Genomic DNA, 53102 nt, shown 5'->3' on the forward strand with positions numbered 1-53102 from the left:
ACCACCGGCGCCACTACCAGATTGATCAACCGATCAACGCTCGGCGCTGCTTCATCGGGGTGGCGGTCAATGATGGTCTGCAACTGCCCACCAAGAATCGTCACGCAGTACCCCGGCGTGGCGCTGGCCTGCACATCGCGCATCATGTTGCGCCCCGGCTCTGAGCTCATCTCGTCCAGATATTGTTCGGCCCAGGCGCGGATGTCACCGCGCAGGTCACCGGTCACCGCCGGTTCGCTGTCGGGGCGCATGCGGGCGAGGGCGACGTCGGCCAGCAGCGCCGCCAGATCACCCCAGCGCCGATAGATTGTCGACGGCGTCACTCCCGCGCGCGCCGCAATTTGCGGGACGGTCACGGTGCTGCGCTCCTGTTCTTGCAGAAGTGCGCGGACTGCCGAATGAATCGACTCTTGCACCCGGGCACTGCGGCCACCGGGGCGTAAACCTTCTTTAATAGCCATGCGCCAGACCTTAACACAAAGAATTTGCTTTAAGCCAAAGCCGGGAGCACACTCCGCAAAAGCAAAAAATTAGCTTTTGCGGAGTGTGCCCATGACCAGCCTCGCTTCCAACCGTGGCAGCCTGATTTTTCTGGCGATCACCTTACTCAGTTTTCTCGCCGCTTCCACGGCGCCGACGCCGTTGTATCACCTGTATCAGGATCAACTGCACTTCTCGGCAGCGGTGCTGACCCTGATTTTCGGCGTGTATGCCCTGAGTCTGCTGGCGGCGCTGCTGACGGTCGGATCGCTGTCCGATCATCTGGGGCGCAAACCGGTGATTTTCACTGCCGTGCTGCTCAATGCGCTGGCGATGTTGCTGTTTATCAGCGCCGACAGTGTTGCCTGGCTGATCAGCGCCCGCGTGCTGCAAGGTTTCGCCACCGGCATGGCCACCGCTGTTTTGAGTGCGACACTGCTCGACACCGATCGCCAGCAAGGTCCGTTGATCAACAGCGTCGCACCGTTGCTCGGCATGGCGCTGGGCAGCATGGGCTGCGGCTTGCTGGCCGAATTCGCCCCGGCGCCGTTGCAGTTGACCTACTGGCTGCTGCTGGCGCTGTTTGTGTTGCAGGCGATGTATGTCTGGCGTCTGCCGGAAAGTGTCACTCCACAAGCAGGGGCCTGGGCTTCGTTGCGGCCGACCCTGCATGTGCCGATTCAGGCGCGTTCGACCTTGTGGCGTGTGCTGCCGCTGAACACCGCGACCTGGGCCCTCGGCGGCTTTTTTGCCTCGCTGGCGCCGTCGCTGGTGCGCACCGCCACCGGCTCGACTTCGAACCTGATCGGCGGTGCGACTGTCTCGGCGCTGACCGTGACCGGGGCGCTGATGATCTTCACTTTGCGCAATCGTCCCGCCGGCAAAGCCCTGCAAATCGGCGCCAGTCTGCTGCCTATCGGCGTGTTGCTGATTTTGCTTGGCGTGCACAGTGCCAGTCTGGCGCTGTTTTTCCTCGGCACACTGGTCGCCGGTTGCGGCTTTGGCTCGGGTTTCCTCGGCGCGGTGCGCAGTCTGGTGCCGCTAGCCCTGCCGCATGAGCGGGCCGGTTTGATGTCGGCGTATTACGCGTTGAGTTATCTGGCGTTCTGCCTGCCGGCGTTGCTGGCTGGGCATTTGACCCGCACTTACGGTTTGCTGGTGACTACCGACGGCTACGGTGCCGGATTGATCTTCCTGGCCGTCGCCGCGCTGTTGCTCAGCCTGCGCCCGCAAGCAGTCAAGGCTTGCAGCGCTCCATAAACGTTTTGCTTTCAGTTACCTTTGGCCGGCCTTCTTTTCACGGATCGACAGATGAAGATTATCCGCAGCAAGTCGTTCACCGCCGAGCGTGCCTGGGGTGCGCTGGACATCGCCAGCATGAACGGCATCACCACGCGCCTGCACTGGACCGATCAGCCGTACAAATGGCACGTCAACGATGGTGAGGAAGTGTTTGTGGTGCTCGATGGTCAGGTGCAGATGCGCTATCGCGAACAGGGTGAAGAAAAGCAGGCGCTGCTTGAGGTCGGCGATATCTTCTACGCCTCGGTCGGCACCGAGCACGTGGCGCATCCGCAGGGCACGGCGCGGATTCTGGTGATCGAAAGCGAAGGTAGTATTTGACCGCTTATCTGTAAAGTAGATAACAGATAGAGAAATTACCCGTTATATAGATATTCGATTCGGTTCTACCATGGACTCAACCTCACCTGAGGACAGGAGTTCATGATGACTTGCCCCAACATAGCCAAACCCGGCATCAAGCCGTTCAGTCAGCTTCAGCATCCGCGTGAAGTGATCCGTCAATTCACCCCGAACTGGTTCGCCGCGACCATGGGCACCGGCGTGCTGGCCCTGGCGCTTGCGCAATTGCCGGTGGCGATCCCCGGATTGCACGCGGTGGCCGAAGGTTTGTGGCTGTTCAACATTCTCTTGTTCAGTCTGTTTACCTTCGCCTATGCCGCACGCTGGATTCTATTCTTCGATGAAGCGCGGCGGATCTTCGGCCATTCCACCGTATCGATGTTCTTCGGCACCATCCCCATGGGCCTGGCGACCATCATCAACGGCTTTCTGCTGTTCGGCCTGCCACGCTGGGGCGAAGGCGTGATTCATTTGGCCGAAGTGCTGTGGTGGCTCGACGTGGCGATGTCGCTGGCCTGCGGTGTGTTGATTCCGTACATGATGTTTACCCGTCAGGAACACAGCATCGACCAGATGACTGCCGTCTGGCTGTTGCCGGTGGTGGCGGCGGAAGTGGCGGCGGCCAGCGGTGGCTTGCTCGCTCCGCATCTGGCTGATGCCCACGCGCAACTGGTGGTGCTGACCACCAGCTACGTGCTCTGGGCATTTTCCCTGCCGGTGGCGTTCAGCATTCTGACCATCCTGTTGCTGCGCATGGCGCTGCATAAACTGCCTCACGAAAACATGGCCGCCTCAAGCTGGCTGGCCCTCGGCCCGATCGGCACTGGTGCGTTGGGCATGTTGCTGCTGGGCGCTGATGCACCAGCGATCTTCGCCGCCAACGGGCTGCCGGGTATCGGTGAAATCGCTGCAGGCGTAGGGCTGGTCGCCGGTATCACCCTGTGGGGCTTCGGCTTGTGGTGGATGTTGATGGCGCTGCTGATCACCGCGCGTTACCTGCGTGACGGCATCCCGTTCAACCTCGGCTGGTGGGGTTTTACCTTCCCGCTGGGCGTGTATTCGCTGGCGACCCTCAAGCTCGCCAGCACGCTGAACCTCGGTTTTTTCAACGTGGTCGGCTGCATGCTGGTGAGCCTGCTGGCGGTGATGTGGCTGATCGTCGGTAAACGCACCGTGCAAGGCGCGTGGCGCGGTGAGCTGTTTGTCTCACCTTGTATTGCAGGGTTGAAGAAATAACCTGAAAAGTTTAGGTAAGGTGTGGCCTGGATCGCTGATCGAGATTCCAATAAGCAGATCCAGGCCATTCTCTACCGACCTCAGGGAAACACGGAAGATGAGTCACCCCTCACAGTTCAACCTGCTTCGCACCCGGCGCTTCCTGCCGTTTTTCATCACGCAGTCGCTGGGCGCGTTCAACGACAACGTGTTCAAGCAGTCGCTGATCCTCGCCATTCTGTATCGGCTGACCATCGAAGGTGACCGTTCGATCTGGGTCAACCTGTGTGCGCTGCTGTTTATCCTGCCGTTCTTCCTGTTCTCGGCGCTGGCCGGGCAGTTCGGGGAAAAATTCGCCAAGGACGCGCTGATCCGTCTGATCAAACTCGCGGAAATCGCGATCATGGCTGTAGGATCGATCGGCTTCCTGTTCGATCACCTGTCGCTGATGCTGGTGGCGCTGTTTGCCATGGGCACGCATTCGGCGCTGTTCGGGCCGGTGAAGTATTCGATCCTGCCGCAGGCGTTGCGCGAGGATGAGCTGGTCGGCGGCAACGGTCTGGTGGAGATGGGCACGTTCCTGGCGATTCTCGCCGGGACCATCGGCGCCGGGATCATCATGTCCTCGACGCACTACGCGCCACTGGTTTCGACCGCGATTGTCGGGATTGCGGTGCTGGGATATCTCGCCAGTCGCAGCATTCCGCGCGCGGCGGCGGCCTCGCCGGAAATGCGCCTGAACTGGAACATCTTCAGCCAGTCCTGGGCCACGCTGAAACTCGGTCTGGGCCAGACGCCCGCTGTCTCGCGCTCGATTGTCGGCAACTCGTGGTTCTGGTTTGTCGGGGCGATTTACCTGACGCAGATTCCGGCCTACGCCAAGGAATGGATGCACGGCGATGAAACCGTGGTCACGCTGATTCTTACCGTGTTCTCGGTGGGGATTGCGCTGGGTTCGATGCTTTGCGAGAAGCTCTCCGGGCGTAAGGTCGAGATCGGTCTGGTGCCGTTCGGTTCGTTCGGTCTGACCGTGTTCGGCCTGTTGCTGTGGTGGCATTCCGGCGGAATCCCGGAGAGCGTCACCGGCCACAGCTGGACTGAAGTGCTGGGCATTGCGCATACCTGGGCGGTGCTGGTCGACATTCTCGGCCTCGGTATTTTTGGCGGTTTCTATATCGTGCCGCTGTACGCGTTGATCCAGTCGCGCACCGCCGAGAACGAGCGGGCGCGGGTGATTGCCGCCAACAACATTCTCAACGCACTGTTTATGGTGGTCTCGGCGATCGTTTCGATCGTGTTGCTGAGTGTGGTCAAACTGTCGATTCCGCAGCTGTTCCTGGTGGTGTCGCTGTTGAACATCGGCGTCAACGCCTACATCTTCAAGATCGTCCCCGAGTTCAGCATGCGTTTCATGATCTGGCTGCTCAGCCATTCCATGTACCGCGTCGAGCACCGCAACCTCGAGGCGATCCCGGACGAGGGCGCGGCATTGCTGGTGTGCAACCACGTGTCGTTCGTCGATGCGCTGCTGATTGGCGGTGCGGTGCGTCGGCCGATTCGCTTTGTCATGTACTACAAAATCTACAACTTGCCGGTGCTGAACTTTATCTTCCGCACGGCGGGGACGATTCCGATTGCCGGACGCAACGAAGACATCCAGATCTACGAAAAAGCCTTCACCCGGATTGCCCAGTATCTGAAGGACGGTGAGCTGGTGTGCATCTTCCCCGAAGGCAAGTTGACCACCGATGGCGAGATCAATGAGTTCAAGGGCGGACTGACGCGGATTCTCGAAGAAACTCCGGTGCCGGTGATTCCGCTGGCGTTGCAGGGGTTGTGGGGGAGTTTCTTCAGCCGCGATCCGAACAAGGGGCTGTTCAAGCGGTTGTGGTCGCGGGTGACGTTGGTGGCGGGTTCGGCGGTGGCGGTGGAATCTGCGGAACCGGCGAAATTGCAGGGGTTGGTGGGAGCGTTGCGCGGGACTGTCAAATAGTTGTTGCCTGAATTGGCCCTATCGCTGGCAAGCCAGCTCCCACAGGTTTTCTGGATTTACACAAGATTTGTGTTCACCGGAGATCCCTGTGGGAGCTGGCTTGCCAGCGAAGGGGCCAGTGGCCTAAGCGCTGACCTTGAGGCCAATCAACCCGGTAATGATCAACGCCACACTGGCCAGCCGAATCAACGCCATCGACTCGCCAAACAGAATGATCCCGGCAATCACCGTGCCCACGGCACCGACGCCGGTCCAGATCGCATAAGCCGTACCCAGCGGTAATTCCTTCATTGCAAGACCCAGCAGGCCAAGGCTGATGGCCATGGCCGCAACGGTCAGTACGGTGGGGAGCGGGCGGGTGAAGCCGTCGGTGTATTTCAGGCCGACGGCCCAGCCGACTTCGAACAGGCCGGCGAAAAACAGAATGATCCAGGACATGAGAGACCTCCATCGATTGACGGGGCCGTCCCCAGATTGATAACTCGATCGAGCCGCAGGGTCGTCCCCGCGTAGCGCAACAGTCTGCCGAGCATTAATCCGGGGATCAAGTTTCCCGGTCAGTCGACCGGCTGTTGCGCCAGCGACTCAAGGTCTTGCTTCTCGCTCATCCGGCGGAAATATGTCGAGAGCAGTGCCCCGGAAATGTTGTGCCAGACGCTGAACAACGCGCTCGGTACCGCGGCCAGCGGCGAGAAATGCGCACTGGCCAGAGCGGCACCCAACCCCGAGTTCTGCATGCCGACTTCCAGCGCCAGCGACTTGCGCTGCGCCAAGGGCAAGTTGAACAGGCGTCCGGTGAAGTAGCCCAGCAAGTAGCCGAAGCTGTTGTGCAGCATCACCACGGCCATGATCAGCAGCCCGGATTCGGCGATCTTCGCCTGACTGGCGGCCACCACGGCGGTGACGATGATCACGATGCTGACCACCGACACCAGTGGCAACACGTCCACCGCGTGGCGCACCCTGTCGCCGAGCAGCCGTTGCGCAACCACGCCGAGCACGATTGGCAGCAGCACCACTTGCAGGATCGACCAGAACAACTCCATGAACGAAACCGGCAACCACGCCGAAGCCAGCAGCCAGATCAGCGCCGGGGTCAGCAGCGGAGCGAGGAGGGTGGTGACGGCGGCAATCGCCACCGACAGCGCCAGATCGCCGCAGGCCAGCCAGGTCATGACGTTGGAAGAGGTGCCGCTTGGGCAGCAGCCGACCAGAATCACCCCGACCGCGATTTCCGGCGGCAGGTGGAAGATCTGGCAGAGCAACCACGCCACACCGGGCATGGTCACGAAATGCGCGACCACGCCCAAAGCCACCCGCCACGGATGGCGGGCGACGGCGGCGAAGTCATCGAGTTTGAGGGTCAGGCCCATGCCGAACATCACCAGCCCCAGCAGCGGCACGATCGCGCCCTTGAGCCCGAGGAACCACGCCGGCTGCAGGAACGCGATCACGGCGAAAATCAGAACCCAGTAAGCGAAGGTATTGCCGACAAAGCGGCTGAGTGCAGCCAGTGCGCGCATGGCTTGTTCCTTATTATGTGAAAGCGTTAGGAAGCTAAGCATACGGTGCCAGCAAAAAGATCGCAGCCTTCGGCAGCTCCTACAGGAAAACATATTCCAAATGTAGGAGCTGCCGAAGGCTGCGATCTTTGTTTTTCAGGCACCCTCTATAAGAAGAGGGTGCATGCCAGGGCCCTTAGATCCCCTGCGGAGTCTCTTCACCACCCAACGCTTCCACCAGTGCCGGCAGGAAGTCGCCGAAGGTCAGCATCATCAGGGTGAAGCTGGCGTCCAGTTGGCCCAGCGCTTCGTCGCCGCCATCCTGTTCCGCCTGATCCTGCAGCAGGTCTTCGAACTTCAGGCGTTTGACGGTCATCTTGTCGTCGAGCATGAACGACAGCTTGTCCTGCCAGGCCAGCGACAATTGGGTGACCACTTTGCCGGTGCTCAGGTGCAACTGGATTTCTTCGCTGGTCAGATCCTGACGCTTGCAACGCACGATGCCGCCGTCTTCGTGGGTGTCGCGCAGCTCGCACTCGTCCAGAACGAAGAAGTCCGGGGCGGCTTGCTGGGTGGTGACCCATTCGGTCATCACGGCGGTCGGCGCGGTTTTCACGGTCAGCGGACGCACGGGCAGGGTGCCGAGCACTTCACGCATTGTGGAAAGCAGGTCTTCGGCACGTTTCGGGCTGGCCGAGTTGACCAGAATCAGGCCCTGTTTCGGCGCGATGGCGGCGAAGGTCGACGAGCGACGGATAAAGGCGCGCGGCAGGAACGCCTGGATGATTTCATCCTTGATCTGATCGCGTTCCTTCTTATAGACCTTGCGCATCTGCTCGGCTTCGATCTCTTCGACCTTTTCCTTGACCGCGTCGCGCACGACGCTGCCCGGCAGAATGCGTTCTTCTTTACGCGCAGCGATCAGCAGGAAGTCACCGCTGACGTGCACCAGTGGCGCATCTTCGCCTTTGCCGAATGGCGCGACGAAACCGTAGGTGGTCAACTCCTGGCTTGCACATGGACGCGCCAGTTTGGTGGCCAGTGCAGTTTCCAGCGCCTCGGCATCGACAGGCAGGTCTTGGGTCAGGCGATAGATAAGCAGGTTTTTGAACCACATGGGGTGAGTCTCTCCTTTATACAAAAGGGGGGCATTATTGTCTTCGCCGGGTCATAGGCCAACCCTTCTCTAAGCCTTTGGAAGGCCTGAGAAAATTAATTAAAAAAGTGCTTGCCAGAGGTTGGGTCGCTCCGTAGAATGCGCGCCACACCGAAGCGAAGGGTGATTAGCTCAGCTGGGAGAGCGTCTGCCTTACAAGCAGAATGTCGGCGGTTCGATCCCGTCATCACCCACCATTCGTTTCAAGTGTTTAGCGCAGCGGTAGTTCAGTCGGTTAGAATACCGGCCTGTCACGCCGGGGGTCGCGGGTTCGAGTCCCGTCCGCTGCGCCATATTCGGTAACCTGGACCACTGAACGCCAGGTCACCACGGAAAAACCCGCTAAAGCGGGTTTTTTTCTGTCTCAAGTTTGTACCTTGTTCCACCGGGTTTGTGTCGTTTCATCGGTTTTCGGATTTTTTTGAAAAAAACTTCAATTAAATCAACACATTACGAAAACTTGTGGCATAATGCGCCCCGTAACGAAGCGAAGGGTGATTAGCTCAGCTGGGAGAGCGTCTGCCTTACAAGCAGAATGTCGGCGGTTCGATCCCGTCATCACCCACCATTCGTTTCAAGCGTTTCGCGCAGCGGTAGTTCAGTCGGTTAGAATACCGGCCTGTCACGCCGGGGGTCGCGGGTTCGAGTCCCGTCCGCTGCGCCATATTCGGTCACCTGGACCCACTGAACGCCAGGTCACCACAGAAAGCCCGCCAAGTGCGGGCTTTTTGCTGTCTGCGATTTGTGAAATCACTCGATCTCCTCTGTAGGAGCTGCGGCACGCTGCGATCTTTTGATCTTGCTTTTAGAGATCAAAAGATCGCAGCCTCGTTTCACTCGACAGCTCCTACAGAGGAATTCTCACTGTTCGGCATTGCGGCTATGCCGATAATCGCTCACCGCCTCATACACCGCTTTGCGCAAGCGGTTGATCCCGCCAATCGGTCGGTGCGCTTCGATACCAAACCACGGATTGAACGACAGGTTGTCGCACGCCAGATTCAATGCCGGCGTGTCAAAGTCCTGCGCAGGCAGGGTGATTCGCGCCACACTTTCGAACGGTGAATCCTGTTCGCGCCATTCGATGCTGGTGTCCTCGATCGGCATGTACTTGTTCGCATCCTGACGCTGAATCTGCAGCACAAAACACGCCGGCACCCGATCCGTCGACAGTTGCTGGTTCAAGGCGCTGCGCAGGAAATTCGGCTGGTCGCGGTTTTGCGGGGGCAGGGCATACGCCGGGCAATTATCCGGATCCGGCGCAACGCGAAACTTGGCATTGGCCTCGCCAAATTTGTAAGGCGATACCGAAAAGTACGTTGTCGCCGTCGGGCTGTCCGGTGGCGGCGCCAGAGTGGCCAGCGCGATGAACAGGTGGCGGATCTGCCAGCTGCGCGGGTCCCAACCGGGGAAAAACGCCATGATTTTTTTGCCGTCAGCCTGAGCCGCCACATTCTGACGATACTCGGCGACATCGCTGACAAAGAAATTCGGGTGGCTGAACATCACGAAGTCTTGCTCGTGGCGTTGCTGACGGTCGCCAAGCAGCGGTTCGCCGGGAACATCGAGCAGTTTGATTGCCATACCCCTGGCGTCGCGGATGCTGTCGAACTGCGGGTAGGCGTTGCCATTGGACAGGCGAATCATCGCCTGCCAGGTTTTGCCCGGTTCGCTGAAAACCCCCTGGCGCAGCGCTGCTGTCAGTCCCGGCAACACCGTTACTTCGGCTTTCACGCAACCATGGGCCTTGGCATGCGCGTCGCGCAGATAACGCGTGCTTTCGCGGTGTTGATCGACGATCCGTACGGCGGTCTGGATCACGTCCTGGGTCATCGCCGCTTCACCGGCGGGAATCTGTTCCTGCGCCGACACCGGGCCGCGCTGCTGCCAGGCGTACCACGCGCTCGCGGTGGCCCAGCCCAGCAGGCCGATAATCAGCAATGTCAGCAGGGTTTTGCCTAGCAGGCGCCCCAGCCATAACCAGACGCGGGCGAACATCGACGGTCTTTTGTACGGGTTGATCATCATGGCAATTGCGCCTCCAACGGTCCGCCCAGTACTTTCAGGTACTCCAGCAATGCCCAGCGTTCTTCGGGTTGCAGCAGTCGGCCGATAACCCCATTGCCGCGCTCGCCGGCGCGAAATTCGTGACCGCTGTTGTGGTTGCCGGAGATTCGCGTGTCGAACAGGAAACCATTGGTAAAGGCTTCGGTGCGATAGCCCAGATGGAGCGGGTCGTATTCGAACGTACCTTTATAAAACGTCGTGGCGCGCTCATCCTGCGGCGACAGCAATTGATAAAGGCTCGGTACTGAACCGTTGTGCAGAAACGGCGCGGTGGCCCAGATACCGGCCAACGGCCTGGCCTTGTACGCGACCTTTTCGCGCACGCCGATCGGCAGTCCGAATCCGTCGAGTCGGGGTTTTTCCTGCGGGGTGACGCCGGCCTCGCGATAGGCGCGATCCTCGACGAACGCGGTGACGTAGGCCAGGCCCTTGGCCACGGATAGCTGGCTCAGATTCAGTGGTTCGGTAGGTGTCGGATGCAACTTCACATCCATCTGCTCCAGCTCCTTCAGGTCCCATTGCAGCGGCGTCAGGTCGAAACGGTGGTTGGCTATGTTGGCCGCGGCATTCGGGTCGGTGCCGATCACCTCCACTGGCAACATGTGCAAGTGCTGCACCCAGCGCTCGCCCTCCTGAGTCTTGCGCGGCACGTGGCAACCGGCGCAGTTCTCGGCAAACAGCGCGCGGCCCTTGGCGGCCAGCGGTTTGTCGATGGCGCCCAGAACATCCTCCGGCCAGGCCGGCGGTTGCAGGCGTTGCAGGGTTTCTTCGATTTTATGCAGATCGCGCACGCGCACACTTGAGGCATAACGCGCATCGCCCTGTAGTGGCTGACCGTCGCTGTCGAAGAAGTTCAGCGTGGCGCCGACCCCCAGTGCCTCACCGATGTTGCGTGCCATCGGTTGCTGCGCCGAGCCGTTCCACTGCACCCAGTCGAACGTCCACATGTCCCACAGTTGCGGGTAGTCCACCGGCGCATTGGCCACGCGATAGTTGGTGGGGGAGATCGCATCGCCGAAGGTGGCGTTGGCGATACGGCCGAACGCATCGGCGCGTCCCGGACCTTCTTCGGTCGGGTACAGGCCGCGATGCGTGTCGTTCCAGGCGACTTTGAGGAAAGTCTTCAGCGATTGTTTGAAGTCTTTGCGCAGTTGCTCGTGGCGTTTCTCGTAGTCATCGCCTAGAACATTTTTGGCGAAGCGTTCGAATTTCCATGGGTTGTAGTAAGTCGCGGCCAGACTGGCGACCAAGGCTTGTCCGAAACTGCCACCACGCAATGTAGGAACGCTGGAAGGCAAGACATGCTGCGCCGATCCGCCGTCAATTCGCACGGCGTGGCCCTTGAAGCGCAATTCGCCGGTGTGGCAAGCAGCGCAGGTGATATCGAGATATTGCTCGCTGCCACCGGGATTCGCGTGGCGGGCAAAGCCGACCGGCAGATTGCCGGGGTTGTTCGACGTGGCTTTCTGCTGTGGATCAACCAGAAAACCGAAGCGTGCGAGGTATTCCGGGGACGCGAAACGCTGCTGCGAGAAGGGCAGTTCCAGCGCCTCGAACCATTCATAGCGCAGGCCTTTGACCTGTGTGCCCTGCGGCGTGAAGTAGTAGGTCTGGCGTTCCTCCTCGCTCCACTGCTGCAGGTAATGCACCTGTTGGGCGGGGGTATAGAAGGGCAATTTCGGGTTGGCGACGTAGTACAGAATCACTGCCAGAGCCAGGCCCAGCAGCACTATGATCAGTGCCAGCACACGGTATAAGAGGCGCAAGATAAACATCCTTGTCGAGTTGTTGCCTTGTTATGCCTCAGCTGTTGTGGGTGCGGCAAGTGGCCATTACGCCAACTGTCGTCGGAAGTCCCGTCAGTCCTTGTCAGCTCCAGATGACAGAAGCTTCATCGTCCCTTGGCCCGAATGCGTTTTAATCCCTGAACTTATCGGACATTTCCTGCTCTCATGCCGGTAGCCATTGGTCGTGGCGGCCTGATAAGCTCGCGGCTTTACTCGATTGCCCTTTCGGCGCATGAACAAGGAAATAGCATGAAACAGCATCGGTTGGCGGCGGCGGTAGCCCTGGTTAGCCTGGTCCTCGCGGGTTGTGATTCGCAGACCAGCGTAGAGCTGAAAACCCCGGCGCAAAAAGCTTCCTACGGTATCGGCCTGAACATGGGCAAGAGCCTTGCTCAGGAAGGCATGGATGATCTGGACTCCAAAGCGGTAGCCCAGGGCATCGAAGATGCCGTTGGCAAGAAAGAACAGAAGCTGAAAGACGAAGAACTGGTCGAGGCCTTTGCCGCGCTGCAAAAGCGTGCTGAAGAGCGTATGGCCAAGATGAGCGAAGAGTCGGCAGCCGCCGGCAAGAAATTCCTCGAAGAAAACGGCAAGAAGCCTGGTGTCACCACCACCGCTTCCGGTCTGCAGTACGAAGTGGTCAAGAAAGCCGACGGCCCACAGCCTAAGCCTACCGACGTCGTGACCGTTCACTACACCGGCAAGCTGACCAACGGCACCGTGTTCGACAGCTCTGTTGAACGTGGCAGCCCGATCGATCTGCCGGTCAGCGGCGTGATCCCGGGTTGGGTTGAAGGTCTGCAACTGATGCACGTTGGCGAGAAGTACAAACTGTACATCCCTAGCGATCTGGCTTACGGCGCGCAATCGCCAAGCCCGGCAATCCCGGCCAACTCGGTTCTGGTCTTCGACCTGGAACTGCTGGCCATCAAGGATCCAGCCAAAGAAGACGCCGCCGCCAAGTAATCGGCTGTAGCTTCGAAGACAACGCCTCGCATATGCGGGGCGTTGTTGCATCTGGACGATGCTGGCGGTAAACAGAGCGAACGGATGGCGCTTACAGCAGTCCTAGAGATTGAGGCTGCCAGCGCTAGACGCCCTGAGCCGCCAAGTCAATGAAATATTGGGGTTTTTTATGTGAGTAAAAAACGCCCGATCTGAGCGCAGCCCTTATGAAACGGGGCTTTCAGCGCTGAAATGCAGCTCTGTTCACAAGGTTATCCACAATTTGTGTGGATAACATTTCAACGGGAGAAATAGATGAAAGCGCCGTGGAATTTCGCCCGATTTCTGCCCCTCGCCGGTCGATTGCTGGCGCGTGGGCGTCTGCCGACCCTGTTATTCGCGGTGGCGAGCAAAGGTGCCGCGCAGGGCAATCGCCTTGGCAAACTCAAGGATGATCTGCGTTTGCTCCAGGCACTGTGCCTTGCGTACTGGCGTGGCGAATACCGAGCGATCAGCCCGAAAGCCATCGTATCGGTGGTGGCGGGCCTGATGTATTTCCTCAGCCCGGTGGATGCGATTCCCGATTTCATCCCGGTGTTCGGTATGCTCGATGACATCGCCGTTCTGGCCTGGCTGATGAAAACCCTCGACGATGAGCTCAATGCTTTTCGGCTCTGGCGCAACCGGCAGCAGCCGGAAAAACTCGCGGTGGTCGAGCGCCTGCCTGATACCCCCGAGCAACTTCAGCTTCAGGGCCCGAAAAAGCCCTGATTCACCCCGCCTGCAGACAGATAGATACCCCCCGCGACCTTGGCCGCTGTTAGGATTACACTTCTAGGGAAAAGTGCCGACTCGCTAAGTGTTGTTGTCCTACGGGGTAGTCATGGATATTCAGATAATTGCACGCGATGGCGAACCCGAGTATGCGGTTCTGCCATGGGTCCAGTATCAGGCTCTACTGAAAGCAGCAGGCATCAACGAAACACCGCAGCAGCAGGCGCCTGCGCCGGCCGCCGCAACGCCGGACCCGATTCTTCCAGGTCTGGATCAACTACGCAGTTTGCGCGAAGGGAAGGGCATCGCCATCGAGGCGTTGGCCCGCACGGTAGGCATCAGCCCGTCTTATCTGGCCATGATCGAAAGCGGCGAGCGTCAACCTGACGCCGCGATTCGTCGCAGCCTGGCCTGGGAACTGACGGTGCCGGGTTGGAGGGATGAATCGTGAGCGTACGCATCAGTCGTCAACATTGGGACGGATTGCTCGGGGAGCTGGATCAAGCGCGCAGGCAGCGCCACCTGTTGACCTATCGAGCCTTGCTCGAACGTTTGCAACTGCCGACGCCGGCGATGCAGACGCTGACCGCGGCACTTGAGCATCTGGCCGCACTCGACGCAAAGGCTGAACAGCCGTTGCGCAGTTCGCTGGTGATCAGCCAGGGTGCCAGCCGTTTGCCACGTACCGGTTTCTTTGAATGTGTCGAGCGTCTTGGACGCTTTTCCGGGCCGTCCGATGGCGTTGCTGCTGCCTCCTGGCATGCGTCGGAAGTGGTCAGGGTGTTCGAATACGAGTACCCGGAATCGGCGGAGGCCTGAGTGTTTTTACGACTCAAGGCGTCGGCCAGTTACTGGTTGGCCCGCAGGCTGTTTCACTGGTCGTGGTTTGTCCGCCAGCCCAGAGGCTGGCGCTGGCTCGAAGGGCAGTTTGCGCGCATGGCCAATCTTGGCGATGTCGGCGCGCAAAGCTTTTATGGGCACATTCTGACGTTTCGCGGGGTTGGCCTGGGTGCCCGCGAAGAGGGGGGGCGGCTGTTGCGTCTGGCGGCGCTCGCCGGCGACGGCAAAGCGGCCTATCAGGTCGGCGTGATCAGCTTGGCCGGTACTCCGAGCAAAGCGCCGGATCCGGCCGAAGCGGCGCGCTGGTGGACCTTGGCGGCCAAGGCCGGTCACCCGTTGGCCGAGCTCAAACTCAAAGAGTTGAGCGCTCGGGATTAAACCCGGTAAATCATTTTGTATCGCTCGATAAACGTGGCGTGAGGGAAACCTCACGCCACGTTTGCGTTTATCGCTATACGTTTTGTAGTAATCGGTCTTTTGCAGATTAGTCCTACAGTAAACGCCTACTCGCCTGACTTCTTTCCTGCTTGATCCCCCGCAAAGTCCCCGCGCCTAATTTTTGCGCGAGGGAACGCTCATGTTTGACCCGGTTTTTCATTCCACCCCGCATCGTCGCGTGCGCTGATGGAAGCCGTCAGCCGTATCGAGCAGGAACTCGACAGTTTTCCCGACACCCTCAGCCTCTATCGCCAGCAGCTTGAGCATTGGTTCAGCAAAGCGGCCGACCAGGTCAGCCACGCGGCGGACCTGCCGTCGCTGATGGGCATGGAGCGGATCATCCGCTTCGGTGATCGCGTTACCGCCGTCAGCACGGGCGACAGTGAGTTTGCCACCGGCGTCGTGCAGTGCCCGAAAAGCGGGGTGCTGGCGATCGAGAGCAAATTCGAGTCGGTGTACGACATTCCGCTGGGCGACATCGTGGTGGATGTGGTCGCGGTGGATGATGGCCAAACCTCCCCCGTCGCACTTGATGCGCAAGGCCGGGGAACATTCACCGGTACGCCAGGCAAGTTCTATCGCGTGCAGGTGCACAGCGACGTTACCCCGGAGCAGATCAAGGCGCTGTTCCAGTCCTACGACGGCTTGACCGGCGAGCTGGATGGCTGGTTGCGCAGCGAGTGGCAGGGGTTCAAGCCGCAGTGGTCGCAGTCGGTGGCGACGGCGGCGGGCAACGGCATGCTCGCCGGGAGCTGGGCGGCGATCGAGGGGGTGTGGGACAGCATCGGCATGCTGTCGGAGATTTTGCAGGATCCAGGGGCGTTTGCCGATCGCCTTGGAAGCGGCGCGGCCGATCTGATCCATCTCGCAGAGTCAGCTCCGGATGTCATGCAGAAGCTGCAGTTGCTGGTCAGCGATGAGGCGGCGCTGTGTTTGCTGCTGCGCAGTGCGAGTCTCTGGCTGGAGATGCTGCCGCCCAGTCAGATCGTCGGCAAAACCGCTGAAACGGCGTCGATGATGATCGTGCAGGTGCTGATCGATGTGCTGATCGGCGTTGTGTTGACATTCGTCGGGGCTGGCGCCGGGATCGCTTATCTGACGCTACGCCTGGCGGATCGCGCCGCCCAGTTGCTCTCGGTTGTGAAACGCCTGGTCGAGGCGATGTTCGGCATCGTCAACTCTTTCATCCATTACGTCGATCAATACAAAACTGTCGCCGCGCGGGGCATTGCCGCCGGGGTGAAAAATGGCCGCATGCAACTGCGCTGGGATGCGAAGCGCAATGCCGCCCTGAAGAAAAACGAGCATCACGATAACGCTCCCGATCAAGCGAAAAACCCCAACGGCGACAGCGCCGATTGCGCACCGCTGACCTGCACCAACGGCTGTCCGGTGTCGATGGTCACCGGCGAAGAATTGCTGACCCTGACCGATGGCACGCTCGATGGGGTGTTGCCGTTCGAATTCACCCGGTTGTACCGCACCAGCGCGGTAGAGATCGATGTCGGCCTGGGGTTTGGCTGGAGTCATTCGCTGGCGCATCGGCTGGAGTTCGATGGCGAGGCGGTGGTCTGGGTCGATCACGAGAACCGCCGTACGCGATTTCCGTTGCCCAGTGTTGAACGGCCGGCGATTCACAACAGTCTGTCGCGGGCGGCGATTTTTCTCGGCGATGAGCCGGAGGAACTGATCCTCGCGCTGGCGGGGGATGCGGCGCGGTTTTATCACTTTCGCGCCGGGCGGTTGGTGGCGGTCAGTGATGCGTATGGCAATCGTCTGACCGTTTCTCGCGATCAGCAGCAGCGGATTTTCCGCTTGGACAATGGCGCGGGTCGCTCGCTGTTGTTGCGCTATGACCGGGCGCATCTGGTCGCGGTTGATTACCAGGTGTTGGAGGCTGATGGCTGGCGCACCGAGCAGACGCTGGTCAGTTATTGCTACGACGCGCGTCAGCGGTTGTTGGCTGCGACCAACGCGGTCGGGGACAGCGAACGTTACGACTACGACGACCAGCACGTCATCCTGCAGCGGCAACTGACCGGCGGCGCGAGCTTTTTCTGGGAGTGGCAGCGCGCGGGCAAGACGGCGCGTTGCGTGCGCCATTGGGCCTCGTTCGCGCAGATGAACACGCGGTATGTCTGGGCGGACGACGGCCGTGTCACGGTGCATTACGTCGATGGCACCGAAGAAATCTACGTCCACGATGACAGCGCACGGCTGGTGCGCAAGGTCGAGGCCGATGGCGGTGAGCACCTCAAGGCCTATGACGACGCGGGCCGGCTGATCGCCGAGCAGGATCCGCTGGGCGCACTCACCGAATATCGCTACGACGACGTCGGACGGCTGATCGCGCTGCTTCCGCCGGACGATGAGCCAACGTCCTACGAGTATCGCAACGGTTTCCTGCACAGCCGTTCTCGCGGTGACGCGGTCTGGACGTATCGGCGCAACGCCGAGGGCGATGTCATCGAGGCGGTCGATCCTGACGGCCAGGTCACCCATTACTACTACGACACGCGCGGGCAGTTGCTGTCGATCCGCTACCCGGACACCAGCCGGCACAAGTTGTCGTGGAACGACCTCGGCCAACTGATCGAGGAAACCCTGCCTGACGGTGGAGTGCGGCGCTTTTCCTACGATGCGCTGGGGCGGCGGGCTACGACGCAGGACGAACATGGTGCGATCACCCGCCAGCAGTGGGATGCCGCCGGACGACTGATCCAGACGACATTGCCTACCGGCGCCACTCGCGCTTACAGCTACGGCGCCTACGGCCAGGTCACCGCCGAGCGCGACGAACTCGGGCGCATCACCCGCTACGAGTATGACGACGACCTGCATCTGGTCTCGCGCAAGATCAATCCCGACGGCACGCGGGTGCAGTACCGCTACGACCATGCGCAATTGCTGCTCACGGAAATCGAGAACGAGTCCGGGGAAAAGTACCGCCTGGACTACACGCCGAGCGGATTGATCCGACAGGAAACCGGCTTCGACGGCCGGCGCACCGCTTACGCCTACGACCGCAACGGGCACCTGCTGGAAAAGACCGAGTTCGGCGATGACGGCTCGACGCTGGTCACTGCCTACGCGCGTGATGCGGCCGGGCGTCTGCTGCTGAAAACCCTGCCCGACGGGGTTGAGGTGGCTTACACCTACGACCGTCTGGGCCGATTAACCGGTGTTGATGACGGCCAGCAACATCCGCTGGCCTTTGAATACGACCGGCAGGACCGGTTGATCACCGAGCACCAGGGCTGGGGCACCTTGCGTTATGCCTATGACGCCTGCGGCCAGCTCAAGCGCCAGCGTCTGCCGGACAACAGCACGCTCGACTATCACTACGCCAAGGGCGGTGCGCTGACCGCCATCGACCTCAATGGCACGCGGCTGACCCGCCACGTTTACCAGTCCGGTCGCGAGCAACAACGCCAACAAGGCCTGCTGCTCAGCGATTATGCCTACGACGATCAGGGACGTTTGCTGGCCCATGCTGTAGGCCATCAGCACGACTCGCTGTACCGCCGGGATTATGCCTACAGCGCCAACGGCAATCTGGAGCACATTGCCGACAGCCGCCACGGCCAGCGCACCTATGGCTATGACGCCCTCGACCGCTTGATCCGCGTGCGCCACTCGCGCGACGAACTACCGGAATCCTTCGCCCACGACCCGGCCGGCAACCTGCTGATGCAGGATCGTCCCGGGCCGACCCGGATCAAGGGCAACCGCCTGCTGATGCAGGGCGACCGGCATTACGACTACGACGCCTTCGGCAACCTGATCCGCGAGCGTCGTGGCCGCGATCAACTTCTGATCACCGAATACCGCTACGACTGCCAGCACCGCCTGATCGGCCTGACCCGCCCCGACGGCCAAACCGCGACCTACCAATACGACGCCTTCGGCCGGCGCATCCGCAAAACCGTCGACGGCCAGACCACCGAGTTCTTCTGGCAAGGCGACCACCTCGTCGCCGAAAGCAGCAAAACCCACCACCGCAGCTACGTCTACGAACCCGGCACCTTCCGCCCGTTGGCCCTGCTCGACGGCAAAGGCCCGAAACGCGCCTGCCCGTTCTATTACCAACTCGACCACCTCGGCACGCCGCAGGAACTCACCGACTACAGCGGCGAAATCGTCTGGTCCGCGCAATACGACGCCTACGGCAAGGTCGCCGCGATCACCCTGGCCGGCGAAGACTACCTCGACCAGCCGCTGCGCTTTCAGGGGCAGTATTTCGACGCGGAAAGTGGGCTGCATTACAACCGGCACCGGTATTACGACCCGAGGTTGGGGCGGTATCTGACGCCGGACCCTGTGAAGTTGGCGGGTGGGTTGAATCAGTACCGGTACGTGCCGAATCCGACGGGGTGGGTGGATCCGTTGGGGTTGGCTTGCGCACCGTGTCCGGGAGCAATACAGGCTGATGGCCCATATAGTGAGATAGTGCCAGGTGGGGGCTTGGCTACGCATGAGGCTCAGAGCGGACACCTAATAATCAAACATATTGGTAGAACTGACGCGCAATTAGCCCAAAGATTAATGGCGGAGCCACATATTCCAGCAGCCTCCACATTTTCCGATCGCGCCGGAGCTGAGGCTGCTGTTTCAGAGGCTTTGAGGGTGAATGCGCAAAAGGTGCAAGATTTTTTAAATAGCAAAAAAGGAAAGACAACTATCACCCATCATCTCAACCAGCCAGTGGGAGTGAGCTTGCTCAATGGCGCCACACATCCTCAGTCGGCACTAAAGCTCCTGCTAGTTCTGAAAAAAGACCCTACACTCCCTTTGGGATATTTTTTGCTGACCGGATTTCCAGAGCTATGAATCACGAATTCCCCGAGCTTCACGACTTTTTTGGTGCCTACTTCCATCAGGACTGGCTAATAGAGTACGACACCCCTGATAAGGTTATTGCTGACTTCTTACAAGCTTCAGATCCGGAAGTAATACTTTTGGTTTGTGAAGAGTTGCAGTCTTTGCTGAGTCAAAATAAAGATGAGTTGGCAGTAAGAGATTACTTGTTAAGAGATCTCAGTTGCTATTACTGCTATTGGAATAAGTGGGCTTCCGGTCAAGAGTGGTTAAGCTACGTGCTGGCTGTGCTGCAAAATGGAAAAAATTAGAGTGAAGTGCTCTTGTAAGTACTGGAGTTGTTTTTTTTAGATTTGGAAAGTATTTATGTCGTCTATGGAATCAGCGCTGGCCAATCAGTTGCGGCAGTTGAAGGTCGACAGCAGTAAGGCTATCAATCACATGCACGCTATACCCGGGAACATTCTTCGCATGATGCTTCGCCTGCGAAGCCAATTCCGCCAGTTGACTCGCATCCAGCTCTGCGCAAGCCGTGGGGTGCAGGTGGACTACGCCGATCGATAACGAGAGCAGCGGAAACTCCTGCCGCACACCCTGGCGATTCGGCGCGATGAAGCAGCCGGCTTCGAGATGCTCAGGGCGATAGAAGCGTCGGCATTGGCTCTGGAAGTCGTCGAGCAGTTGGTTGAGGCGTTTGCGCCAGTCTTCCGGGCCGAGCACCAGCAGGAAGTCGTCGCCGCCGATGTGGCCGACGAAGTCGCGGGACGGGTCGACGCGTTCGTTCAGACATTGCGCCAGGCACAGCAGGACTTCGTCGCCACGGCCGTAGCCGTAGATGTCGTTGAAGGGTTTGAAGCTGTCGATGTCGACGTAGCAGATGATCGATTCGCGGCCCTGTTGCAGCAGACGGGTCAGGCATTGCTGGATCGGCACGTTGCCGGGCAGCAAGGTCAGCGGGTTGGCATAGCGGGCTTGCTGGATTTTCAGTTCGGTGATCAGTTTGAGCACGTCGATCACCCGACCGAGGCCAAGATAACCGCCGTTGAGGGTGATGATGAAATCTTCTTCGATGCGCTGCCGGGCGCGGCTGGTGATCAGGCGGCTGACCTGTTGCAGCGACTGGCTCATTTCCACGGCGAGGAAGTCGTCGTTCATCAGGCGGCTGATCGGTTTGCGTGCGAACAGGTCAGTGGCGAACGGTTTGAGCAGTGCGTCGGACAACGAATGGCGATGGACGATGCCGCACGGTTGGCCCTGTTCGTCGAGCACCGCCAGTGAGTTCAGATTGGCCTGGCGGCGGAAAGCTTCCAGTACGGTGGCGGTCGGTGTGTCGCGATGCACCGCCGGTTGGTCGTTGAGCAGGGCGCTGAGGTCGCTGCCTTCGTCGTTCAGCGCTACGGCACTGCTGTCGTGTTTTGGCATCAGGGCCCGGGCATCGCGGGGTGGATGCTCCTGTGGGCGAGCGAGCAGGTAACCCTGCACCAGATCGACGCCCATCTCGGTCAGCACTGCCAGTTCTTCCGGCAACTCGATCCCCTCGGCAATCACCTGCGCCCGCGAGGCCTTGGCGATTTGCAGGATCGAGCCGACGAACTCGCGCTTCAATGCGTCCTGATGGATGCCGTCGATGAAGTGGCGGTCGATTTTCACATAGTCCGGGCGCAACTCCGACCATAGACGCAAGCTCGAATAGCCGGCACCCAAGTCATCCAATGCAATCGAAAAGCCCATCGCCCGATAGTGATGCAGGGCGGTTTGCAGCAACTGGAAATCGTCGATTGGCGTCTGTTCGGTGAGTTCGATCACTACTTGGCTGGGTGGAATACCGAAGTCCTGCAGCAGTTGCAGGGTCCGCCCCGGTTGGTGCGCGGCTTCAAGCAGGGATTCCGGTGAAACGTTGAGGAACAGCTTGCCCGGCAGTTGCTGCTCGTTGAAACGACGGCAGGCAGACTGGCGGCAGGCAATCTCCAGTTCGCTCAAGCGGCCGGCTTGACGCGCCACGGCGAACAGCGCGATAGGCGAATGCAGAGGGCTGTTGGACGGGCCGCGGGTGAGGGCTTCGTAGCCGAGAATGCGACGCTCGGAGAGACAGATGATCGGCTGGAACAGGCTGTGCAAACCGCTTTGAGTCAGGATCGAGCTCAAGGCACTCAGCTGTTCGGTCGTGGTCATGGCAATCTCTGGCGATAAAAAAAGGACTGGGAGCGCTCTTGCTTGAAGAGGCGCTCCCAGTCCTTTATTTCACGACAGAATGATGACTGTTTGATGACGCTCCGGGGAGCGTCACCACTAAATTGCCATCATCTTACTTCTTGGCCACCTGATTGCTCAGCTTCAGGTAATCCAGCAGCACGCGCCCGGTTTCGCTCAGGTAGGCGTCGTCTTCTGGTTTGACCTTGTCCGGCTCAGCCGCAGCCAGCGCGTCTTCATCTTCTTTCTTCAGCTCTTTGAGCGGTTCTTCGCCTTTGGCTTTGCGACGGATGTTTTCCATGGCCAGTTGCTTGGCATCGATGTCCGCATGCTGGGCACGACGGTCGGCTTCATTGAGGCTGACGGTTTTCTCTTCCATCAACTTCTGCGCCAGGGCCAGTTTGTCACGGATGAACACGAACTCGGCGTCTTTGGCGCTGCGTGCGTCATGCTCGGACTTGAGCTGCGCCAGGTACGGCTTGAACGGATCGGAGGCCGGCTTGATCGCTGCCTTGATGGTGTCCCACGGCATGGCTTCCGGCAGGGCGCTTTCGCCGATTTCCTTGGTGTCGATGATCGACGGGTAGTCGATGTCCGGCAGTACGCCCTGATGCTGGGTGCTCTGCCCGGAAACCCGGTAGAACTTGGCCAGGGTCAGTTTCAGTTCGCCATGGTTCAGCGGCTGAATGGTCTGCACGGTGCCTTTGCCGAAGGTCTGGCCACCGATGATCAATGCACGATGGTAGTCCTGCATGGCGCCAGCGAAGATCTCCGAAGCCGAGGCGGACAGGCGGTTGACCAACAGTGCCATCGGGCCTTTGTAGAACGCGCCCGGGTTTTCATCTTCCAGCACGTCGACGCGGCCATCGGCATTACGCACGAGTACGGTCGGGCCCTTGTCGATGAACAGGCTGGTCAGCTCGGTGGCTTCCTGCAGGGAGCCGCCGCCGTTGTTGCGCAGGTCGATGACCACGCCGTCGACTTTCTCTTTCTGCAGTTCGGTCAGCAGTTTCTTGACGTCACGGGTGGTGCTCTTGTAGTCCGGATCACCGGCACGGAACGCCTTGAAGTCGAGGTAGAAGGCCGGGATCTCGATGATGCCGAGCTTGTAGTCCTTGCCGTCCTGTTTCAGGTTCAGCACGGACTTTTTCACCGCCTGGTCTTCAAGCTTCACCGCTTCACGGGTGATCGGCACGATCTTGCTGGTCTGGTCGTTCGGCGCATTGCTCGCCGGAATCACTTCCAGGCGCACCACGGTGCCTTTCGGGCCGCGGATCAGCTTGACCACCTCGTCCAGGCGCCAGCCCACCACGTCGACCATCTCTTTGTTGCCTTGGGCAACGCCGATGATCTTGTCGGCCGGTGCTACCTGCTTGGTCTTGTCGGCCGGGCCTGCCGGCACCAGACGTACGACTTTCACTTGATCGTTGTCGCTCTGCAACACGGCGCCGATGCCCTCCAGGGACAGGCTCATGTTGATGTCGAAGTTCTCCGCGTTATCCGGCGACAGATAGTTGGTGTGCGGGTCGTAGGACATGGCGAAGGTGTTGATGTACGCCTGGAAGATGTCTTCCGCACGAGTCTGGTCCAGGCGCGCCAACTGGTTCTTGTAGCGCTTGGTCAGGGTTTCCTGGATCTGCTTGGAATCCTTGCCGGCAATCTTCTGCCGCAGCACTTCGTCCTTGACGCGTTTGCGCCACAGGTCGTCGAGTTCAGCGGTGGATTTGAGCCAAGGGGCGTCCTTGCGATCAATCAGCAAGGTTTCCTTGGTGGTGAAGTCCATCTTGTCGACGCCCTTGTTCAGCTCCGCAATGGCGAAGTCCAGACGCGCCTTGACGCGGTCCAGATAGCGCTTGTAGATGGTGAACCCGGCGTTGAGGTCGCCGCTCTTGAGGAAGTCGTCGAACTGGGTCTTCCACTTGTCGAATTCGGCGATGTCGCTGGCCATGAAGTAGCTGCGCGACGGGTCCAGCAGCTTGATGTAGCTGTCGTAGATGATCACCGAGCGCGCATCGTCGAGCGGCGGCTTGCTGTAGTGGTGACGCTTGAGCAACTCGACGACGTTGAGGCTGGCGATCACTTCGTCGCGATCCGGCTGCAACTTGTCCCAGCTGTTGGCTGCGAATGTAGTGCCCGACACCGGCAACAAGCCGATACCGATGAAAAGAGCGAGGGCGGTGCTGGGGAGCAGATGCTTCATGCTGATTCGACGCGGGGACAATTGATAACGCATATTAGGCCGTCTTTGAAGTCGCCGGTTCTACGAGAGCCGGTCGCATAATGCAAAAAGCCCGGCGCTACAGCTTCGGGCTCAGTCCAGACTCACTATGGAGGCACTGTGAAGGCATTGCAAGGCGTTGAAGGTCAAGTGGCATGGGTTGAAGAGCCGAGTCCGGTGTGTGATGCAGGACAAGTGCGCATTCGTGTGGCGGCTGCCGGCCTCAATCGCGCTGATTTATTACAGAAAGCCGGGCTTTATCCACCGCCGCCGGGCGCCAGTCAGGTGCTCGGTCTGGAGTGTTCCGGGGTGATCAGCGAAGTCGGTGCCGGCTCGTCCTGGCAGGTTGGCGACCGCGTCTGCGCCTTGCTGGCCGGGGGCGGGATGGCTGAAGAGGTGGTCGTCGACGGACGGCATGTGCTGCCGGTGCCCGAGGGCGTTTCGTTAATCGAGGCCGCGGCATTACCCGAGGTTTATGCAACGGTCTGGCTTAACGTGTTTCAACTGGCGGCGCTGAAACCCGGGGAAAAGGTTCTCCTGCACGCCGGGGCCAGTGGAATTGGTTCAGCCGCCATTCAGCTGTGCAAGGCGTTCGGCAATCCATGTTGGGTCAGCGTCGGGTCTGCCGAGCGCTTGGCCTACTGTGAGGCGCTGGGAGCCCAGGGCGGAGTGGTGCGCACCGATGATCTGGAAAGCCTGCGCGACTTCGGGCCGTTTGACGTGATCCTTGATCCGGTCGGCGGCAACTACGCCGCGCTGAACCTCAAGCTGACGGCGCTGGACGGTCGTTGGGTGCTGATCGGCCTGATGGGCGGGCGTGAGGCGAAACTGGATCTGGCACAGGTACTGGCCAAGCGCGTGCAGTTGCTTGGTTCGACGTTGCGCAGTCGCGACGATCAGTTCAAGGCCGACCTGTTCAGCGACTTGAGCCAGCATGTGTGGCCGCTGTTTGCTGAAGGGCGGTTGAGTCCGCAACTGGCGAAAACCTTTGCGGTAAAGGATGCCGAAGCGGCGTTTGCCGAGCTGGCGAGCAATACGGTTTCGGGGAAAGTGGTGCTGGTGATTGACGACAGCCTGAGCTGATTGGAAGGGCAAGATCAAAAGATCGCAGCCTGCGGCAGCTCCTACAGTGGGAGGGTTTACACCCTGTAGGAGCTGCCGCAGGCTGCGATCTTTGTTTTTACTTCCAGAGATGGATCGGCCAGCCGGATTTTTCGGCATGCTCCAGCAGCGCCGGATCCGGATTTACCACATGCGGGAAATCCACCTTCAGCAGCAACGGCAAGTCATTGCGTGAGTCGGAGTAGAAACTCGCGCCTTCCAGATTCTCTTCCTCGGCGTCCAGCCATTCCAGCAGGCGAGTGATCTTGCCTTCGCGGTAGGTCAGCGTGCCGACGGTCTGGCCAGTGTAAACACCGTGCGCGACGTCCAGTTCGATGCCGAGAATTTCGTCGATGCCCAGGCGCTCGGCGATCGGTTTGACCAGGTGCGTGCCGGAAGCCGAGATCACCAGAATCCGGTCGCCGGCCTTGCGGTGGGCGGCGATGGTTTTGGTCGCGTCGCTGAAGATGATCGGTTCGATGAAGTCTTCCACCCATGGGCCGACCAGGTGTTCGACCTCTTCCGGGGTGCGCCCGATCATCGGTTCGAGGCTGAATTCCATGTACTCTTCCATGCGCAATTTGCCATGGCTGTAGGCGTCCATCAGCTCGTTGTTCTTGCGCATGAACGACTCGGGATCGACCCAGCCCAGGCGCCCCATCTGCTCGCTCCAGAGGGTGGCGCAGTCGCCGTGGATCAGGGTTTCGTCCAGATCAAAAATTGCCAGGGCCATCAGTGCAGTTCTCTCTTCAACGTCAGCAAAGTCATCAGGCTACCTCACACAGGGCCGTCGGATCGATGGAAAGCGCCAGACGCTGACCGTCGGGATGCAGATCCGCCGCCGAGCGGTTGAGCACGTCCACCACCAGTTCCACGCCACGCGCCTCGACTCGATAGCGGATCACGTTACCGAGCAGGCTGTGGCTGCGGATCTGCGCATCGAGTTCGCCATTGAGGCTCAGCTCTATGGCTTCCGGACGAATCGCGATGCGGTGGTTGATCGGCCGTTGCAGCAGCTTCGAGGCGCTGTCGGCGTCGAGCAGGTTGTAGTTGCCGATGAAGCCGGCGGCGAAGATATCGACCGGCGCGGTGTAGAGGGTTTCGGCGTCGCCGCTCTGCACGATCTTCCCTTGGTTCATCAGGAAAATCCGGTCGGACATGGTCAGCGCTTCTTCCTGGTCGTGGGTGACGAAAATCGTGGTCAGGCCGAGTTCGCGCTGGATCTGCCGGATCTGTTCACGCAGGTGTTTGCGAATTCGCGCATCCAGCGCCGACAGCGGTTCATCCAGCAGCAACAGGCGTGGACGGGTCACCAGCGAGCGGGCGAGGGCCACGCGCTGGCACTGGCCGCCGGAGAGCTGATGCGGATATCGGCTGGCGAAGTCGTTGAGCTCGACCAGTTTCAGTACCTCGGCGACACGCTTGTGGCTGTCATCGGCATTGACCTTCTGCATGCGCAGGCCGAAGGCGACGTTTTGTTCGACGGTCATGTTGGGGAACAGCGCGTAGCTTTGGAACACCATGCCGATCCCGCGTTTCTGCGGACTCAGCGGCACGATGTCGACGCCATCAATCAGGATCTTGCCGCCATCCACCGGCGTCAGCCCGGCTATGCAGCGCAGCAGCGTGGACTTGCCGCAACCCGATGGGCCGAGGAGGGTGACGAATTCACCCTTGTTGATCTCGCAGTTGATGTCGCTGAACACGGTCGTGCCCGCGTAGTTTTTCTGCAGGTGTTGGACGCTGACATAGCTCATTCGCTTTTGTCCTTGTTCAAGATGTTGGCGATCCAGGTCAGGACCAGCACGAAAAAGAAGTACGAGATCACCAGCGCACTGGTGAAGTGGCCGCTGCTGTTGCGCATGTTGTTCAGGTACACCTGCAGGGTTTCGTAGCGCGTGCCGACGAGGATGTTGGCGAACACGAACTCACCGAACAGGAACGAGAACGACAGCAGCAACGCGACCATCAGGCCCTTGCGCAGGTTTGGCAGCACCACCAGAAATGCCGCCTGAAAGGTGCTGGCGCCGAGCAGTTGCGCGGCGTCCATCAGGTCGCGCAGGTTGATCGCCTGCAGGTTGTTGGTGATCGCCCGGTACATGAACGGCAGCGCCACGGTGAAGTAGCAACCGATCAGGATCCACGGCGTACCGACCATCGCCAACGGCCCCGAGCCATAGAGTTGCAACAGTCCTACCGACGACACCACCGGCGGCACCGCGAAGGGCAGCAGGATCAGGATGTTCATCAGCGCATCGAGTTTCGGGAAGTGGTAATGCACCACGAACAGCAGCGGCAGGATCAGCGCCACCGACAGCACCAGCGCGCCGATGCACACCAGCAGCGACTGGCCGAAGGCATGCAGGAAGCGCGGGTCGCTCCACAACTGGAGGTACCACTTGAAGGTGAAACCGCTGGGCAGGATGGTCGCCGACCAGCTGCTGGCAATCGAGTAGATCAGCGTACCCACCAAAGGCAGCAGCAGGATCGCGAACAGCAGATAAACCACGACGCGGTGGTAGACACCGGCCGGGCCGGATTCAGCGCGAGACATGGTAGCTCCTCTTCAGCAGCAGTTGATGCACGACGGTGACAATGGTCATCAACGCCACCAGCACCACAGCCAGGGCGCTGGCCAGATTCGGATCGAGGGAAATGTCCCCGGAAACCATCGCCGCAATGCGGATCGGCAGCACGTTGAAGTTGCCGGTGGTCAAGGCGTACACCGTGGCGTAGGCGCCGAGGGCGTTGGCCAGCAGGATCACGAAAGTGCCGAGCAGGGCCGGGGTCAGCACCGGCAGACCGATGTGGCGCCAGAACTGCCAGCCGTTGGCGCCGAGCAGCGCGGCGGACTCGCGCCAGTCTTCACGCAAGGCGTCGAAGGCCGGGTAGAGCAGCAGCACACCGAGGGGAATCTGGAAGTAGGTGTAGAGGATGATCAGACCGGTTTTCGAGTACAGGTTGAAGTCCTGAATGATCCCGGCCTGCTTGAGCATGATGGTGATGCTGCCGTTGAAACCGAGCAGGATGATGAACGCAAAGGCCAGCGGCACGCCGGCGAAGTTGCTGGTCATGTTGGCAAAGGCATTCACGAAGTTGCGCAGTTTCGAGTCGACCCGGCGCAACGAATACGCACCGAGCACGGCGATGATGATGCCGAATACGCTCGACCAGAAACTGATCTCCAGGCTGTACTGAATCGCCTGCAGATAGAACTTCGAACTGAAGATCTTGCTGAAATTGGCGAAGCCCCAGCCGAACTCTTCCGATTGCAGGCTGTTGATCATCACCCAGACCAGCGGGGCGATTTCGAACACGATAAAAAACAGCGCGAACGGCACCAGACACAGGGCCGCCAGCCATTTGCCGCGAGTCATGGCATTCACTTGAGCAACTCCCGGCACACAGGTTTGTCGTGGGGCACGCCGAGCAGTTCGCAGACGGTGCCGCAGATCTCGGTCTGCTTCGGCGCAGCCTCGGCGTCGAGGCTGAAAGCGTTGCCGAGGACGAACAGCGGGACCTGGCGCTCTTCCGGTAGCAGGCCGTTGTGCGAGCGGTCGTTGTTCATGCCGTGATCGGCAGTCACCAGTACCTGATAACCCGCGTCGAGCCAGCCTTGCAGGTAGTCGGCGAGGATGATGTCCGCCGAGCGTGCGCTGTTGCGGTATTGCGCGGAGTCGAGGCCGTGCTTGTGCCCGGCGTCATCGATGTTCATCGGGTGGATCAGCAGGAAATTCGGCGCATGGCGCAGGCGCAGGTGTTCCGCGTCGGCGAACAGGTGCGAATCCGGGTAGTGGTCGTTCCAGTAGAAATGCCCGTGCTGGATCGGTAGCGCTGGATCGTCGGTATGACGGTCGCGGGCCGCTACGAACGGTGAGCGGTTGTACAGCTCGCTGACCCAGTGATAGGCCGCAGCGGCGGTTTTCAGGCCGGCGTCGCGAGCATAGTGATAGATGCTGCGCTGGTTGGACAGCCGTGCAACGTTGTTGTGGACGATGCCGCTGTCGATCGGCGGCACGCCGGTAAGGATGCATTCGTAAAGCGGTCGGGACAGGGCCGGCAACTCGCACTCCAACTGATAGAGCGCGGCGCGTCCTGCGCCAACGTAAGCCTGCAGATGCCCCATGGCGTGCCGCGCGACCTCGTAATTGAGACCGTCGAGCACGACAAGGATGACGTTGTGCTTCATAGGGGCAAAAACTCCGAAAACAAAACTTGGATCGTTCAATGTAGGAGCTGCCGCAGGCTGCGATCTTTTGACTCTGCCTTTTAAAAGCAAGATCAAAAGATCGCAGCCTGCGGCAGCTCCTACAGATGAAGGATTACTTCATCTCTACGATGACTTCTTCGTTCCACTTCTGCGGCAGGGCCTTGGAGGTTTTTTCCCAGGCGTCGGCGTCCTTGATCGGCGTGACCTTTTTGTACTGCTCGTTCGGCAGCAGCTTGGCCTTCACGTCTTCCGGCAGTTGCAGATGTTCGGCGCGGATCGGACGAGCGTTGCCGCGGGCGAGGTTGGTCTGGCCGGCGTCGCTGAAGATGTATTCGCGGGTCAGCTTGGCGGCGTTCGGGTTTTTCGCGTACTTGTTGATGATGGTGGTGTAGCCGGAAATCACCGAACCGTCGGACGGGATCAGCACCACGTAGTCATCCGGGTTGGCCATCTTGGCCTTGTAGCTCAGGCCGTTGAAGTCCCAGACCACGCCGACTTCGATCTCGCCTTTTTCCATGGTGGCGATGGTCGGGTTGGCCATCGACAGGCGACCTTGCTTGGCGATGTCTGCAAACAGCAGCAGGGCCGGCTGGATGTTTTTCTCGTCGCCACCGTTGGCCAGGGCAGCGGCCAGTACGCCGTTGGCGGCTTGCGCGGCGGTGCTCACGTCACCAATGGAAACCTTGTATTTGCCGCCCTTGAGGTCAGCCCATTTGGTCGGGACTTCGGAACCGTGCAGCAGCTTCTTGTTGACGATGAAGGCGATGGTGCCGGTGTAGGCCAGTGCCCAGTTGCCGTCCTTGTCCTTGGCCCAGTCCGGGACTTGATCCCAGGTGCTTGGTTTGTACGGTTGCACCACGCCCTGCTTGACCGCGATCGGGCCGAAGGCGGCGCCGACGTCGCCGATGTCGGCAGTGGCGTTGTCTTTTTCGGCGGCGAACTTGGCGATTTCCTGGGCCGAGCTCATGTCGGTGTCGATGTGTTTCAGGCCATAGGTCTTGGCCAGGTCTTCCCAGGTGCCTTTCCAGTTGGCCCAGTCATCGGGCATGCCGACGCTGTTGACGGCGCCTTCCGCTTTCGCAGCGGCTTCGAGGGTTTTCAGGTCGGTACCCGCCGCCATGGCGGAGGTGCACATTGCAATGGTCGAGCCTAACAGTGTTGCCAGGAAAAGCTGTTTCATTCCGAAGCTCCTTGGTCGTGTTCAACGCTGCGATTGCGGTTTGTGTTGGTCTAGGTCAGCAATACCTGAGCCAATTTAAGGGGGCTGGATGACACTTTGATGTCGGCGGTCGCCCGGCAGGCCTTTTATTGGCCCGGTTTCGGCGCTTGCCCGGTAAGCGTAGACCAAGGTCAAAGCCCCGGCGGACAAGGCACTTGGCCGATGTATTGCAAGTCATGAGGGCGACCGTCGGGCGGGTTTGTCATCTCTCGGTCATCTGCACTGCCTAGGCTTGCAATACAAGGAAACGGCTTGCAGGCCGTACGGTTTTTGCCCCGAAACAGTGCTGGTCTAGTCCAGATAGGTAACGTTGATGCGCGATGAGGCAACAAAAGCGGTGACAGCGATTGGTCAGGTGCTGCAGGAGCAGCTTGATCACGGCCTGCTCGCGCCCGGGAGCAAGTTGCCGGCCGAGCGCAAGCTCAGTGAGTTGTTCGGCACCACGCGCATTACGGTGCGTGAGGCCTTGTTGCAGCTGGAGGCGCAGGGGCAGATCTATCGCGAGGAGCGCCGTGGCTGGTTCGTTTCGCCGCCACGTCTGGCGTACAACCTGATGCAGCGCAGTCACTTTCACGCGATGGTCAGTGCGCAGGGGCGGGTGCCGTCGACCGAGGTGATTTCGGCGCGGTTGCAGCCGGCGTCGGTGGCGGTTTGTGCGTTGTTGCAGTTGCCTGCTTTGTCGAGCGTGATTCAGATTTGCCGGTCGCGGCGGATTGACGGGCGGCTGGTGTTGTATGTGGAGCATTATCTGAATCCGCAGTATTTTCCGGGGATTCTGGGGTTTGATTTGAATCAGTCGATGACCGAGCTTTATGCGCGGCATTACGATTTGCACTATGGGCGGGTGCGGTTCGAGATTGTGCCGACGTCGTTGTCGGTGGATGCGGCGGCGGCTTTGCGGGTTTCTGTCGGGAGTCCGGGGTTACGGATCGCTCGGGTCAATTATGATCAGCATGAGCGGTTGATTGATTGTGATCTGGAGTTTTGGCGGCATGATGCGATTCACGTTGGTGTAGATGTTGTTTGACCTTGGCGGCCTTTGGGCCGACCAGGTTCTTGGGGTTTTGGGTGTATATCCGTTGCTTCGGGTGTTGCCACTGGCGGTTTCGCTTTTACAGCGAGTCCCTTTGGCAAACGCCCCAAAGGAACCAAAGGTCTGTGCCCTGACGTTCGGCCCGCTCGCTAAAGCTCGGGGTTCCTTCGCTCCGGGATCGATCCGGGCGCATCGCCTCCGGTTTGCTTCGCTGCACCTCCTCTCGATGTGTTCGAGTTCGTCGAACGGTCGCTTCGCTCCCACCCCCGGATCAATCCCTCCGCTCAGCCTGCCGACGGGCCGGTGAGTCAAGATCAAGAGCTTTCGGCGAGCTGACACTCGGCCATGGAGTGGTGAAGAGCCTGCGGTCGGCTTTTGCTTTGCTGTAGGGGTGAGCCTGCTCGCGTTAGCGACCTCCCAGCCGACCAATCTCCAACTGCCTGCACCCAATCCCACTCTGGGAGCGAGCTTGCTCGCGAAGGCGGCCTGACAGCCGACCAATCTCTAACTGCCTGCACTCAATCCAACTGTGGGAGCTGGCTTGCCAGCGATGGCGGCCTGACAGCCGACCAATCTCTAACAGGCTGCACACGGTCAAATGTGGGAGCGAGCCTGCTCGCGAAGGCGCCCCCACTGTCACTTCATCTCTACTTGCCCGCCCCGGCATTGGCATACAAATAATCCGTCGCCAGCGACGCCATCGTCCTCACCCCAACCACCAGCGCCGACTCATCCACAAAGAATCCCGGATTGTGATTCGGCGCTGCCTTGCTCATGTCCTGATCCCGTGGTGTCACCCCGAGAAACACAAATAACCCCGGCACTTCCTTGGCAAAGAACGAGAAGTCTTCCGCGCCGCCCACCAGCGGCGCATTGACCACGTCATCCTTGGCGGCCCACTTCAACGTCGGCAGCATTTTTTCCGTCAGTGCCGGGTTGTTGATCGTGGGGTCGTATTTTTCGATGATGGTCACGTCGGCTTTCGCGCCGCCGCTTTCGGCGATTTTCTCGATGGTCTGGCGCACGTCGGCGTGGAGTTTCTGGCGGATGCCGTAGTCGTAGGAGCGGATGGTGCCGCTCATGTCCACGGATTCGGGAATGATATTGTAGCGGGTGCCGCCGTTGATGGTGCCGATGCTGACCACCGACGGATAGGACGAAATATCGGTGCGGCGACTGACCACGGTTTGCAGGCCGACGATGGTTTGTGCGCCGACGGTGATCGGGTCGATGCCGTCCCACGGGCGGCCGGCGTGGGTTTGTTTGCCGAGGATTTTGATGCGCAGGTCGTCGGAGCTGGCCAGGGTGGCGCCTGGACGGTAGGCGATCTGGCCGGCGGGGACGCCGGCCCAGACGTGGAGGCCGAAGACGGCGTCGGGTTTGGGGGATTTCATCACGCCTTCCTCGACCATCATTTTCGCGCCCCAGGTGTTTTTGCCATCGGGGATGAAGTCGCTCGGGCCTTCTTCGGCGGGCTGGAAGTAGAAGACCACGGTGCCGGGCAGGGTATCGCGCAGGCCTGTGAGAATTTTTGCCGTGCTCAGCAGGATCGCGGTGTGGGCGTCGTGGCCGCAGGCGTGCATCACGTCGACTTCTTTGTCCAGATAAGTGCCTTTGGCTTTCGAGGCGAAGGGCAGGTCGGCGACTTCCTTGACCGGCAGCGCGTCCATGTCGGCGCGCAAGGCCACGGTCGGGCCGGGCAGCGCGCCTTTGAGGATGGCGACCACGCCGGTGCGGGCGACGTTGGTTTTGACTTCCAGGCCCATTGCCTTCAGTTGCCTGGCGACCAGTTCCGCGGTGCGTTTCTCGGTGTTGCCCAGTTCCGGATGCGCGTGGATGTCGCGGCGTGTTTCCAGCAGTTGCGGTTCAAGTGCCTTGGCTTGCGTGGCGATCTGTTCGCGGGTGCTGTCCAGGGTGGCGGCGCTGGCGGTGCCGGCCAGCAGAGTGAGCAGAACGGTCTGGGCGATACGTGTCAGCTGCATCGGGTTTCTCCATGGTTATTGTTTTTCTGGCTTCCCTGCCTGTGACCCGAGTGTCTGCGCGAAGTGCTATTCCTTCGGCTGGCCACCGCCGGCAGTGATGACCTGCACGCTCATGCGCGGCGTCGCCAGATCGAGTCCGGCTTCGTCCAGATGGCGCTTGAGCGACAGGTTGAACGCGCGGGAAACTTCCCATTGTTTGATCGGTGCAGTCTTGAAGCGTGCGCGCAGGATCGCGCTGCCGGATTCGAAACTTTCCACGCCCTGGATCTCCAGCGGCGACCAGATGTTCCGGCGTTGCAGCGGGTCGGTGCGCATTTTCTGGCCGACTTCGCGCATCAGTTTGATCGCATCGTCGATTTCCATGTTGTACGGCACCGCCACCCGGAATATCGCGTAGCCGAACTCGCGGGAGTAGTTCTTGATGCTTTTGATTTCGCTGAACGGGATGGTGTGGACGATGCCGTCGATGTCGCGCAGGCGCACGGTACGGATGGTCAGGCCTTCGACGGTGCCGAGGTGGCCGCCGACGTCGACGTAGTCATCAATGGCCAGCGAGTCTTCGATGATGATGAACAGGCCGGTGATCAGATCCGCCACCAGCGACTGCGCACCGAAACCGATGGCCAGACCGATCACACCGGCACCGGCCAGCAGTGGCGTGACGTTCATGCCCATGTTCGCCAGGGCGACGATCAGCGCGATGATGAAAATCGCCACGAACAGCACGTTGCGGATCAGCGGCATCATCGTCTGCGCGCGGGCATTCGCCAGGCCTTTGCGCGAGCGGGTGAGGGCGTGATGCACGGCGGTGTCGGCGAGGATCCAGATCAGCCAGGAGAAAATCAGCGTGCCGATCAGGCTGAACAGTTTGACGCTGACGTCATGCCCTTCGCCCTCGGCGAAACCGATCAGCGATTTGCCCCATACGCGCAGGCCAAGTTCGATGAAGATCAGCCACACCAGCAGGTGAGCGAGGGTGTAGAAAAAGCTTTTCAGGCGCTCCGAATACAGCGCATGACGCTTCGGCCCGCGCTGTGGTTTGAGTGAATGACGGCGCACGAGGCCGTTGATCACCATGCACATCACCAGCAGCACCGTGCAGATCAGCGACTGGCGCAGGGCGGTGCTGGTGTCGCCGGCGGAGACGAAGGTGGCGAACAGCGAGATCCCGACCAGCACCAGCGCCGGCACGTACCAGAAGGTGCCGAGGATATCGATGGTGTCGCTGAGGGCGCGGCGGGTCAGGCGGCGGGACAATGGCTGGTTGCGGATCAGGTGCGCGATCGGCCGGCGGAAACGCAGGATGAACAGGCCGGTGAACAGCGCCGCGAGCACGTTGGTGATGGTCGCAGTGGTGTGCGCCAGGTGCACGCCGAGGCCTTCGACCAGGCGCGGATCACTCAGCGCTTCACCGAATGCGGCGAAGCTGCCGATCAGCCATAACGGACGGAACGCTTGATGCCGCAGGATGTACAGCGCCCGGTGCCGGTGCGGACCGTCGAGCAGCGAGAAGGCGATCACGCAGATCGCCGAGAAACAGGTGCCGACCACCAGCGCATAAGCCAGCACCATCGCCAGGCTTTTGCCAAGGGACGACGGCAGCGCATAGCTCATGTAGACGGTGATGACCAACGCAATCAGCCACGGCCCGAGCTTGCGCAGGGCGAAGCGCAGCATGTCGAGGGCCTTGGGATGCTGCGGCAGTTCTTCGGTCAGGCCAAAGCGCATGCGCACCCGGTGACCGAGCCAGATCAGCGCGGCGGCGAGCAGGCTCCAGACCATCAGGATCACCGCGAAGCCGAAGATGATCGGCAGCCATTCGCTGGCGGGCAACATCAGGTTGTCGAGTTCGTCCCTGGCCAGATCGAACTCGTCGGACCAGCGGGTCAGCGGGCTGTCGTCACCGGAGAACTGTTTCTCGAAACTGGCCAGCGTACCGCCGATCAGGCCCAGCACACCTTCTTCCGGTGAGGCCTGGGCTTTCTTGGTGGCGTCGCGCAGCTTTTTCAGATCGCTGAGCAATTGTGCGCGTTGCTTGTCGTTTTCCAGCGACTTGATGACTTCATCCAGCGACTGGCCCAGCGGCTCTTGCGCCTCCGGCTGCGTCTTGGTGGTGTTGAGCAGGCCCGGCAACCCGACCGCCTGGGCAGGGGCCAGCGGCAGCAGCGTCATCAGGCAGACAAGGAACAGGCAGGGTATAGCAAACAGACGAGCGAACACTAGGCGGTCAACCTCGCAAAGGGGCGAATTGAGCGAGTGTACGAGGCAGCCAGAATCAATGCGAGCCGGGCGCGGATTTATTCGTTGAGTTTGGCGAGGATCTTGTAGACCACGGTCGCCAGGATCATCAGCATGCCGACCCACATGGCGAAGACACCGGCGTTCTTGTCGCGGAAGTTGAAACCGATCGCCAGCAGGATCATCCCGGACAGAATGGGAATGAGCATGGCGTGGAAGGAGGACATCGAAATCATGGTGACTGCCTTGTCGAAGGGGATGATTTAAGTCTAGGTCGCTTTCGACCTGTAGGAGCTGCCGAAGGCTGCGATCTTTGCTTTTGATCTACAAAAACACAGGATCAAAAGATCGCAGCCTGCGGCAGCTCCTACAGGGTTTTGCGATGAGATTACGGCAACTCGCGGCTGGCGTAGAACGCGCTCAGCACTTTGACCAGGTGCGCCAGGTCGTGGCTGCCGCACAGTTCGCGAATCGAGTGCATGGCGAAGGTCGGCAGGCCGATGTCGACGGTGCGCACGCCCAAGTGGCTGGCGGTGATCGGGCCGATGGTCGAGCCGCAGCCCATGTCGCTGCGCACCACGAAGCTCTGCACCGGTACTTCTTCGGCCATGCACAGGTGGCGGAAGAACCCCGCGGTTTCGCTGTTGGTGGCGTAGCGCTGGTTGCTGTTGACCTTGATCACCGGGCCGGCGTTGAGTTTCGGGCCGTGGTTGGCGTCGTGCTTCTCGGCGTAGTTGGGGTGCACGCCGTGGGCGTTGTCGGCCGAGACCAGCAGCGATTTCTGGATGGTGCGGACGAACTCGTCACCTTCCGGCAGCAGGCGGCGCAGGGTCTGTTCGAGCATCGGGCCATCGGCACCGCAGGCCGAGCAGGAGCCGACTTCTTCGTGGTCGTTGCACACCAGTACGCAGGTTTCTTCGGTGTCGGCGGTAAGCAGGGCTTGCAGGCCGGCGTAGCAGGACAGCAGGTTGTCAAGGCGCGCACCGGCGATGAAGTCGCCATGCAGGCCGATGACCGCCGCGCTCTGGGTGTCGTAGAAACTCAGCTCGTAATCCAGCACCACATCGGCGTTCAGGCCATGTTCGCGGGCCAGTTGATCAGTCAGTACGGCGCGGAAGTCGACGCGTTCGTCGCCGGCGAATTGCGCGAGGATCGGCGGCAGCTCGGTCTGCGCGTTGATCGCCCAGCCCTGATTGGCTTCACGGTTGAGGTGAATCGCCAGGTTGGGAATGATTGCGATCGGTGCCTTGAAGTCGATCAGCTGGCTTTCGACCTTGCCGTCGCGGCGGAAGGTAACGCGGCCGGCCAGCGACAGGTCGCGGTCGAACCACGGCGCCAGCAGCGCGCCGCCGTAGACTTCAACGCCCAGTTGCCAGAAGCCCTGACGTTGCAGTTCCGGTTGCGGCTTGACCCGCAGGCATGGGCTGTCGGTATGGGCACCGACCAGACGGATACCGTCGTGCAGCGGCGAGTTGCGGCCCATTTTGATCGCGACGATCGAGGAGTCGTTACGGGTGACGTAGTAGCGGCCGTTGGCCTCGGTGGTCCACGGCTCGCGCTCGTCGAGGCGCACGTAACCGGCGGCCTCCAGACGCTGAACAAGGCTGGCGGTGGCGTGGAACGGGGTAGGGGAGGCCTTGAGGAAGTCGATCAGGCCTTGGTTCAACTCTTCGCGCATAAGAAGCTCCAGACAGCAATGGGCAGGAGTTTAACGCATCGGCCAGGGAATTGAATCTGAAGCGGATTCCTGTAGGGGCTGCGGCACGCTGCGATCTTTTGATTCGGTTTGTTGAAATCAAAATCAAAAGATCGCAGCGTGCCGCAGCTCCTACAGGATGGTGGTATTCAGCGGGCGGCGGCTACGCGTTTTTTCAGGTAGCTCATGATGATTTTTTCGTCCTCGGGTTTATCCGGACGCGGCAGCTGTTGCGGCCAGGGCTTCTGGCTCAGCAGTTTTTTCTGCCGGCTTTCGTCCCAACGGAGTATTTCCCGCGAGGCGCATTCCCACCATTCGTGGCGGCAGGCGCTGTAGTACGGATCTTCCGGCGCGGCGCTGCCGTACAGCAGGTCGCGACCGACTTTACGCAGCGTGCCGCTCTGGTGGCGCAGCTTCCATTTGATTTTCAATCGGCGCCAGGCTGACGGGAACGGTTTGACCCGTGGCACATCGCTGCACAGATCCACCAGGCGCTGGCTGAACTGCTCGCCGTGCTGGGAGAAGAAGTACGTCTGCATCGCGTGGAAAAAACGTTTTTCTGCGAAGTAGTGGTAGACGTGTTTGCGCGCTTCCACCACGTGCCGCTCGCGCATGGCGTACGACAGGGCGATCTGTTCGATGGTGTGGATTTCGAAGCCGCCGAGTGTCCATTCATCAATCAGGCGAATCGACTCTTCGAACAGCGCCGAATCCCTGTCGGTCACGCCGCACAAACCGCTGTTGTAGAGCTTGAACCCGTTATCCGGTGTCACGCCGTGGCGGCGCAGGTCGCGACCGAGTTTTTGATAGTCGGGACGCTGGTGCACATCTTTCCAGTCGTACTCGAAGCGATCCATCACTGAGCGGTTCGGCTCGATGAGTTTGAACAGTTGGCTCGGGTGGCGGGTAAACAGGGTGTCGGTGTCGACGAACAGAGTCTTTTCCGCCCACTGCATGCCCGCGGCGATGGCGCAGGCCTTGCGACGGTGGTGATAGCCGTGGGTGCCTTGCCAGCGGGTCAGGGTCGCTTCGTCCAGCAACACCGTGTCGACCGGCCAGCCCGCATAGTCATCGGGGCGATCAGTGAGAATGCGGATGGCCGGTCGCTCGCCGTTTTTGGCTTGGGACAGCGCGGTCAGGATGCTGAACTTGGCTTCGCGCCGGTACACATCCTGATTGCCGTAAATCAGGTAAAGCAGTTGATGACGAACTTTCGTGAGGGGTGTTACCAGGGAATCAATACAACTCATCCGAAAACAAAATCCTTGTACAAAAAAACGCGCTGCCGCTCAGGCAACGCTTAAAACGGTGCCGGGCATTCGAAGCGCAGACGCTCGCCGGTTTGCGGGTGGGTGAAGCTCAGCATGCTGGCGTGCAGGCACAGACGCGGCCAGGCGGCCAGGGCCTGTTCGTGGGCGTAGAGCCCGTCGCCCAGCAGCGGGTGACCGATGGACAGCATGTGCACACGCAACTGGTGCGAGCGCCCGGTGATCGGCGTCAGTTCGACGCGGCACCAATCGCCGCAACGTTCCAGTACGCGCCAGAAGGTCAGCGCATGCTTGCCGAATTCGTGGTCGACCACGTGCCGCGGTTTGGTCGGCGGATCGTAGCGCAGGGGCAAGTCGATGCTGCCGCTGTCCAGTTCCGGCTGACCCCAGCAGAGCGCAGTGTAGGCTTTCTCTGTTTCACGATCGTGAAACTGCCGCGACAGTTCGCGGTGGGTATCGGCGTCGCGGGCCAGCAGAATGATGCCGGAGGTTTCCCAGTCCAGGCGATGGACGATGCGCGCTTCCGGGTAGCCGTTTTCCTGCAGACGGGTGATCAGGCAGTCCTTGTTGTCGTCGGCACGACCGGGCACCGAGAGCAGCAACGTCGGTTTGTCGACCACCAGTACGGCGGCGTCCTGATGAATGATGCGGATGTTGGACAACGGCATTAAAACAGCCTCGTAACAAATGCCAACGGCGGCTCAGAAACCCCAATGCCCTTGTAGGAGCTGCCGAAGGCTGCGATCTTTTGATGTTCAGAAACAAGATCAAAAGATCGCAGCCTTCGGCAGCTCCTACAGAGGCATCAGGGATCTGAGCCGCCGTAGCGACTGCCGGATCGACTCAGCGATCGGGCAGGGTGATGTTGAGTTCCAGAATCGAGCAACTGCCCTGGCTTTCCAGTGCAACATGTACGTCGTCGTTGCCGATGTTGACGTACTTGCGGATCACGTCGACCAGTTCCTTCTGCAAGGCTGGCAGGTAATCCGGCGTGCTGCGCTGGCCGCGCTCATGCGCCACGATGATCTGTAGACGCTCTTTCGCTACCGAGGCGGTACTTGGCTTTTTGTTGGCACGAAAGAAGTCAAAAAGGTTCATTACCTACCTCCAAACAGGCGCTCGAAGAATCCCTTCTTCGTAACATCGAGGAAACGATGTTCTTTTTCTTTGCCCAGCAGACGATCAACGGCATCGCTGTAGGCCTGACCGGCATCGCTCTGGTCGTCGAGAATCACTGGAACGCCCGAGTTGGAAGCCTTCAGGACCGCCTGCGACTCAGGGATGACGCCCAGCAGGGTCACGGCCAGGATTTCTTTCACGTCTTCGACGCCCAGCATTTCGCCATCGCTGACGCGCTGCGGGTTGTAACGGGTCAGCAGGAGGTGTTCCTTGATCGGCTCTTCGCCGAGTTCGGCACGACGCGATTTGCTGGCCAGCAGGCCCAGCATGCGGTCGGAGTCGCGTACCGAGGACACTTCCGGGTTGGTCACGATGATCGCTTCGTCGGCGAAGTACATGGCCAGGTGCGCACCTTTCTCGATGCCCGCCGGGGAGTCGCAGACCACGAAGTCGAAGTCTTCCTTCAACTGCATCAGGACTTTTTCCACGCCTTCCTGGGTCAGCGCGTCTTTGTCGCGGGTCTGGCTGGCGGCCAGCACGTAGAGGTTTTCCAGGCGCTTGTCTTTGATCAGGGCCTGCTGCAGGTTGGCTTCGCCGTTGACCACGTTGACGAAGTCGTACACCACGCGACGCTCGCAACCCATGATCAGGTCGAGGTTACGCAGGCCCACGTCGAAGTCGACGATCACTGTTTTATGGCCGCGCAGAGCGAGGCCGGTACCGATAGCGGCGCTGGTGGTGGTCTTACCCACACCACCCTTGCCGGATGTAACCACGAGAATCTTGGCCAAGGTGTTTCACCCCTAAGGAAGAAGGACTTTTTAGCCCCTGAAAAACATCTCTTGAAAACTACTGCAGTCGGACAGCCTTGGCTGGAATTCGGCGCAAGTCGCACTTGCCGGGGGCAAACGCTGCTTGTTCCTTTTTCCTACTTCGTTTGAGCCGTTTTCGCTACGTTTTAGAGATGCTTGGAAAATGCGGCAGTATCCGTTAAAGCCGAATGATGTTCAACACGTCGGCCGACAGGCTGACCTGGACGCCGGAGCCCCACAGTGGATCGCGGCGCAAATCTTCGGAAACCTTGTAATGCCCGGCGATGGAGATCAGTTCAGCGCTCAATTGCTGACAGAAAATCCGGGCCTTGGTGTCGCCTTTGACGCCGGCCAGTGCGCGACCGCGCATCGGGCCGTATACATGGATGTTGCCATCGGCCAGAAGTTCCGCCCCCGGACTGACCGAGGAAACCACGACCAGATCGCCACCCTGGGCATATATCTGTTGGCCACCACGTACTGGCGTAGTGATGACGCGGGTCGGTTTGACCGTCGGCTCCGGCGGCTTTTCCGGCTTCTTTTTGACTTCCGGTTCCGGCGCTTCCAGCGGTCGCTCGCGGGCGCCGGACGGCGGCAGCACCGGGATGTCGATGGCGATGGCGGCAGCGATGTCTTCGATACGGCTGGCGCGGATCGCCAGGGTGCGCAGACCATGCTGGCGGCATACGCGCATCAGGCCGGGCAGATCGACCGCGCCTTCGCCGGGCGGCAGTTTGTCCAGCGCCAGGACCAGCGGTGCATTGCTGAAGAAATTCGGCGCCTGGGCGACTTTGGCGGCCAGTTGCCGATCAAGGCTGTCGAGGTCGTTGCGGGACAGTTCCAGCACCGTGATGGCCAGCATGCTGCCCTTCAACTGGAACACGGGATCTCGGTCTGGCGATTCGTTTTGGCTCATATCGGCATACAACGGCTTGTCACTAAAAGTGCCGAGACTTATAACGAGAACGCCCGCGAGCCGCAAGCCGGGTCGAACGATGTAGAATGCGCGGCCACTGAATTTACGGAAGCTTTAATGGATCGCCCGCGTTTTCGAAGAGCCTTTCTTTCTCCCCGCTTCTGGCCGCTCTGGTGCGGTCTGGGGCTGTTGTGGCTGGTCGTGCAGTTGCCATATGCGGTTTTACTGACGATCGGTCGTGTTTTGGGCGCATTGATGTATCGCGTGGCCGGCGACCGGCGGCGCATCGCCAAGCGCAATCTCGAGCTGTGCTTCCCGGAAAAATCCGCTGCCGAGCGCAAACGCCTGCTCAAGGAAAACTTCGCCTCCACCGGCATCGCTTTTTTTGAAATGGCGATGAGTTGGTGGTGGTCGCGTGAGCGTCTGGCCAAACTGGCGCATGTCGAAGGCCTGGAGCATCTGCAAAAGGCCCAGCGCGAGGGCAAGGGCGTCATTCTGATGGCCGCGCACTTCACCACCCTGGAAATCGGCGCGGCGCTGCTCGGTCAGCAGCACACCATCGATGGCATGTACCGCGAGCACAAGAACCCGTTGTTCGATTTCGTCCAGCGTCGGGGCCGTGAGCGGCACAACCTCGATTCGCTGGCGGTGGAGCGTGATGACGTGCGCGGCATGCTCAAACTGCTGCGTTCGGGCCGGGCGATCTGGTACGCACCGGATCAGGACTACGGCGCCAAGCAAAGCATCTTCGTGCCGCTGTTCGGCATTCAGGCGGCGACCGTGACCGCGACCACCAAGTTTGCCCGGTTGGGTAAAGCGCTGGTGGTGCCGTTCACTCAGGAGCGTCTGGCGGATGGCAGCGGTTACAAACTGGTGATCCACCCGCCGCTGGAAGACTTCCCGGGCGAGACCGAAGAGGCCGACTGCATCCGCATTAATCAATGGGTGGAAAGTGCGCTGCGCGCCTGCCCTGAGCAATACTTGTGGGCGCACCGCCGCTTCAAAAGCCGTCCACCGGGCGAGCCAAAGCTTTACCCGAAACGGCGCGGCTGATTCACTCACCCTTTCAAGCACCATGGAGCGTTGCGATGAGCCCAGCTGAACCGGTCACAGGTTTGATTCTTTCCGGCGGCGGGGCTCGGGCGGCGTATCAGGTGGGGGTGCTGGCGGCGATTGCCGAATTGCTGCCGCTGGGCGCGGACAATCCGTTTCCGGTGATCGTCGGCACCTCGGCCGGGGCGATCAACGCGGTCAGCCTGGCCAGTGGTGCCACCGATTTTCGCGCGGCCATCGAACGCCTTACGCTGTTCTGGCAGGGCTTTCGCAGTCATCGGGTGTTGCGCAGTGACTGGCCGGGGGTGATCCGTCAGGCCAGCCGCTTTGTCAGTCACAGCCTGCTCGGCATCGGTCGCCAACTGCCGGTGGCGCTGCTCAACAGTTCGCCGCTGCGCGACCTGCTCAATGAAAAACTGCACATGCCCGGTATCGCCGAATCCATCGCGCGCAAGCAATTGCATGCGGTGGCGGTGACCGCGTTCGGCTACGAATCGGGGCAGGCGGTGACCTTCTATCAGGGCGGCGGCACGATCGATGCGTGGTTGCGCCATCGGCGGATCGGCGTGCCGGCGCAATTGTCGGTGGATCACCTGCTCGCCAGTTCAGCGATCCCGTTGCTGTTTGCCCCGGTGAAAATCGGTGAGGAATATTTCGGCGACGGCGCGGTACGCCAATCGGCACCGATCAGCCCGGCGCTGCACCTGGGCGCGAGTCGGGTACTGGTGGTGGGCGTCAGCGGCAACCCGCGCGGTTTTGATCCGCAGCAGCCGCTGGAGCGTGCCTACACCGGTCAGCAGCCAACGCTGGCGCAGATCGGCGGGCACATGCTCAACAGCACGTTCATTGACAGCCTGGAGAGCGACATCGAGTTGCTGCAGCGTCTGAACCAGTTCAGTCACCTGATGCCCGAGGGCGTACCGACTCGGGAGCTGGGGGTGGCGCCGGTGGAGGTGCTGGTGATTGCGCCGAGTCAGCCGATCGACGAGATCGCGGCGCGACATCGACAGGAATTGCCGGCGGCATTGCGTCTGTTCTTGCGCGGCCCGGGGGCGACCAAGACCAGTGGGGCAGGGGTGCTGAGTTATCTGCTGTTCGAGGCGGGGTATTGCAGCGAGCTGATCGACCTGGGACGGCGCGATGCGTTGGCCAAGCGTGAGGAGCTGTGCCGGTTTCTGGGGTTAACTTCTTAAAGGCAAAAGATCGCAGCCTGCGGCAGCTCCTACATTGAAATGCGCTATCCCTGTAGGAGCTGGCGAAGCCTGCGATCTTTTGATCTTTATCAGAAGTGGAACTTCACCAGGAAGCTGGTCACGTTCTGATTGGTGGTAAAGCCACGGGTGTCGTCGATCCCGTACTTGTCTTTCCAGTAGTCGTATTCAACACCGACGTACAGCTGCTTCTCGCCGAAATGCAGTGCCTTGCCCAAGTCGTATTTGACCTGCGGGTTGAAGTGCAGGTTGGCGTGATATTCGCCTTTGCTGTTGACGTCGTTGTCGACCACCCAGTCCATGTAACCGTCGATCAGTACGTTCGAGCTGCCGACCGGGATGGTGTAGGACCAGACCGGGGTGATCTGCCAGACGTTGTCACCCGGACGCGAGCCGTCGGTGTGGCGCTGGTAGAAGTTCAGCTGGAAGTAGTCGAAACCCGGGATCGCCAGGTCAAAACCTGGACCGATCAGGTACGACTCGACGTCGCCTTCACCGAACTCGTAAGTCATCGCCAGCAGCACGTCTTTGATCGGACCGAATTCGAGTTTCTGATCCAGGACTTTGCCCAGCGAGATGCGTGGCTGGAACTCACCGTAGTAGGTGTTGTTGCCGACGCCGCCATCTGGCTTGCCGTTGTAGAAGATCTTGTCGACGAACAGGAAGTTATCCCCGTATTTCCAGGCATCGGCGTGCTCGAAGGTGACGGTCTGCTGGATCGCCGGGTTGACCTTGAAGTCTTTGCCGTAGAGGTAGGTCAGGCTGTTGTTCTGCCATTGCAGCAGGCCATCGGCCATGGCCTCGCCGCCGGCCAGCATCGATCCCGCAAGCATCAGGCTGGTGCACATACGTTTCATTCGGTTGCTCCCAAAGTAGGTGTTCCACGTTTATTTTTTTAAGATCGGCGCTCTGGTGTGGCGCCTTTTTTCGTTGCTGCAAAAGTCATCCGATCGGTCAGCTTCGCTGGTGATAGCAAGAGCTGGGCCAAGGCTTTCGAAAAGCAAAAAAACGCCCGTTCGGCTGCTGAAAAACAGTCGATTGCGCGTGTTTTCGGGATGCCTCGGTACTGACCGGGGCCGGGATAAGTTGGCTCGTCGGTCAGGAATTAAATTCGGGCTTTTTTTTAGACCGAATTCAAGAGGCCGCGGAGAATACTGACTCCTCGGCCAGCTCTCAAGTGCCCCGCAACAGAGCACCGACGACAGGTATGGGGCACGGTTGCGGGCCATCTCAGAAGTGCACCTTCACCAGCAGGCTGGCGGTGTTCTGGTTGGTGTCGAGGTTGTGGCTGCTTTCGACGCCGTATTTGTTCTTCCAGTAGCTGTATTCGGTGCCGACGTACAGCTGCTTGTGGCTCCAGCCCAGAGCTTTGCCGAGGTCGTATTTGATCTGCGGATTGATGTGCAGGTTGGCGTGGTAGGTGCCGCGCGAGTTCTGGTCATTGTCGACGACCCAATCCAGATAGCCGTCGATCAACAGGTCGGAATTGCCCAGCGGCACGCTGTAAGACCAGCCCGGGGTGATCTGCCAGACGCCGTCGCCGGGGCGCGGGCCTTCCGTGTGGCGGCGGAAGATGTTCAGGGTCACGTAGTTGAAGCCGGGCACCTTGAGGTCGAAGCCGGGGCCGATCAGGTATGCCTCGCTGTCGCCTTCGCCGTACTCGTAGGTCATCGCCAGCAGCACGTCCTTGATCGGGCCGAATTCGATTTTCTGGTCGAAGATCTTGCCGAACGAGAAGCGCGGGGTGAATTCGCCGTAGAACGTGTGCGGGCCTTTGTTGCGGTCTTCCTGACCGTTGTAGAAGATCTTGTCGACGAACAGGAAGTTGTCGCCGTACTTCCACTTGTCGGCGTGCTCGAACGTCACCGTCTGCTGGATCGACGGGTTGATCGCGAAGTTCTTGCCGTACAGGTAGCTCAGGCTGTTGGTCTGCCACAGCAGTAAATCGCCGGCCATGGCCTGACTCGCGGCCAGCAGGCCGCCACTCAACAGAACGCTGGTTTGCGTGCGAATCATCTGTTGCTCCCTCTTGTTTTTATTGTTGAGGCAGGGTGTTGCACGTCCCCTGTGGGAGCGAGCCTGCTCGCGAAGAGGGCGTGTCAGTCGCCATCACTGTTGAATGACACAACGCTTTCGCGAGCAGGCTCGCTCCCACAAGGTTTTGTGGTGACTTGGTTAATGCTGATGTGCGTGGCAGTCGTTGATCGCCGCGCGCTCTTTACCGCCGAGGATGTTGAACAACAGGTTCAGGGTCAGCGCACTGAGCGTGGCCATGGCGATGCCGCTGTGAGTGATCGGGCTCATCCACAGCGGCAGATGCGCGAAGAACTCCGGTCGCACCACCGGAATCAGGCCCATGCCGATGCTCACCGCGACCAGCAACTGGTTGCGACGGTCACCGATGTCCGCTTCCTGAAGAATCTTGATCCCGGTGGCTGCGACCATGCCGAACATCGCGATCGCCGCACCGCCCAACACCGCCGGCGGAATCGACGCCACCAGGAATGCCGCTTTCGGCAGCAGGCTCAGCACGATCAGCAAACCGCCGGCAACGATGGTCACGGAGCGGCAGCGTACGCCGGTCATCTGCACCAGGCCGATGTTCTGCGCGAAGGAGGAATGGGTGAAGGTGTTGAAGAAACCGGCGACGAACGAGGCCCCGGCATCGCACAGCAGGCCGCGCCGCAGCATCCGTGGGCAGACTTCCTGACCGGTGATTTTGCCCAGCGCGAGAAACATGCCGGTGGACTCGACGAAGATGATCACCACCACAAGGCACATCGACAGGATTGGCGCCAGTTCGAATTTCGGCATGCCGAAGTGCAGCGGGGTGACGAACTGAACCCATGGCGCGCTGGCCATGCCGCTCAGGTCGACCATGCCGATCGCACCGCAGAGCACGTAGCCCAGGCACATGCCGATCAGCACGGAAATATTGACCCAGAAGCCGCGCATGAAGCGGTGGATCAACAGAATGGTCGCCAGCACCAGCGCGGCGATGGCCAGATAAATCGGTGAACCGAATTGCGCAGCAGCGGCGCCGCCACCGGCCCAGTTCACGGCCACGGGGAACAGCGACAAACCGATCGAGGTGATGACCGTGCCGGTCACCAAAGGCGGGAAGAAGCGCACGACTTTGGACATGAACGGTGCGATGAGCATGCCGAAGAACCCGGCGGCGATTGTGGCGCCGAAGATCCCTTGCAGACCGATACCGGGCATCCCGGCCATGGCCACCATGCTGCCGACCGCCGCGAAACTGGCGCCCATCATCACCGGCATGCGGATGCCCATCGGGCCGATGCCGAGCGACTGGACGATGGTGGCGATACCGGCGACCAGCAGGTCGGCGTTGATCAGGAAGGCAATTTCTTCACGACTCAGGCCAGCGGCCTGTCCGATGATCAACGGCACCGCGATGGCACCGCCGTACATCAGCAGAACATGTTGCAAACCGACCAGGATCAGTTGCAAAAGGGGCAAACGCTGAATGGCGGGTGCGTCGGGGATGCGCGCTTTGGACAGCTCGGACATGCAACACCTCGGATCTTTTTTATTCTTGTGATTAACAGCTGTTGGGTTGCTCACAGCTGTTTCTTTGCATCAGGTCTGTGGCGAGGGAGCTTGCTCCCGCTGGACTGCGTAGCAGTCCTTGCTCTTCAGGCAAAGAGAGGGGCCGCTCCGCGACCCAGCGGGAGCAAGCTCCCTCGCCACAATTTGTGTTGCTTAGTTGGTCTGGGCTCCCTGCGCGATCCATGCACCGATCAGGTCACGTTCCTGCTGGGTCATCTGCGTGATGTTGCCCAGTGGCATGATCTGCGTGGTGATGGCTTGCGCCTGGATCCGCGCCGCGTTCTGGCGGATCTGCTCGGGGGTGTCGAACATCACACCGGCAGGTGCCGCGCTGAACAACGGGCTGGTCGGTTTGGCCGAATGGCAGACCGCGCAGCGTTCCTGGATCACGTTGTGCACCTTGTCGAACGCAGGGCCTGCGTTGGACGCTTGCGCCGGTGCTGCCGCAGGGGCTGCTGGCGCTGCAGGTGCCGCCGCTTCAGCCGGTTTCGCGCCACCGCCCAGTGCCGTTTCCGGCAGTGGCTGGTACTCGATTTTCGCGGGTGCCTTGGCCACGTCCGGTGCGGTCGGCATCGGCGCAGGGCCGGTGACGTACGCCAGGGTGATCATGCCCACCGCTGCCACTGGCAGGGTCCAGGCAAACTTGTGGCTGTCGTGACGGGTGTTGAAGTAGTGACGCACCAACACCGCCAACACCGCGATCCCGGCGAGGATCAACCAGTTGTACTGGCTGCCGTAAGTGCTCGGGAAGTGGTTGCTGATCATGATGAACAGCACCGGCAGGGTGAAGTAGTTGTTGTGACGCGAACGCAGCAGGCCTTTGGCGGGCAGCGCCGGATCCGGTGTGCGGTTCTCGGCAATCGCGGCGACCAGTGCACGCTGCGCCGGCATGATGATGCGGAACACGTTGCCGACCATGATGGTGCCGATGATCGCGCCGACGTGCAGATACGCGCCACGACCGCTGAACACCTTGCTGAAGCCATACGCCGCGCCGATGATCAGCACGAACAGGATGAAGCCGAGCAGGGCGGGTTTCTTGCCCAGAGCCGAATCGCAAAGGAAGTCGTAGATGAACCAGCCGGCGATCAGCGAACCGATGCCGATGGCCACGCCTTCAGGGCCGGTCAGGCCGCTGCCGGGTGCCACGAGGTAGAGCACGGGGTTGGAGTAGAACACCACGCACAGCAGCGCGATCCCCGACATCCAGGTGAAGTAGGCTTCCCATTTGAACCAGTGCAGGTTCTCCGGCATCGACGGTGGGGCCAGTTTGTATTTTTCCAGGTGATAGATACCGCCGCCGTGGATTGCCCACAGATCACCGGCAAGACCGGTTTTCGGGTTGACGCGGTTGAGGTTGTTCTCCAGCCAGACGAAGTAGAACGACGCGCCGATCCAGGCCACGCCAGTGATCATGTGAACCCAGCGCACGCTCAGGTTCAGCCATTCCAACAGATGTGCTTCCACAGTCTTTACCTCTCGCCTGTCACTCTTGTTGTCGAGTGATCAGACCTTCTCTTATTGGTGGGGGGCGAGGATCAGACGCTCATCCTCTTTGAAAAAATGCTCATCGCAGTTATTGCCTGTGCCACTGCGATCAACCACCAGGAAGTCATCCCGCTTTTCGATCGTCAGCACCGGGTGGTGCCAGACGCCGCGATGGTAATTGATGCCCTGCCTGCCGTTGGTGACGAAGGCGCGGACCAAGCCTGATACAGGTACATCGCCAAGTGGCGCGACCACGATCAGAAAGGGGTTGCCGAGCAGCGGAATGAAAGCCTGGCTGCCCAGCGGATGGCGTTCCAGCATGCTCACGGTCAGCGGCATGTCCTGCGCGTCGGCGCGGAAGATGCTGATGATCGCGTTGTCCTCAGGCGTAGCGGTTTCGACCGTCGCCAGTTTGTGGAAGCGCATGGTCGAACCGTTGTTGATCATGAAGTGGTCGCTGCCGTCGGTTTCGATCACGTCACCGAAGGGGGCGAAGGCTTCTTTGGTCAGCGGTTCAATCTGTAGTGTGCGCATGCTGTTCTTTTCCGAATTCTGTGTTGTTCAACTTTTAAGTGCGTCTTGCGCGATCTCTGTAGGAGCTGGCGAAGCCTGCGATCTTTTGACTTTGTTTTCTTAAGATCAAGATCGAAAGATCGCAGCCTGCGGCAGCTCCTACAGGCTCAGCATTACTTCGCTACCTTGCCGAGAACGCGCAGGCGGCTCACACCACCATCCGGGAACACGTTCAGACGGATGTGGGTGATCGGGCCCAGTGCCTTGATCTGCTCGACGAAGGTGTGTTCGGCGTGCATTTCCAGCTTTTGGCTCGGCAGCAGTTCACGCCAGAACAGCGACTGGGTTTCGATCTGGCTGTCGGTGCCGCCCTTGACGAACGCGCCCTGGATCGAGCAGGTGTCCGGGTAGTTGCCCTTGAAGTGCAGGGTGTCGACGATGATTTTTTCGATCTCGCCCGGATGGCCCAGCGCGACGATCACCCAGTCATTGCCCGGGGTGCGACGACGTGCGGTTTCCCAGCCGTCGCCCATGTTGATGCCACGGCCCGGGTTGAGGATGTTGCTCATGCGACCGAAGTGTTCGTCGGAGCAGGCGAGGGCGCGGCCACCGTTAAGGGCTGCAGCCAGGTCGACTTGCTCGTTGTCGCCAACAGCGGACCAGTCGCGGAACGGAATGCCGTACACGCGCAGACGGGCGACGCCGCCGTCCGGGTAGATGTTGAAGCGCAAGTGGCTGAACGCTTGGTCATTGCTGATTTCGTGGTAGTGGTGGCTGTTGCCCTGCAGCTCGACGGCCGACAGCACTTCAGTCCACTGGGTGTTTTCGTCCGGCTCGCCCGAGGCCAGGAAGCACGCTTCCAGCGAGGCCGATGGCGGGAAGTTGCCGGTGAAGAATGAGGTGTCGATGTCCACGCCTTTGATCGAACCCGGTACGCCCAGGCGGATTACCGCGCTGTCGTAGCCTTCGAAGCGCTTGCGACGCGATTCCCAGCCGTCCATCCACTTGCCGTTATCGTCGAACACACCCTCCTTCCACACGGCCGGGGTCGGCTGAAACAGACGATTGGCGTCTGCGAACCAGTCATCGGTGACCGAGATGATTTTGGTGCCCAGACGGGCATCGGCCAGGTTGACGAACTTCTCGAAAGGTACGGCGTAAGCTTTCATTCTTCTTGTCTGCCTTTAATAAGTTGGCTGGGGATGCTTGCAAGGCCCTGGGTGCTCTCCGCGTTTGATGCACTCGGGCCAGGCTTCGCTAGAGAGTCAGTAAACGGAACAGGGCGATCTTGTTGATCTCCGCCAGCGCGCATTTGAATTCGGTGTCGACCGAGTTGTGAATGCGCGTTTCGAACGCCGCGAGGATCTGATGCCGGTTGCTGCCTTTTACCGCCATGATGAAGGGAAACTTGAACTTGGCCTTGTAGGCGTCGTTCAGCTCGGTGAAGCGCTGGAACTCTTCGGCCGTGCATTGGTGAATACCGGCGCCAGCCTGTTCATTGGTGCTGGCTTCGGTCAGTTGGCCCTGGACGGCGGCTTTGCCGGCCAGGTCCGGGTGAGCATTGATCAGTGCCAGTTGACTGGCTTGATCGGCGCTCAACAGGATGTCGCTCATGCGCTGGTGCAGGGTTTCGATCTCGTCGATCGAAGCGTCCACGCCCAGGTCGTAGGCCTTCTCGGCCACCCATGGCGAATGTTCGTAGATGTCGGCGAAGGCTTTGACGAAAGCGTCGCGGCTCAGGGTCGACGGCTGCAGGGTTTGAAAGCGGCTCATTGGGCGGCCCCTTGGTACGGGTGGGTTTCGTGCCAGTGACGCGCGATATCGACGCGACGGCTGAACCACACCTGTTCATGACTTTTGGCGTATTCGATGAAACGCTTGAGCGAGGCCAGACGCGCCGGACGGCCGATCAGCCGGCAGTGCAGACCGATCGAAAGCATCTTCGGCGCTTCGGCGCCCTCGGCGTACAGTACGTCGAACGCGTCTTTGAGGTATTCGAAGAAGTCGTCGCCCTTGTTGAAACCCTGCACCTGGGTGAAGCGCATGTCGTTGGTGTCGAGGGTGTACGGGATCACCAGATGCGGTTTGCCGGTCGGGTTGTTCGGTTCCCAGTAGGGCAGGTCGTCGTCGTAGGTGTCGCAGTCGTAGAGGAAACCGCCTTCTTCCATCACCAGGCGCCGGGTGTTCGGGCCGGTGCGGCCGGTGTACCAGCCCAGTGGGCGTTCGCCGGTGAGTTCGGTGAGGATGCGGATCGCTTCGAGCATGTGCTCGCGCTCCTGCGCCTCATCCATGTACTGGTAGTCGATCCAGCGGTAGCCGTGGCTGCAGATCTCGTGACCGGCTTCGACCATTGCGCGGATCACATCCGGGTGGCGCTGGGCGGCCATTGCCACAGCGAAGATGGTCAGCGGAATGTCGAATTCCTTGAACAGCTTGAGGATCCGCCAGACGCCGGCGCGGCTGCCATACTCGTAAAGCGATTCCATGCTCATGTTGCGTGCGCCTTGCAGCGGCTGGGCGGCAACCATTTCGGAGAGGAAGGCTTCGGATTCTTTGTCGCCGTGCAGAATGTTGCGCTCGCCGCCTTCTTCGTAATTGAGCACGAAGGACAGGGCGATGCGCGCGTTGCCCGGCCAGTGTGGGTGAGGAGGGTTACTGCCGTAACCGATCAGGTCGCGTGGGTAGTCAGCGCTCACTGCAGTCTTCCTTCTTATTCGTTGACAGGTTTGTGTAACGGCCTGCACAGGCTGGCGTCACAGCGATGGGCTGATTGTATACAACTTTATTCGCAATTTGTAAGCCTGAATTTTCGCATTTTTCACCGACTGTCATCTTTTGCTGCTAATGGCGTAAACCTGCAAGAAACCTGCCTGATCAGTCAGCTAATGGCTGTGAGGTTCAATAGCCAGGCGCTTGAGGGGTAGATCAGGGGTAAACGCCCGAATGGCGGGGGTGAGGTGAAAAATGTCGTTTTTATTGTGTACAATTTTTTTGAAAAGTGTCTTAATCAGTCGCTCGCCGCAACTTTTCGTGCTCCGAATCGGTGCGGTCTCCTTTTTACCTGACTTCGGGAGGCGCGAAGTCTGACTGCTCTTTGCGGCCAGGCGCGCAGAATCAATGGGACGTTTGACAACACACGTTTTGGACGCTGCACACGGTTGCCCGGGCAGCTCGATCAAGGTCGAGCTGTACCGCGTTGAAGGTTCGCACCTGGAATTGGTCGCCAGTGCGATAACCAACAGCGATGGCCGGGTCGATGCGCCGCTGCTGCAAGGCGATGACTACCGCACCGGGGTCTATCAGGTGCAGTTCCACGCTGGCGATTACTACCGCGCCCGTGGCGTTCAGTTGCCGGAACCGGCGTTCCTCGACGTGGTGGTGCTGCGTTTCGGCATCTCTGCCGAGCAGGATCACTACCACGTGCCACTGCTGATCTCGCCTTACAGCTATTCCACCTATCGGGGCAGCTGACCCCCAAGCAGCTGCCTCCACCGGGAAGCGACTGCGCATATAGCTTCTTTGGTCTTTCGCCCGCCCACACTGCGGGCTTTTTTTCGCCTGCATTAAAGTCAAAAGACCGTCTGATCGCGGCCCGAGCCTGCG

At 60.2% G+C, this 53102-nt stretch carries 47 protein-coding genes and 4 tRNA genes (1 of these 51 cut by a window edge); 20 read left to right on the forward strand and 31 right to left on the reverse strand.

Annotation, left to right across the window (positions count from 1 at the left end; translation table 11 throughout):
• Positions 1-461 carry the 5' portion of a TetR/AcrR family transcriptional regulator gene (locus JN524_RS25465; protein WP_202371130.1) on the reverse strand. 82 nt of this gene lie to the left of the window's left edge, so the window shows 461 of its 543 coding nt (coding positions 1-461); its start codon is at positions 459-461; its stop codon lies off the left edge, out of view.
• A gap of 91 nt (positions 462-552) precedes the next feature.
• Here JN524_RS25465 and JN524_RS25470 point away from each other — a divergent pair, with 91 nt between their 5' ends.
• The 4 genes from JN524_RS25470 to JN524_RS25485 all read left to right on the forward strand — a co-directional run bounded on the left by JN524_RS25470 (position 553) and on the right by JN524_RS25485 (position 5332).
• Positions 553-1740, forward strand: a complete 1188-nt coding sequence (locus tag JN524_RS25470) for an MFS transporter (RefSeq protein WP_202371131.1) — start codon at positions 553-555, stop codon at positions 1738-1740.
• A 51-nt stretch (positions 1741-1791) separates the two neighbouring features.
• Positions 1792-2103, forward strand: a complete 312-nt coding sequence (locus JN524_RS25475) for a cupin domain-containing protein (protein ID WP_202371132.1) — start codon at positions 1792-1794, stop codon at positions 2101-2103.
• 105 nt (positions 2104-2208) lie between these two features.
• Positions 2209-3360 (forward strand): TDT family transporter, encoded by a 1152-nt coding sequence (locus JN524_RS25480; protein WP_202371133.1) that lies wholly within the window; start codon positions 2209-2211, stop codon positions 3358-3360.
• 97 nt (positions 3361-3457) lie between these two features.
• On the forward strand, positions 3458-5332 hold the full coding sequence (locus JN524_RS25485) for an MFS transporter (protein WP_202371134.1): 1875 nt from the start codon (positions 3458-3460) through the stop codon (positions 5330-5332).
• Positions 5333-5455: 123 nt separating this feature from the next.
• Here the strand turns inward: JN524_RS25485 and sugE are convergent, their stop codons facing one another.
• The 3 genes from sugE to rdgC all read right to left on the reverse strand — a co-directional run bounded on the left by sugE (position 5456) and on the right by rdgC (position 7951).
• Positions 5456-5770: a quaternary ammonium compound efflux SMR transporter SugE gene (gene sugE, locus JN524_RS25490; RefSeq protein ID WP_003223093.1), complete on the reverse strand. Its 315-nt coding sequence runs from the start codon at positions 5768-5770 to the stop codon at positions 5456-5458.
• Positions 5771-5889: 119 nt separating this feature from the next.
• Positions 5890-6855: a bile acid:sodium symporter family protein gene (locus tag JN524_RS25495; protein WP_202371135.1), complete on the reverse strand. Its 966-nt coding sequence runs from the start codon at positions 6853-6855 to the stop codon at positions 5890-5892.
• A gap of 175 nt (positions 6856-7030) precedes the next feature.
• Positions 7031-7951: a recombination-associated protein RdgC gene (gene rdgC / locus JN524_RS25500; RefSeq protein ID WP_003223096.1), complete on the reverse strand. Its 921-nt coding sequence runs from the start codon at positions 7949-7951 to the stop codon at positions 7031-7033.
• A 160-nt stretch (positions 7952-8111) separates the two neighbouring features.
• Between rdgC and JN524_RS25505 the strand changes: the two genes are divergently transcribed.
• The 4 genes from JN524_RS25505 to JN524_RS25520 all read left to right on the forward strand — a co-directional run bounded on the left by JN524_RS25505 (position 8112) and on the right by JN524_RS25520 (position 8654).
• Positions 8112-8187: transfer RNA gene (locus JN524_RS25505), tRNA-Val, on the forward strand.
• A gap of 19 nt (positions 8188-8206) precedes the next feature.
• Positions 8207-8283 (forward strand) — tRNA-Asp (locus JN524_RS25510).
• A 199-nt stretch (positions 8284-8482) separates the two neighbouring features.
• Positions 8483-8558: transfer RNA gene (locus tag JN524_RS25515), tRNA-Val, on the forward strand.
• Between the two features lie 19 nt (positions 8559-8577).
• Positions 8578-8654, forward strand: a tRNA-Asp gene (locus JN524_RS25520).
• A 197-nt stretch (positions 8655-8851) separates the two neighbouring features.
• On the opposite strand, the gene JN524_RS25525 is transcribed toward JN524_RS25520, so the two are convergent.
• Complete coding sequence (locus JN524_RS25525; RefSeq protein WP_442964292.1) at positions 8852-10018, reverse strand: catalase family protein; 1167 nt, start codon at positions 10016-10018, stop codon at positions 8852-8854.
• Positions 10015-11823, reverse strand: coding sequence for a di-heme-cytochrome C peroxidase (locus JN524_RS25530; RefSeq protein WP_202371136.1), 1809 nt, complete (start codon positions 11821-11823; stop codon positions 10015-10017). Before JN524_RS25530 ends, JN524_RS25525 begins: the two co-directional genes overlap by 4 nt.
• A gap of 270 nt (positions 11824-12093) precedes the next feature.
• On the opposite strand from JN524_RS25530, the gene JN524_RS25535 reads away from it, so the two are divergent.
• The 7 genes from JN524_RS25535 to JN524_RS25565 all read left to right on the forward strand — a co-directional run bounded on the left by JN524_RS25535 (position 12094) and on the right by JN524_RS25565 (position 19970).
• Positions 12094-12810, forward strand: coding sequence for an FKBP-type peptidyl-prolyl cis-trans isomerase (locus JN524_RS25535; RefSeq protein WP_007966725.1), 717 nt, complete (start codon positions 12094-12096; stop codon positions 12808-12810).
• Positions 12811-13104: 294 nt separating this feature from the next.
• A complete protein-coding gene (locus JN524_RS25540; RefSeq protein ID WP_123586136.1) occupies positions 13105-13560 on the forward strand; it encodes a YkvA family protein in 456 nt (151 codons plus the stop codon).
• A gap of 112 nt (positions 13561-13672) precedes the next feature.
• On the forward strand, positions 13673-14014 hold the full coding sequence (locus tag JN524_RS25545) for a helix-turn-helix domain-containing protein (RefSeq protein ID WP_027613366.1): 342 nt from the start codon (positions 13673-13675) through the stop codon (positions 14012-14014).
• Positions 14011-14382 carry a hypothetical protein gene (locus tag JN524_RS25550; RefSeq protein WP_003223109.1) on the forward strand — a complete coding sequence of 124 codons (372 nt, stop codon included), beginning with the start codon at positions 14011-14013 and terminating at the stop codon, positions 14380-14382. Before JN524_RS25545 ends, JN524_RS25550 begins: the two co-directional genes overlap by 4 nt.
• On the forward strand, positions 14383-14781 hold the full coding sequence (locus tag JN524_RS25555) for a sel1 repeat family protein (RefSeq protein WP_202371137.1): 399 nt from the start codon (positions 14383-14385) through the stop codon (positions 14779-14781).
• A 246-nt stretch (positions 14782-15027) separates the two neighbouring features.
• Positions 15028-19671 (forward strand): RHS repeat protein, encoded by a 4644-nt coding sequence (locus JN524_RS25560; protein WP_202371138.1) that lies wholly within the window; start codon positions 15028-15030, stop codon positions 19669-19671.
• Complete coding sequence (locus tag JN524_RS25565) at positions 19668-19970, forward strand: contact-dependent growth inhibition system immunity protein (protein ID WP_202371139.1); 303 nt, start codon at positions 19668-19670, stop codon at positions 19968-19970. The genes JN524_RS25560 and JN524_RS25565 overlap by 4 nt, the downstream gene beginning before the upstream one ends.
• 70 nt (positions 19971-20040) lie before the next feature.
• On the opposite strand, the gene JN524_RS25570 is transcribed toward JN524_RS25565, so the two are convergent.
• Together JN524_RS25570 and JN524_RS25575 are read right to left on the reverse strand one after the other, a co-directional pair.
• Positions 20041-21831, reverse strand: a complete 1791-nt coding sequence (locus JN524_RS25570) for a bifunctional diguanylate cyclase/phosphodiesterase (RefSeq protein WP_202371140.1) — start codon at positions 21829-21831, stop codon at positions 20041-20043.
• Positions 21832-21964: 133 nt separating this feature from the next.
• On the reverse strand, positions 21965-24049 hold the full coding sequence (locus JN524_RS25575) for a carboxy terminal-processing peptidase (protein ID WP_167734107.1): 2085 nt from the start codon (positions 24047-24049) through the stop codon (positions 21965-21967).
• Between the two features lie 138 nt (positions 24050-24187).
• On the opposite strand from JN524_RS25575, the gene JN524_RS25580 reads away from it, so the two are divergent.
• Positions 24188-25150 (forward strand): zinc-binding dehydrogenase, encoded by a 963-nt coding sequence (locus tag JN524_RS25580; RefSeq protein ID WP_202371141.1) that lies wholly within the window; start codon positions 24188-24190, stop codon positions 25148-25150.
• Between the two features lie 97 nt (positions 25151-25247).
• Here the strand turns inward: JN524_RS25580 and JN524_RS25585 are convergent, their stop codons facing one another.
• From JN524_RS25585 to JN524_RS25610, 6 genes are all read right to left on the reverse strand, one after another.
• Positions 25248-25901, reverse strand: coding sequence for an HAD family hydrolase (locus JN524_RS25585; RefSeq protein ID WP_097087541.1), 654 nt, complete (start codon positions 25899-25901; stop codon positions 25248-25250).
• Positions 25902-25935: 34 nt separating this feature from the next.
• Entirely contained in the window at positions 25936-26925 is a 990-nt protein-coding gene (locus JN524_RS25590) for an ABC transporter ATP-binding protein (RefSeq protein WP_202371142.1), read from the reverse strand.
• A complete protein-coding gene (locus JN524_RS25595) occupies positions 26922-27722 on the reverse strand; it encodes an ABC transporter permease (RefSeq protein ID WP_202371143.1) in 801 nt (266 codons plus the stop codon). Before JN524_RS25595 ends, JN524_RS25590 begins: the two co-directional genes overlap by 4 nt.
• A complete protein-coding gene (locus JN524_RS25600) occupies positions 27709-28545 on the reverse strand; it encodes an ABC transporter permease (RefSeq protein ID WP_163005303.1) in 837 nt (278 codons plus the stop codon). Before JN524_RS25600 ends, JN524_RS25595 begins: the two co-directional genes overlap by 14 nt.
• 5 nt (positions 28546-28550) lie before the next feature.
• The gene (locus tag JN524_RS25605) at positions 28551-29357 is read right to left on the reverse strand and encodes an alkaline phosphatase family protein (protein ID WP_202371144.1); all 807 of its coding nucleotides are present in this window, start codon (positions 29355-29357) and stop codon (positions 28551-28553) included.
• A 133-nt stretch (positions 29358-29490) separates the two neighbouring features.
• Positions 29491-30558, reverse strand: coding sequence for an ABC transporter substrate-binding protein (locus JN524_RS25610; RefSeq protein ID WP_027613356.1), 1068 nt, complete (start codon positions 30556-30558; stop codon positions 29491-29493).
• Between the two features lie 352 nt (positions 30559-30910).
• Here JN524_RS25610 and JN524_RS25615 point away from each other — a divergent pair, with 352 nt between their 5' ends.
• Complete coding sequence (locus JN524_RS25615; RefSeq protein WP_025113378.1) at positions 30911-31624, forward strand: UTRA domain-containing protein; 714 nt, start codon at positions 30911-30913, stop codon at positions 31622-31624.
• Between the two features lie 653 nt (positions 31625-32277).
• On the opposite strand, the gene JN524_RS25620 is transcribed toward JN524_RS25615, so the two are convergent.
• The 9 genes from JN524_RS25620 to minC form a co-directional block, all read right to left on the reverse strand.
• Positions 32278-33612 carry an amidohydrolase gene (locus JN524_RS25620; RefSeq protein WP_202371145.1) on the reverse strand — a complete coding sequence of 445 codons (1335 nt, stop codon included), beginning with the start codon at positions 33610-33612 and terminating at the stop codon, positions 32278-32280.
• Positions 33613-33678: 66 nt separating this feature from the next.
• The gene (locus tag JN524_RS25625) at positions 33679-35832 is read right to left on the reverse strand and encodes a mechanosensitive ion channel domain-containing protein (protein WP_202371146.1); all 2154 of its coding nucleotides are present in this window, start codon (positions 35830-35832) and stop codon (positions 33679-33681) included.
• Positions 35833-35909: 77 nt separating this feature from the next.
• Positions 35910-36086: a hypothetical protein gene (locus JN524_RS25630; RefSeq protein WP_007965354.1), complete on the reverse strand. Its 177-nt coding sequence runs from the start codon at positions 36084-36086 to the stop codon at positions 35910-35912.
• Between the two features lie 152 nt (positions 36087-36238).
• On the reverse strand, positions 36239-37528 hold the full coding sequence (locus JN524_RS25635; protein ID WP_047598982.1) for a M18 family aminopeptidase: 1290 nt from the start codon (positions 37526-37528) through the stop codon (positions 36239-36241).
• A gap of 167 nt (positions 37529-37695) precedes the next feature.
• Positions 37696-38796 carry a hypothetical protein gene (locus JN524_RS25640; RefSeq protein WP_202371147.1) on the reverse strand — a complete coding sequence of 367 codons (1101 nt, stop codon included), beginning with the start codon at positions 38794-38796 and terminating at the stop codon, positions 37696-37698.
• A 50-nt stretch (positions 38797-38846) separates the two neighbouring features.
• Complete coding sequence (locus JN524_RS25645; protein ID WP_027613350.1) at positions 38847-39482, reverse strand: RluA family pseudouridine synthase; 636 nt, start codon at positions 39480-39482, stop codon at positions 38847-38849.
• 175 nt (positions 39483-39657) lie between these two features.
• Positions 39658-39912: a cell division topological specificity factor MinE gene (gene minE / locus JN524_RS25650; protein ID WP_003223146.1), complete on the reverse strand. Its 255-nt coding sequence runs from the start codon at positions 39910-39912 to the stop codon at positions 39658-39660.
• Positions 39912-40724 (reverse strand): septum site-determining protein MinD, encoded by an 813-nt coding sequence (minD, locus tag JN524_RS25655; protein WP_007960626.1) that lies wholly within the window; start codon positions 40722-40724, stop codon positions 39912-39914. The genes minE and minD overlap by 1 nt, the downstream gene beginning before the upstream one ends.
• Before the next feature lie 199 nt (positions 40725-40923).
• On the reverse strand, positions 40924-41661 hold the full coding sequence (minC, locus tag JN524_RS25660) for a septum site-determining protein MinC (protein WP_027613349.1): 738 nt from the start codon (positions 41659-41661) through the stop codon (positions 40924-40926).
• 117 nt (positions 41662-41778) lie between these two features.
• Between minC and JN524_RS25665 the strand changes: the two genes are divergently transcribed.
• Entirely contained in the window at positions 41779-42714 is a 936-nt protein-coding gene (locus JN524_RS25665) for a lipid A biosynthesis lauroyl acyltransferase (protein WP_096797021.1), read from the forward strand.
• Positions 42715-42749: 35 nt separating this feature from the next.
• On the forward strand, positions 42750-43907 hold the full coding sequence (locus JN524_RS25670; protein ID WP_202371148.1) for a patatin-like phospholipase family protein: 1158 nt from the start codon (positions 42750-42752) through the stop codon (positions 43905-43907).
• A gap of 89 nt (positions 43908-43996) precedes the next feature.
• On the opposite strand, the gene JN524_RS25675 is transcribed toward JN524_RS25670, so the two are convergent.
• The 8 genes from JN524_RS25675 to puuE all read right to left on the reverse strand — a co-directional run bounded on the left by JN524_RS25675 (position 43997) and on the right by puuE (position 52195).
• Positions 43997-44782, reverse strand: a complete 786-nt coding sequence (locus tag JN524_RS25675) for an outer membrane protein OmpK (protein ID WP_202371149.1) — start codon at positions 44780-44782, stop codon at positions 43997-43999.
• 373 nt (positions 44783-45155) lie between these two features.
• Positions 45156-45941, reverse strand: coding sequence for an outer membrane protein OmpK (locus JN524_RS25680; protein WP_098967918.1), 786 nt, complete (start codon positions 45939-45941; stop codon positions 45156-45158).
• Between the two features lie 159 nt (positions 45942-46100).
• Entirely contained in the window at positions 46101-47459 is a 1359-nt protein-coding gene (locus tag JN524_RS25685; protein ID WP_202371150.1) for a nucleobase:cation symporter-2 family protein, read from the reverse strand.
• A 192-nt stretch (positions 47460-47651) separates the two neighbouring features.
• Positions 47652-48965, reverse strand: a complete 1314-nt coding sequence (locus JN524_RS25690; protein WP_135295276.1) for a urate hydroxylase PuuD — start codon at positions 48963-48965, stop codon at positions 47652-47654.
• A gap of 51 nt (positions 48966-49016) precedes the next feature.
• Positions 49017-49520 (reverse strand): ureidoglycolate lyase, encoded by a 504-nt coding sequence (locus JN524_RS25695; protein ID WP_041068829.1) that lies wholly within the window; start codon positions 49518-49520, stop codon positions 49017-49019.
• Positions 49521-49672: 152 nt separating this feature from the next.
• Positions 49673-50668 (reverse strand): allantoicase, encoded by a 996-nt coding sequence (gene alc, locus JN524_RS25700; RefSeq protein WP_003223166.1) that lies wholly within the window; start codon positions 50666-50668, stop codon positions 49673-49675.
• An 88-nt stretch (positions 50669-50756) separates the two neighbouring features.
• On the reverse strand, positions 50757-51272 hold the full coding sequence (uraD, locus tag JN524_RS25705; protein ID WP_202371151.1) for a 2-oxo-4-hydroxy-4-carboxy-5-ureidoimidazoline decarboxylase: 516 nt from the start codon (positions 51270-51272) through the stop codon (positions 50757-50759).
• Positions 51269-52195: an allantoinase PuuE gene (gene puuE / locus JN524_RS25710; protein WP_096797017.1), complete on the reverse strand. Its 927-nt coding sequence runs from the start codon at positions 52193-52195 to the stop codon at positions 51269-51271. The genes uraD and puuE overlap by 4 nt, the downstream gene beginning before the upstream one ends.
• A gap of 421 nt (positions 52196-52616) precedes the next feature.
• On the opposite strand from puuE, the gene uraH reads away from it, so the two are divergent.
• Positions 52617-52970, forward strand: a complete 354-nt coding sequence (uraH, locus tag JN524_RS25715; RefSeq protein ID WP_003223171.1) for a hydroxyisourate hydrolase — start codon at positions 52617-52619, stop codon at positions 52968-52970.
• Positions 52971-53102: the final 132 nt, after the last annotated feature.

It is taken from the genome of Pseudomonas sp. MWU318 (genome assembly GCF_016756945.1).
GTDB classification, from domain to species: domain Bacteria; phylum Pseudomonadota; class Gammaproteobacteria; order Pseudomonadales; family Pseudomonadaceae; genus Aquipseudomonas; species Aquipseudomonas putida_A.

Bases quoted from the DNA above. Each gene is read 5' to 3' on its own strand.
- JN524_RS25665 (WP_096797021.1), top strand. From the start codon at position 41,779: ATGGATCGCCCGCGTTTTCGAAGAGCCTTTCTTTCTCCCCGCTTCTGG.
- JN524_RS25560 (WP_202371138.1), top strand. From the start codon at position 15,028: ATGGAAGCCGTCAGCCGTATCGAGCAGGAACTCGACAGTTTTCCCGAC.
- JN524_RS25540 (WP_123586136.1), top strand. From the start codon at position 13,105: ATGAAAGCGCCGTGGAATTTCGCCCGATTTCTGCCCCTCGCCGGTCGA.
- JN524_RS25610 (WP_027613356.1), bottom strand. From the start codon at position 30,558: ATGAAACAGCTTTTCCTGGCAACACTGTTAGGCTCGACCATTGCAATG.
- JN524_RS25620 (WP_202371145.1), bottom strand. From the start codon at position 33,612: ATGCAGCTGACACGTATCGCCCAGACCGTTCTGCTCACTCTGCTGGCC.
- JN524_RS25630 (WP_007965354.1), bottom strand. From the start codon at position 36,086: ATGATTTCGATGTCCTCCTTCCACGCCATGCTCATTCCCATTCTGTCC.
- JN524_RS25595 (WP_202371143.1), bottom strand. From the start codon at position 27,722: ATGTCTCGCGCTGAATCCGGCCCGGCCGGTGTCTACCACCGCGTCGTG.
- sugE (WP_003223093.1), bottom strand. From the start codon at position 5,770: ATGTCCTGGATCATTCTGTTTTTCGCCGGCCTGTTCGAAGTCGGCTGG.
- uraD (WP_202371151.1), bottom strand. From the start codon at position 51,272: ATGAGCCGCTTTCAAACCCTGCAGCCGTCGACCCTGAGCCGCGACGCT.
- JN524_RS25695 (WP_041068829.1), bottom strand. From the start codon at position 49,520: ATGCGCACACTACAGATTGAACCGCTGACCAAAGAAGCCTTCGCCCCC.
- JN524_RS25470 (WP_202371131.1), top strand. From the start codon at position 553: ATGACCAGCCTCGCTTCCAACCGTGGCAGCCTGATTTTTCTGGCGATC.
- JN524_RS25675 (WP_202371149.1), bottom strand. From the start codon at position 44,782: ATGAAACGTATGTGCACCAGCCTGATGCTTGCGGGATCGATGCTGGCC.
- JN524_RS25600 (WP_163005303.1), bottom strand. From the start codon at position 28,545: ATGACTCGCGGCAAATGGCTGGCGGCCCTGTGTCTGGTGCCGTTCGCG.
- JN524_RS25605 (WP_202371144.1), bottom strand. From the start codon at position 29,357: ATGAAGCACAACGTCATCCTTGTCGTGCTCGACGGTCTCAATTACGAG.
- JN524_RS25635 (WP_047598982.1), bottom strand. From the start codon at position 37,528: ATGCGCGAAGAGTTGAACCAAGGCCTGATCGACTTCCTCAAGGCCTCC.
- minE (WP_003223146.1), bottom strand. From the start codon at position 39,912: ATGAACCTTTTTGACTTCTTTCGTGCCAACAAAAAGCCAAGTACCGCC.
- JN524_RS25485 (WP_202371134.1), top strand. From the start codon at position 3,458: ATGAGTCACCCCTCACAGTTCAACCTGCTTCGCACCCGGCGCTTCCTG.
- uraH (WP_003223171.1), top strand. From the start codon at position 52,617: ATGGGACGTTTGACAACACACGTTTTGGACGCTGCACACGGTTGCCCG.
- JN524_RS25685 (WP_202371150.1), bottom strand. From the start codon at position 47,459: ATGTCCGAGCTGTCCAAAGCGCGCATCCCCGACGCACCCGCCATTCAG.
- JN524_RS25495 (WP_202371135.1), bottom strand. From the start codon at position 6,855: ATGCGCGCACTGGCTGCACTCAGCCGCTTTGTCGGCAATACCTTCGCT.
- JN524_RS25545 (WP_027613366.1), top strand. From the start codon at position 13,673: ATGGATATTCAGATAATTGCACGCGATGGCGAACCCGAGTATGCGGTT.
- alc (WP_003223166.1), bottom strand. From the start codon at position 50,668: ATGAAAGCTTACGCCGTACCTTTCGAGAAGTTCGTCAACCTGGCCGAT.
- JN524_RS25670 (WP_202371148.1), top strand. From the start codon at position 42,750: ATGAGCCCAGCTGAACCGGTCACAGGTTTGATTCTTTCCGGCGGCGGG.
- JN524_RS25615 (WP_025113378.1), top strand. From the start codon at position 30,911: ATGCGCGATGAGGCAACAAAAGCGGTGACAGCGATTGGTCAGGTGCTG.
- JN524_RS25575 (WP_167734107.1), bottom strand. From the start codon at position 24,049: ATGAAGCATCTGCTCCCCAGCACCGCCCTCGCTCTTTTCATCGGTATC.
- JN524_RS25680 (WP_098967918.1), bottom strand. From the start codon at position 45,941: ATGATTCGCACGCAAACCAGCGTTCTGTTGAGTGGCGGCCTGCTGGCC.
- JN524_RS25645 (WP_027613350.1), bottom strand. From the start codon at position 39,482: ATGCCGTTGTCCAACATCCGCATCATTCATCAGGACGCCGCCGTACTG.
- JN524_RS25585 (WP_097087541.1), bottom strand. From the start codon at position 25,901: ATGGCCCTGGCAATTTTTGATCTGGACGAAACCCTGATCCACGGCGAC.
- minC (WP_027613349.1), bottom strand. From the start codon at position 41,661: ATGAGCCAAAACGAATCGCCAGACCGAGATCCCGTGTTCCAGTTGAAG.
- JN524_RS25475 (WP_202371132.1), top strand. From the start codon at position 1,792: ATGAAGATTATCCGCAGCAAGTCGTTCACCGCCGAGCGTGCCTGGGGT.
- JN524_RS25525 (WP_442964292.1), bottom strand. From the start codon at position 10,018: ATGATGATCAACCCGTACAAAAGACCGTCGATGTTCGCCCGCGTCTGG.
- JN524_RS25590 (WP_202371142.1), bottom strand. From the start codon at position 26,925: ATGAGCTATGTCAGCGTCCAACACCTGCAGAAAAACTACGCGGGCACG.
- rdgC (WP_003223096.1), bottom strand. From the start codon at position 7,951: ATGTGGTTCAAAAACCTGCTTATCTATCGCCTGACCCAAGACCTGCCT.
- JN524_RS25480 (WP_202371133.1), top strand. From the start codon at position 2,209: ATGACTTGCCCCAACATAGCCAAACCCGGCATCAAGCCGTTCAGTCAG.
- JN524_RS25565 (WP_202371139.1), top strand. From the start codon at position 19,668: ATGAATCACGAATTCCCCGAGCTTCACGACTTTTTTGGTGCCTACTTC.
- JN524_RS25535 (WP_007966725.1), top strand. From the start codon at position 12,094: ATGAAACAGCATCGGTTGGCGGCGGCGGTAGCCCTGGTTAGCCTGGTC.
- JN524_RS25640 (WP_202371147.1), bottom strand. From the start codon at position 38,796: ATGAGTTGTATTGATTCCCTGGTAACACCCCTCACGAAAGTTCGTCAT.
- JN524_RS25570 (WP_202371140.1), bottom strand. From the start codon at position 21,831: ATGACCACGACCGAACAGCTGAGTGCCTTGAGCTCGATCCTGACTCAA.